Origin of the sequence: Pseudoxanthomonas sp. LjRoot125, from assembly GCF_964252705.1 — a bacterium.
Taxonomy (GTDB): Bacteria; Pseudomonadota; Gammaproteobacteria; order Xanthomonadales; family Xanthomonadaceae; genus Pseudoxanthomonas_A.
Map to the genome: position 1 here is coordinate 227,651 of NZ_CAXUOY020000002.1, position 54,111 is coordinate 281,761.

Annotated in this window: 57 protein-coding genes and 3 pseudogenes (2 of these 60 only partly in view); 29 read left to right on the forward strand and 31 right to left on the reverse strand. The window is 68.2% G+C overall.

Annotated features, from left to right (window positions below):
* The 3 genes from ACSION_RS16595 to ACSION_RS16605 form a co-directional block, all read left to right on the forward strand.
* A protein-coding gene (locus tag ACSION_RS16595; RefSeq protein ID WP_435306898.1) for an RNA polymerase sigma factor crosses the window boundary here: on the forward strand, window positions 1–613 show its 3' portion. 83 nt of this gene lie to the left of the window's left edge; 613 of the gene's 696 nt are visible here — the last part of the coding sequence; its start codon lies off the left edge, out of view; its stop codon occupies window positions 611–613.
* Window positions 610–987 carry a VOC family protein gene (locus ACSION_RS16600; protein WP_435306899.1) on the forward strand — a complete coding sequence of 126 codons (378 nt, stop codon included), beginning with the start codon at window positions 610–612 and terminating at the stop codon, window positions 985–987. Before ACSION_RS16595 ends, ACSION_RS16600 begins: the two co-directional genes overlap by 4 nt.
* A gap of 204 nt (window positions 988–1,191) precedes the next feature.
* Window positions 1,192–2,565, forward strand: a complete 1,374-nt coding sequence (locus ACSION_RS16605; protein WP_435306900.1) for a S8 family serine peptidase — start codon at window positions 1,192–1,194, stop codon at window positions 2,563–2,565.
* 63 nt (window positions 2,566–2,628) lie between these two features.
* On the opposite strand, the gene ACSION_RS16610 is transcribed toward ACSION_RS16605, so the two are convergent.
* Complete coding sequence (locus ACSION_RS16610) at window positions 2,629–3,309, reverse strand: SGNH/GDSL hydrolase family protein (protein ID WP_435306984.1); 681 nt, start codon at window positions 3,307–3,309, stop codon at window positions 2,629–2,631.
* Window positions 3,310–3,581: 272 nt separating this feature from the next.
* Between ACSION_RS16610 and ACSION_RS16615 the strand changes: the two genes are divergently transcribed.
* The 8 genes from ACSION_RS16615 to ACSION_RS16650 all read left to right on the forward strand — a co-directional run bounded on the left by ACSION_RS16615 (window position 3,582) and on the right by ACSION_RS16650 (window position 9,233).
* Window positions 3,582–3,962, forward strand: coding sequence for a diacylglycerol kinase (locus ACSION_RS16615; protein ID WP_296282749.1), 381 nt, complete (start codon window positions 3,582–3,584; stop codon window positions 3,960–3,962).
* Between the two features lie 29 nt (window positions 3,963–3,991).
* Window positions 3,992–4,726, forward strand: a complete 735-nt coding sequence (locus ACSION_RS16620; protein WP_435306901.1) for a TerC family protein — start codon at window positions 3,992–3,994, stop codon at window positions 4,724–4,726.
* Window positions 4,727–4,884: 158 nt separating this feature from the next.
* Window positions 4,885–5,526, forward strand: a complete 642-nt coding sequence (locus ACSION_RS16625; protein WP_435306902.1) for a LemA family protein — start codon at window positions 4,885–4,887, stop codon at window positions 5,524–5,526.
* A 9-nt stretch (window positions 5,527–5,535) separates the two neighbouring features.
* On the forward strand, window positions 5,536–6,453 hold the full coding sequence (locus ACSION_RS16630) for a TPM domain-containing protein (protein WP_435306985.1): 918 nt from the start codon (window positions 5,536–5,538) through the stop codon (window positions 6,451–6,453).
* Complete coding sequence (locus ACSION_RS16635; RefSeq protein ID WP_435306903.1) at window positions 6,453–6,944, forward strand: TPM domain-containing protein; 492 nt, start codon at window positions 6,453–6,455, stop codon at window positions 6,942–6,944. Before ACSION_RS16630 ends, ACSION_RS16635 begins: the two co-directional genes overlap by 1 nt.
* 87 nt (window positions 6,945–7,031) lie before the next feature.
* Complete coding sequence (gene lgt, locus ACSION_RS16640; protein WP_435306904.1) at window positions 7,032–7,910, forward strand: prolipoprotein diacylglyceryl transferase; 879 nt, start codon at window positions 7,032–7,034, stop codon at window positions 7,908–7,910.
* A 29-nt stretch (window positions 7,911–7,939) separates the two neighbouring features.
* Window positions 7,940–8,734 (forward strand): thymidylate synthase, encoded by a 795-nt coding sequence (locus ACSION_RS16645; protein WP_435306905.1) that lies wholly within the window; start codon window positions 7,940–7,942, stop codon window positions 8,732–8,734.
* Window positions 8,735–8,738: 4 nt separating this feature from the next.
* Window positions 8,739–9,233 (forward strand): dihydrofolate reductase, encoded by a 495-nt coding sequence (locus tag ACSION_RS16650; protein ID WP_435306906.1) that lies wholly within the window; start codon window positions 8,739–8,741, stop codon window positions 9,231–9,233.
* 65 nt (window positions 9,234–9,298) lie between these two features.
* Here the strand turns inward: ACSION_RS16650 and ACSION_RS16655 are convergent, their stop codons facing one another.
* From ACSION_RS16655 to ACSION_RS16700, 10 genes and pseudogenes are all read right to left on the reverse strand, one after another.
* The gene (locus tag ACSION_RS16655; protein ID WP_435306907.1) at window positions 9,299–9,964 is read right to left on the reverse strand and encodes a DUF1287 domain-containing protein; all 666 of its coding nucleotides are present in this window, start codon (window positions 9,962–9,964) and stop codon (window positions 9,299–9,301) included.
* A gap of 11 nt (window positions 9,965–9,975) precedes the next feature.
* Window positions 9,976–10,821 (reverse strand): annotated as a pseudogene (locus ACSION_RS16660) (symmetrical bis(5'-nucleosyl)-tetraphosphatase); the annotation flags it as partial.
* Window positions 10,822–10,833: 12 nt separating this feature from the next.
* Entirely contained in the window at window positions 10,834–11,214 is a 381-nt protein-coding gene (gene apaG, locus ACSION_RS16665) for a Co2+/Mg2+ efflux protein ApaG (protein ID WP_435306908.1), read from the reverse strand.
* A gap of 56 nt (window positions 11,215–11,270) precedes the next feature.
* A complete protein-coding gene (gene rsmA / locus ACSION_RS16670) occupies window positions 11,271–12,059 on the reverse strand; it encodes a 16S rRNA (adenine(1518)-N(6)/adenine(1519)-N(6))-dimethyltransferase RsmA (protein ID WP_435306909.1) in 789 nt (262 codons plus the stop codon).
* 47 nt (window positions 12,060–12,106) lie between these two features.
* On the reverse strand, window positions 12,107–13,084 hold the full coding sequence (pdxA, locus tag ACSION_RS16675; RefSeq protein ID WP_435306910.1) for a 4-hydroxythreonine-4-phosphate dehydrogenase PdxA: 978 nt from the start codon (window positions 13,082–13,084) through the stop codon (window positions 12,107–12,109).
* A gap of 19 nt (window positions 13,085–13,103) precedes the next feature.
* Window positions 13,104–14,414: pseudogene (locus ACSION_RS16680) on the reverse strand (peptidylprolyl isomerase); the annotation flags it as partial.
* On the reverse strand, window positions 14,411–16,879 hold the full coding sequence (gene lptD, locus ACSION_RS16685) for an LPS assembly protein LptD (RefSeq protein WP_435306911.1): 2,469 nt from the start codon (window positions 16,877–16,879) through the stop codon (window positions 14,411–14,413). The pseudogene ACSION_RS16680 and the gene lptD, both read right to left, overlap by 4 nt.
* Before the next feature lie 130 nt (window positions 16,880–17,009).
* Window positions 17,010–17,918 (reverse strand): histone deacetylase family protein, encoded by a 909-nt coding sequence (locus ACSION_RS16690; protein WP_435306912.1) that lies wholly within the window; start codon window positions 17,916–17,918, stop codon window positions 17,010–17,012.
* A 4-nt stretch (window positions 17,919–17,922) separates the two neighbouring features.
* Window positions 17,923–18,486 carry a cob(I)yrinic acid a,c-diamide adenosyltransferase gene (locus ACSION_RS16695; protein ID WP_093487513.1) on the reverse strand — a complete coding sequence of 188 codons (564 nt, stop codon included), beginning with the start codon at window positions 18,484–18,486 and terminating at the stop codon, window positions 17,923–17,925.
* Between the two features lie 18 nt (window positions 18,487–18,504).
* A complete protein-coding gene (locus tag ACSION_RS16700; protein ID WP_435306913.1) occupies window positions 18,505–19,107 on the reverse strand; it encodes a hypothetical protein in 603 nt (200 codons plus the stop codon).
* Window positions 19,108–19,205: 98 nt separating this feature from the next.
* On the opposite strand from ACSION_RS16700, the gene ubiH reads away from it, so the two are divergent.
* Genes ubiH through ACSION_RS16715 form a run of 3 tightly spaced genes read left to right on the forward strand, consistent with a single transcriptional unit; the run spans window position 19,206 to window position 22,781 of the window.
* Complete coding sequence (gene ubiH, locus ACSION_RS16705) at window positions 19,206–20,414, forward strand: 2-octaprenyl-6-methoxyphenyl hydroxylase (protein WP_435306914.1); 1,209 nt, start codon at window positions 19,206–19,208, stop codon at window positions 20,412–20,414.
* Window positions 20,411–21,598, forward strand: coding sequence for a UbiH/UbiF family hydroxylase (locus ACSION_RS16710; RefSeq protein WP_435306915.1), 1,188 nt, complete (start codon window positions 20,411–20,413; stop codon window positions 21,596–21,598). The genes ubiH and ACSION_RS16710 overlap by 4 nt, the downstream gene beginning before the upstream one ends.
* Before the next feature lie 55 nt (window positions 21,599–21,653).
* Window positions 21,654–22,781 (forward strand): Gfo/Idh/MocA family protein, encoded by a 1,128-nt coding sequence (locus tag ACSION_RS16715; RefSeq protein WP_435306916.1) that lies wholly within the window; start codon window positions 21,654–21,656, stop codon window positions 22,779–22,781.
* A 6-nt stretch (window positions 22,782–22,787) separates the two neighbouring features.
* Here the strand turns inward: ACSION_RS16715 and ACSION_RS16720 are convergent, their stop codons facing one another.
* The 6 genes from ACSION_RS16720 to ACSION_RS16745 all read right to left on the reverse strand — a co-directional run bounded on the left by ACSION_RS16720 (window position 22,788) and on the right by ACSION_RS16745 (window position 28,459).
* Window positions 22,788–23,510 (reverse strand): hypothetical protein, encoded by a 723-nt coding sequence (locus ACSION_RS16720; protein ID WP_093487504.1) that lies wholly within the window; start codon window positions 23,508–23,510, stop codon window positions 22,788–22,790.
* Between the two features lie 71 nt (window positions 23,511–23,581).
* Complete coding sequence (locus tag ACSION_RS16725; protein ID WP_435306917.1) at window positions 23,582–24,511, reverse strand: SMP-30/gluconolactonase/LRE family protein; 930 nt, start codon at window positions 24,509–24,511, stop codon at window positions 23,582–23,584.
* 36 nt (window positions 24,512–24,547) lie between these two features.
* Window positions 24,548–25,600, reverse strand: coding sequence for a 23S rRNA (cytidine(2498)-2'-O)-methyltransferase RlmM (gene rlmM, locus ACSION_RS16730; RefSeq protein WP_435306918.1), 1,053 nt, complete (start codon window positions 25,598–25,600; stop codon window positions 24,548–24,550).
* A 44-nt stretch (window positions 25,601–25,644) separates the two neighbouring features.
* A complete protein-coding gene (locus ACSION_RS16735; RefSeq protein WP_435306919.1) occupies window positions 25,645–26,205 on the reverse strand; it encodes a nucleoside deaminase in 561 nt (186 codons plus the stop codon).
* A complete protein-coding gene (locus ACSION_RS16740) occupies window positions 26,205–26,585 on the reverse strand; it encodes a hypothetical protein (RefSeq protein WP_435306986.1) in 381 nt (126 codons plus the stop codon). The genes ACSION_RS16735 and ACSION_RS16740 overlap by 1 nt, the downstream gene beginning before the upstream one ends.
* 116 nt (window positions 26,586–26,701) lie before the next feature.
* Window positions 26,702–28,459, reverse strand: coding sequence for a glutamine--tRNA ligase/YqeY domain fusion protein (locus tag ACSION_RS16745; RefSeq protein ID WP_435306920.1), 1,758 nt, complete (start codon window positions 28,457–28,459; stop codon window positions 26,702–26,704).
* A gap of 90 nt (window positions 28,460–28,549) precedes the next feature.
* On the opposite strand from ACSION_RS16745, the gene ACSION_RS16750 reads away from it, so the two are divergent.
* From ACSION_RS16750 to msrA, 3 genes are read left to right on the forward strand one after another with little or no spacing between them, the layout of a single operon-like run.
* Window positions 28,550–29,224 carry a glutathione S-transferase family protein gene (locus ACSION_RS16750; RefSeq protein ID WP_435306921.1) on the forward strand — a complete coding sequence of 225 codons (675 nt, stop codon included), beginning with the start codon at window positions 28,550–28,552 and terminating at the stop codon, window positions 29,222–29,224.
* A 32-nt stretch (window positions 29,225–29,256) separates the two neighbouring features.
* Window positions 29,257–29,526: a DUF2007 domain-containing protein gene (locus ACSION_RS16755; RefSeq protein WP_435306922.1), complete on the forward strand. Its 270-nt coding sequence runs from the start codon at window positions 29,257–29,259 to the stop codon at window positions 29,524–29,526.
* Window positions 29,527–29,556: 30 nt separating this feature from the next.
* Window positions 29,557–30,207 carry a peptide-methionine (S)-S-oxide reductase MsrA gene (gene msrA, locus ACSION_RS16760; RefSeq protein WP_435306923.1) on the forward strand — a complete coding sequence of 217 codons (651 nt, stop codon included), beginning with the start codon at window positions 29,557–29,559 and terminating at the stop codon, window positions 30,205–30,207.
* Between the two features lie 21 nt (window positions 30,208–30,228).
* Here msrA and ACSION_RS16765 read toward each other — a convergent pair whose 3' ends face one another.
* The 6 genes from ACSION_RS16765 to ahpC form a co-directional block, all read right to left on the reverse strand.
* Entirely contained in the window at window positions 30,229–30,870 is a 642-nt protein-coding gene (locus ACSION_RS16765) for a hypothetical protein (protein WP_435306924.1), read from the reverse strand.
* A complete protein-coding gene (locus ACSION_RS16770; RefSeq protein ID WP_435306925.1) occupies window positions 30,867–31,832 on the reverse strand; it encodes a transaldolase in 966 nt (321 codons plus the stop codon). Before ACSION_RS16770 ends, ACSION_RS16765 begins: the two co-directional genes overlap by 4 nt.
* Window positions 31,833–31,944: 112 nt before the next feature.
* Entirely contained in the window at window positions 31,945–32,385 is a 441-nt protein-coding gene (gene rnk, locus ACSION_RS16775) for a nucleoside diphosphate kinase regulator (protein ID WP_435306926.1), read from the reverse strand.
* 112 nt (window positions 32,386–32,497) lie between these two features.
* Window positions 32,498–33,457: a DNA-binding transcriptional regulator OxyR gene (gene oxyR / locus ACSION_RS16780; RefSeq protein ID WP_435306927.1), complete on the reverse strand. Its 960-nt coding sequence runs from the start codon at window positions 33,455–33,457 to the stop codon at window positions 32,498–32,500.
* A gap of 56 nt (window positions 33,458–33,513) precedes the next feature.
* A complete protein-coding gene (ahpF, locus tag ACSION_RS16785) occupies window positions 33,514–35,100 on the reverse strand; it encodes an alkyl hydroperoxide reductase subunit F (RefSeq protein WP_435306928.1) in 1,587 nt (528 codons plus the stop codon).
* A gap of 226 nt (window positions 35,101–35,326) precedes the next feature.
* The gene (gene ahpC / locus ACSION_RS16790) at window positions 35,327–35,890 is read right to left on the reverse strand and encodes an alkyl hydroperoxide reductase subunit C (RefSeq protein ID WP_435306929.1); all 564 of its coding nucleotides are present in this window, start codon (window positions 35,888–35,890) and stop codon (window positions 35,327–35,329) included.
* A gap of 361 nt (window positions 35,891–36,251) precedes the next feature.
* Here ahpC and prmC point away from each other — a divergent pair, with 361 nt between their 5' ends.
* From prmC to ACSION_RS16805, 3 genes are read left to right on the forward strand one after another with little or no spacing between them, the layout of a single operon-like run.
* A complete protein-coding gene (gene prmC, locus ACSION_RS16795) occupies window positions 36,252–37,121 on the forward strand; it encodes a peptide chain release factor N(5)-glutamine methyltransferase (protein ID WP_435306930.1) in 870 nt (289 codons plus the stop codon).
* Window positions 37,122–37,151: 30 nt separating this feature from the next.
* On the forward strand, window positions 37,152–38,093 hold the full coding sequence (gene pip / locus ACSION_RS16800) for a prolyl aminopeptidase (protein WP_435306931.1): 942 nt from the start codon (window positions 37,152–37,154) through the stop codon (window positions 38,091–38,093).
* A gap of 29 nt (window positions 38,094–38,122) precedes the next feature.
* Complete coding sequence (locus ACSION_RS16805) at window positions 38,123–39,016, forward strand: dienelactone hydrolase family protein (protein ID WP_435306932.1); 894 nt, start codon at window positions 38,123–38,125, stop codon at window positions 39,014–39,016.
* A gap of 6 nt (window positions 39,017–39,022) precedes the next feature.
* Here ACSION_RS16805 and ACSION_RS16810 read toward each other — a convergent pair whose 3' ends face one another.
* On the reverse strand, window positions 39,023–39,754 hold the full coding sequence (locus ACSION_RS16810; protein ID WP_435306933.1) for a hypothetical protein: 732 nt from the start codon (window positions 39,752–39,754) through the stop codon (window positions 39,023–39,025).
* Window positions 39,755–39,954: 200 nt separating this feature from the next.
* Here ACSION_RS16810 and ACSION_RS16815 point away from each other — a divergent pair, with 200 nt between their 5' ends.
* Window positions 39,955–40,371, forward strand: a complete 417-nt coding sequence (locus tag ACSION_RS16815) for a DUF4019 domain-containing protein (protein WP_435306934.1) — start codon at window positions 39,955–39,957, stop codon at window positions 40,369–40,371.
* Window positions 40,372–40,375: 4 nt separating this feature from the next.
* On the opposite strand, the gene ACSION_RS16820 is transcribed toward ACSION_RS16815, so the two are convergent.
* From ACSION_RS16820 to ACSION_RS16830, 3 genes are all read right to left on the reverse strand, one after another.
* Window positions 40,376–40,936, reverse strand: coding sequence for an NUDIX hydrolase (locus ACSION_RS16820; RefSeq protein WP_435306935.1), 561 nt, complete (start codon window positions 40,934–40,936; stop codon window positions 40,376–40,378).
* 30 nt (window positions 40,937–40,966) lie between these two features.
* Window positions 40,967–41,821 carry a 5'-3' exonuclease gene (locus tag ACSION_RS16825; RefSeq protein WP_435306987.1) on the reverse strand — a complete coding sequence of 285 codons (855 nt, stop codon included), beginning with the start codon at window positions 41,819–41,821 and terminating at the stop codon, window positions 40,967–40,969.
* Window positions 41,822–41,888: 67 nt separating this feature from the next.
* Window positions 41,889–42,464 (reverse strand): nitroreductase family protein, encoded by a 576-nt coding sequence (locus ACSION_RS16830; protein WP_435306936.1) that lies wholly within the window; start codon window positions 42,462–42,464, stop codon window positions 41,889–41,891.
* A gap of 153 nt (window positions 42,465–42,617) precedes the next feature.
* On the opposite strand from ACSION_RS16830, the gene ACSION_RS16835 reads away from it, so the two are divergent.
* Together ACSION_RS16835 and ACSION_RS16840 are read left to right on the forward strand one after the other, a co-directional pair.
* Window positions 42,618–44,921 (forward strand): DUF1631 domain-containing protein, encoded by a 2,304-nt coding sequence (locus ACSION_RS16835; RefSeq protein WP_435306937.1) that lies wholly within the window; start codon window positions 42,618–42,620, stop codon window positions 44,919–44,921.
* 64 nt (window positions 44,922–44,985) lie between these two features.
* Entirely contained in the window at window positions 44,986–46,092 is a 1,107-nt protein-coding gene (locus ACSION_RS16840) for an NAD(P) transhydrogenase subunit alpha (RefSeq protein WP_435306938.1), read from the forward strand.
* A gap of 18 nt (window positions 46,093–46,110) precedes the next feature.
* Here the strand turns inward: ACSION_RS16840 and ACSION_RS16845 are convergent, their stop codons facing one another.
* From ACSION_RS16845 to ACSION_RS16855, 3 genes are read right to left on the reverse strand one after another with little or no spacing between them, the layout of a single operon-like run.
* The gene (locus tag ACSION_RS16845; RefSeq protein ID WP_435306939.1) at window positions 46,111–46,554 is read right to left on the reverse strand and encodes a DUF3106 domain-containing protein; all 444 of its coding nucleotides are present in this window, start codon (window positions 46,552–46,554) and stop codon (window positions 46,111–46,113) included.
* 3 nt (window positions 46,555–46,557) lie between these two features.
* Window positions 46,558–46,944 carry a hypothetical protein gene (locus tag ACSION_RS16850; protein WP_435306940.1) on the reverse strand — a complete coding sequence of 129 codons (387 nt, stop codon included), beginning with the start codon at window positions 46,942–46,944 and terminating at the stop codon, window positions 46,558–46,560.
* Window positions 46,941–47,510, reverse strand: a complete 570-nt coding sequence (locus ACSION_RS16855; RefSeq protein ID WP_435306941.1) for an RNA polymerase sigma factor — start codon at window positions 47,508–47,510, stop codon at window positions 46,941–46,943. The genes ACSION_RS16850 and ACSION_RS16855 overlap by 4 nt, the downstream gene beginning before the upstream one ends.
* Before the next feature lie 248 nt (window positions 47,511–47,758).
* Here ACSION_RS16855 and ACSION_RS16860 point away from each other — a divergent pair, with 248 nt between their 5' ends.
* The 3 genes and pseudogenes from ACSION_RS16860 to ACSION_RS16870 form a co-directional block, all read left to right on the forward strand.
* Entirely contained in the window at window positions 47,759–48,055 is a 297-nt protein-coding gene (locus ACSION_RS16860; protein WP_056879767.1) for an NAD(P) transhydrogenase subunit alpha, read from the forward strand.
* 17 nt (window positions 48,056–48,072) lie between these two features.
* Complete coding sequence (locus ACSION_RS16865; protein ID WP_435306942.1) at window positions 48,073–48,564, forward strand: hypothetical protein; 492 nt, start codon at window positions 48,073–48,075, stop codon at window positions 48,562–48,564.
* 11 nt (window positions 48,565–48,575) lie between these two features.
* Window positions 48,576–49,949 (forward strand): annotated as a pseudogene (locus ACSION_RS16870) (NAD(P)(+) transhydrogenase (Re/Si-specific) subunit beta); the annotation flags it as partial.
* A 17-nt stretch (window positions 49,950–49,966) separates the two neighbouring features.
* Here the strand turns inward: ACSION_RS16870 and ACSION_RS16875 are convergent.
* The gene (locus ACSION_RS16875) at window positions 49,967–50,380 is read right to left on the reverse strand and encodes a hypothetical protein (RefSeq protein WP_435306943.1); all 414 of its coding nucleotides are present in this window, start codon (window positions 50,378–50,380) and stop codon (window positions 49,967–49,969) included.
* Window positions 50,381–50,489: 109 nt separating this feature from the next.
* Here ACSION_RS16875 and sufT point away from each other — a divergent pair, with 109 nt between their 5' ends.
* From sufT to ACSION_RS16890, 3 genes are all read left to right on the forward strand, one after another.
* On the forward strand, window positions 50,490–51,041 hold the full coding sequence (gene sufT, locus ACSION_RS16880) for a putative Fe-S cluster assembly protein SufT (RefSeq protein ID WP_093487446.1): 552 nt from the start codon (window positions 50,490–50,492) through the stop codon (window positions 51,039–51,041).
* A gap of 51 nt (window positions 51,042–51,092) precedes the next feature.
* Complete coding sequence (locus tag ACSION_RS16885) at window positions 51,093–52,190, forward strand: branched-chain amino acid aminotransferase (RefSeq protein ID WP_435306988.1); 1,098 nt, start codon at window positions 51,093–51,095, stop codon at window positions 52,188–52,190.
* Between the two features lie 382 nt (window positions 52,191–52,572).
* Window positions 52,573–54,111 carry the 5' portion of a S8 family peptidase gene (locus ACSION_RS16890; protein ID WP_435306944.1) on the forward strand. It continues 252 nt past the right edge of the window, so the window shows 1,539 of its 1,791 coding nt (coding positions 1–1,539); it begins with the start codon at window positions 52,573–52,575; its stop codon lies off the right edge, out of view.

Consider the following 54,111-nt stretch of genomic DNA (forward strand, 5'->3'; position numbering starts at 1 on the left):
GTGCCGGCGGGTGGAGGATGCGGAGGACCTTGTCCAGGAAACGCTGCTTGCGGCGTGCGTCGCGGGTCGGCACGACCTGCCTTGGCTGTCGGGCGTACTGAGGCGGCAGGCCGCACTGGCTGCGCGCAGCGGTGTGCGCCGACGCGCGCGGGAGGCTGTCGTCGCACTCCAGGACGAAACGCATGGCGACGCAGCGATTCCGGAAAAACGGCACGAGCCGCCTCCCGCCTGGCTGGCCACGCTACCCCCGTCGGCGCGCCGTCTCGCGCTGCTCGCGCTGCACGGCCTGTCGACAGACGAGATCCGCTGGATCCTGCGCATCGAACCCACCGCCTTCCGCCAGCGCCTGACCCGTATCCGGCGCGCGCTGGCCGAACAAACCCCGCAGATGCGCTCGGAAAGTCTGGCGCTGGCCTACCTGCGCGATCCGGCACGCGCCGTCGACCTGCAGTTCGGACTGGTCCGCCGGGCGTTGAAGGCGGCCATGCGCGCCGGCGACGGCCTCGGAACGCACGATCCCGACGGACATCTGGTCCTGATCGATGCGCGTGCTCACACATCGGATCTCCGCGGCAACGAAAGAAAGGGAACCACACAGGAGGAAATCCCATGATCAGTAACTGCAAGGTGGGCGCCATCGTATTCTTCGTTTCCGACCTCGCCCGGTCGGTCGATTTCTATCGCGACACGCTCGGCCTGCCCGTGCAGGTCGTGGACGGCCACGACGGCCCGTTCGCCGTCGGTGACGTGGGCGACTTGAGCCTGGTGTTCATCCCGCGGCCCGCGCGCGCGGGCGAATCGCCCGTGGTCGTCTTCAGCCTCGACGGCGGCATCGACGACCATGCCGAAGCCTTGGCGGCGAAAGGCGTGGAAATCGTGGTGCCGGTGAGCGAGTCGCCGGATGGCGGACTGTCGCTGGATTTCCTCGATCCGGACGGCAACGTATTGAGCCTGCACCAGCCGGAAGGCGCGTCGCGCAGGCGCTGAATCTCGTCGCCATCCGTGCCGCATCGCAACGGAAAGAGCCGTTGCGATGCGAGTCATTCTCATGGCTACCGGTGCCATCGGGGCGATCTTTCGCGTGGCGAAAATGTGAGTCAAATTGGATTTCTAGAACCGAAATTACAAGCTAGATTCGACCCACTGCGCCATTAGGCGCGGCAACCACAACACTCGGAGTCGGATCGGTTTATGAAGAAGAGTCGCATGGCGGTATGGGTGGGATTGACGCTTGTGGCAATGGGGGCGGCGCAGGCGGCCAGCGCGGGCGGCAGGCCCGACCTGGTGATCAAGGGCCTGAAGGAAGGCAAGCCCCACGCCAGTGGCGAGTTGCTCGTGAAGTATCGCGATGGCGCGGTATCGGCCGACCGTGATGCGGTGGTCCATGGCCTGGGTGCGCAGAAGCTGGACACGGTGCGTCGTGGCAACGGCCGCAGCGGCGAGATCGCGCTGCTGAAGCTGCCGGGCAACGTCGACCTGTCTGCCGCCGTGCAGGCATTGAGCGCCGATCCGGCCGTGGAATACGCCGAGCCGAACTGGACCTACCAGCACAACGCGGTGTCCAACGACACCTATTCCACCAACGGTTCGCTGTGGGGCATGTATGGCGATGCGGGCACCCCCGCGAACGTCTATGGCTCGCAGGCATCCGAAGCGTGGGCCGCGGGCCACACCAGCTGCGGCAACGTCGTCGTTGGCGTGATCGACGAGGGCATCTACTACACGCACGAAGACCTGGCCGCCAACATCTGGACCAATCCCTACGACCCGGTCGATGGCGTCGACAACGACGGCAACGGTTACGTCGACGACGTGCGCGGTTGGGATTTCGACGGCAATACCAACGACATCAACTCCGGTGGCGCGAATGACGATCACGGCACGCATGTGTCCGGCACGATCGCCGGCGTGGGCGGCAACGGCAAGGGCGTGGCCGGCGTCTGCTGGAGCGGCGTGAAGCTGATCAGCGGCAAGTTCCTGGGCCGTCGTGGCGGCAGCACCGCGAACGCCGTCAAGGCGCTGGACTACTTCACCGACCTCAAGACGCGTCATGGCCTGAACCTGGTCGCGACCAACAACTCGTGGGGCGGTGGTGGCTACTCGCAGGCGCTCAGCGATGCGATCGATCGCGCCGGCCAGGCGGAGATCCTGACGATCGTGGCCGCCGGCAACGACAGCGTCAATTGCGAAGGCAACACATCAGGTGCGTGCTATCCGGCGTCGTATCCCAACGCGAGCATCATTTCGGTGGCGGCGCTGCGCTCCACCGGTGCGCTGGTTTACAACTATGGCGCGACCACCGTGGACCTGGGCGCGCCCGGCTACGGCATCTGGTCGACGGTGCCGACCTCGTCGAAGGGCAAGATCGTGTCCGGTTACGCCAGCTACAGCGGCACCTCGATGGCGACGCCTCACGTCACCGGCGCGGCCGCACTGTATGCGTCCACGCGTCCGGGTTCGACCGCGGCCCAGATCAAGGCGGCGATCCTCGGCGCCACCGTGCCGACGCCGTCGCTGCAGGGCAAGACGGTCACCGGCGGACGCCTCAACGTCAGCGGTTTCTGACGGAACATCCGCGTGTAACGAAGAAGCCCGGCATCGCCGGGCTTCTTTTTTGCGCGGACGCGGTTACTTCAGGTAGGGCGCGATCACGCGCTGCCAGGTGACGTAGCCGGCACGGTTCATGTGCAGGCGATCTTCGATGAACAAGGATTCGTCCGGCTGGCCGCTGGCGTCCAGCATGGGCGTGAAGATGTCGATGTAGTCCACGCCAAGTCGCTTGGCTTCCGCTGCGATCAACGTGTTCGCCTCGCGCTGTACGGACAGCAATTGCGCGCGCGACGGGCTGGGCTTGTTGCTGATGTATGCGATCTTCGCCTTGGGCAGGTCGCGGCGCACGCGTTCGACGAACGCGATGAAGTCCGCATGCAGTTGCCGTGGCGTGCGGCCCGAATTGAGGTCGTTGTCGCCGGCATAGATCAGGATCTGCCGCGGCGCGTACGGGACGAGGATGCGGTCGGCGTACCACGTGCTGTCGCGCAGCTCGGAACCGCCGAAGCCGCGGTTGATCACCGGCACGCCCGGGAAGTCCTGCGCCAGCGTGTCCCAGAAGCGGATCGACGAGCTGCCGATGAACAGCACGCCCCCGCGAGGCGGCGGCGACTGCGCGTCGGCGGCCTCGAAGCGCTGCATGTCGGCTTCCCAGGCCGGGTTCGAGACCTGTTCCGGGATGCGCGGTGCCGCCTTGGTGGCCGTGGGTGTCGCCGCGGCGGGCGTCGTGGGGGGGGCGCCGGCACAGGCGGCTAGCAGGGCGATCAGCGCGGCGGCGATCAGAGGCAGGCGGACGAAACTCAGGAATGGCACGAGGGGAGGGCTCCTTGGACGCGGACGGACCCTAGTGGACCAGCCCGTTCCCGGGGATGCAAACCGGTGGCGAGGCGGCCGGAGATCGCCTTGTGGCAAAATTGGCCCCTTGGGCGCGATGAATGCGCCGGCTCCACCCACACGTCCCTCTGCTGGATCCGGCTTCGGCCCGACCGGCAAGGGCCGATGCGGGACCCCTTTCCGCCTCTACCCGCCCCATGGCAGACGAAACCGGACACTTCCCGCGCGGCCCCGGCCGCATCCTGAAAGCCACCGTCTGGTCCCTGCAGGGCCTGCGCGCGGCGTGGATGCATGAATCCTCGTTCCGCCTCGAGGTCTACCTGCTGGTGGTGATGGCGCCCTTGGCGCTGTGGCTGGGCGAAACCGGCCTGGAACGCGCGGTGATGATCGGCAGCTGCCTGCTGGTGCTGGCGGCCGAGCTGCTGAACTCCGCGGTCGAAGCGGTGATCGAGCGCTATGGTCCCGAACACCACGAGCTGGCCGGCCGGGCCAAGGACATGGGCTCCGCCGCCGTGTTCGTGCTGATGATGAATGTACTGCTGTGCTGGGCGCTGATCCTCGCGCCGCGCTACCTCTGAACTCCTGATCTGAACCTAGGTACCCCCCGATGATGGAATTGCTTACCGATCCGCAGGTGTGGATCACGCTGGTCACGTTGAGTGCGATCGAGATCGTGCTGGGCATCGACAACCTGGTCTTCATCTCCATCGCGGTCAGCAAGCTGCCGCCGCACCAGCGCGAAGTGGCGCGCAAGTTCGGCATCGCGGTGGCGTGCATCACCCGCATCCTGCTGTTGTTGACCCTGGCCTGGCTGGCCGGCCTGACCGCCGACCTCTTCACGCTGTTCGGCCAGGGCATCTCGGTGCGCGACCTGGTGCTGATCCTCGGTGGCGTGTTCCTGCTGGTGAAGGGCACCAAGGAAATCCTGGAACTGGTCAAGGGCGAGCCCGATTCGGAAGACGTGCATACGCGTCCGGCCGCATCGTTCGCCGGCGTGATCGCGCAGATCGCGGTGATCGACATCGTGTTCTCGCTCGACTCGGTGATCGCGGCCGTGGGCATGGCCAACCACACCCCGGTGATGGTGGCGGCGATCCTGTTGGCCGTGGCGGTGATGCTGCTGGCGGCGCGTCCGCTGGGCCAGTTCATCGACAACAACCCGACCATCAAGATGCTGGCGCTGGCCTTCATCGTGGCGGTGGGCGCCTACCTGCTGCTGGATGGCTTCGAGCTGCACATCCCGAAGGGCTACCTGTACGGCGCGATGGGTTTCTCGGCCTTGGTCGAGTGCCTCAACCTGTGGGCGAAGAAGCGCGCCAACCAGCGCATGCTGCGCGAGTAACGCCGCATTCCCGCCTCATGTTGCAAAGGGCTCCCTCGGGAGCCCTTTCTTTTTCACGGAAGCCTAACGAAGCGCTGCATGCGTGACCGGAGCGCCTGCTTGCGCCGCCATGGGCAAGGTGCTGCAATCGGTTCGTCCGCCCTAGGGAGTGTCGTGCCATGCGCCAGGTGTCGCGTCTGTGGTTGCTCGTCGTGCTGATCGCGCTGTTGTCCGGCTGCGGTTACAACGCCATCCAGCAGAAGGACGAGGCGGTGAAAGCCGGCTGGTCGGAAGTCCTGAACCAGTACAAGCGCCGCGCCGACCTGATCCCCAACCTGGTCAAGACCGTGCAGGGCTACGCGCAGCAGGAACGCCAGGTACTGACCGACGTGACCAACGCGCGCGCGCGGGTGGGGCAGATCCAGGTGAACGCCGACGATGCGGCCTCGCTGGCGCAATTCCAGCAGGCGCAAACGGAATTGGGTGGCGCGCTGTCGCGCCTGCTGATGGTGACCGAGAACTATCCGAACCTGAAATCCGACCAGTCCTTCCGCGACCTGCAGGCGCAACTCGAAGGCACGGAAAATCGCATCACCGTCGCACGCGGTCGCTACATCCAGACGGTGCAGGACTACAACACCTACATCCGCCAGTTCCCGCAGGTGATCACCGCCAAGATCACCGGCGCCAAGGAGAAGCCGAACTTCACCGTCGAAAACGAGGCCGCGATTTCCGAAGCGCCGGCCGTCGATTTCGGCACCCCGCCACCGGCCGCACCGCAGGCGCCCACACCGCCGCCGCCGCCGTCGCCTGGCAACTGAGTTACGCCCATCGCCCCCTTGCTGCGCGCGCTGGCGCTCTGCCTGCTGCTGGTGGCGGCGCCCGCATGGGCGCAGTCGCTGGCCGCGATCCCTGCGCTGGATTCGCCGGTGGTCGACACCACCGGCACGCTGGATGCCGCGCAGAAGCAGCAGCTCGAACAGCAGGCGCTGGCGTTGCAGCAGCGCAAGGGTAGCCAGCTGCAGGTGCTGATCGTGCCCAGCACGCAGCCGGAAGACATCTTCGACTACACCCAGCGCGCGTTCGACCAGTGGAAACTGGGGCGCAAGGGCGTGGACGATGCGGCGATCCTGGTGGTCGCCAAGGATGACCGGCGCGTGCGCATCCACACCGGCTATGGCCTGGAGGGCGCGATCCCGGATGCCATCGCGAACCGCATCATCCAGGAGTACCTGGTGCCGAAGTTCCGTACCGGCGACTACGCGGGCGGCATCACCGACGCCACCGGCGTGATGGTGAAGCTCATTGATGGCGAATCCCTGCCGGCCCCGGTCAGCACGCATCGCGCCAGTCCGGGCGGTGGTCGGGGGGGCGACTGGTTCTTCGCCCTCTTCGCGGCCTTCATCGTGGCGACCATCGTGCGCGGCATGTTTGGCCGCGCACCCGCGGGGTTGCGTGGCCTGTTCACCGGCGGGGCCGCCGCCGGGGTGGCGCTGCTGCTGTCTTCGCTCATTCCCGCCGGCATCGCGGGCGTGTTCGGCCTGCTGTACGGCCTGGCCTCGGTGTCGACGCGCGGTGGTTATGCCCGGCACCGCGATTGGGGCGGCTGGGGTGGCGGCGGAGGCGGCTGGGGAGGGGGTGGCTTTGGTGGAGGCGGGGGTGGCTTCGGCGGTGGTGGCTGGGGCGGAGGTGGCTGGGGCGGAGGTGGCGGCATGTCCGGAGGCGGTGGCGCCTCGGGGAGCTGGTGATGCGCCTGCTGCGCCATCTGTTCGCACGTTCCGCCCGGCGGCTGTTCCCCGAGGACAGCCTGCACCGCATCACCGATGCCATCGCGGCAGGCGAGCGCCTGCATCGCGGCGAGGTGATGTTCGCGGTGGAGTCCAACCTGCCGCCGAGCGCCGTGATCGCGGGCGTGGAGCCCCGGGAGCGCGCGCATGACGTGTTCGTCCGCCTGCGCACCTGGGATACGGAAGCGAACAACGGCGTGCTGATCTACCTGCTGCTGGCGGACCACCGCATCGAGATCGTGGCCGATCGCGGCCTCGCCGGTCGGGTCAGCGACGCGCAATGGCGCGACGTCTGCCAGCTGATCGAGACAGGCATGGGGGAAGGCCGGGCCGAACAGGCCGTGCTGGATGGCATCGCGGCGGCATCGGCCCTGCTGGCGCGGCATTTCCCGCAGCAGGCCGGCGATGTCGACGAGGACGAACTCCCGAACCGTCCGCATCTGCTGGACTGAGCCGGAACGCTCCGACGCGCGCGCAGTCATCCACGCGCGGGCGGGGTGGGGCAAAATAGCCCATCTCCACCGGCCACGCCGAGGCGCATGATCTACCTCCACCAGATCGATCCGATCATCTTCTCGCTGGGGCCGGTCAAGCTGCACTGGTACGGCCTGATGTACCTGCTGGCCTTCGTCGTCGCCTGGTGGCTCGGCCGCATGCGCGCGTCGCAGGGGCGCCTGCCGGGCGTCAATGCCGATGCGTTCTCCGACCTGATGTTCTACGCGATGCTCGGCGTGGTGCTGGGCGGACGCATCGGATACGTGCTGTTCTACGGCTTCGGCACCTTCCTCGAGAATCCGCTGGCGATCTTCAAGGTGTGGGAAGGCGGCATGAGCTTCCATGGCGGCTTGCTCGGCGTGATGGCCGCGGCGCTGTGGTGGTCGCGCAAGCACCGTTTGCACTTCTTCGACACGATGGATTTCGTCGCACCGCTGGCCGCGCCCGGGTTGGGCTTCGGCCGGCTGGGCAATTTCATCGGCGCCGAGTTGTGGGGCAAATACACGCACGCCAACTGGGGCGTGATCTTCCCGACGGACCCTGAGCTGCGCCATCTGGATGCGCTGCAGCTCAAGGCGCAGTATGCCGCCGGCGCATTGAACCAGTTCGCCCGTCACCCGTCGCAGCTCTATCAGGCCTTCCTCGAAGGGTTGGTGATGTTCGTCGTGCTGTGGACAGTCTCGCGCAAGCCGCGGCCGCGCTACCTCGTGTCGGGACTGTTCGCGCTGATGTACGGCGTGTTCCGCTTCCTCATGGAGTTCGTCCGCGTGCCGGATGAAGGCCATTACGTCGCCTGGGGCTGGCTGACCAAGGGCCAGGTGCTCAGCGTGCCGCTGGTGCTGCTGGGCCTGTACCTGCTGTGGCTGTCGCGCCGTGCGCCGACGCTGCAACCCGTTGTTCCCGCGCCGGTCGCCGGCAAGTAAACCGTGAAGCCTTTCGCCGGAGACCAGGCATGAAGCAATACCTCGACCTGTTGCGCCATGTGCTGGAGCAGGGTGCCGAGAAGTCCGACCGCACCGGCACCGGCACGCGCAGCGTGTTCGGCTGGCAGATGCGCTTCGACCTCAACGACGGCTTCCCGCTGGTCACCACGAAGAAGCTGCACCTGCGCTCGATCATCCACGAGCTGCTGTGGTTCCTGAAAGGCGAAACCAATATTGCCTACCTGAAGGACAACAAGGTGAGCATCTGGGACGAGTGGGCCGACGAGCACGGCGAACTCGGCCCGGTGTACGGCAAGCAGTGGCGCAGCTGGGAAGGCGCCGACGGCAAGACCATCGACCAGATGCAGTGGCTGGTGGACGAGATCAAGCGCAATCCGGACTCGCGCCGCCTGGTGATCAGCGCCTGGAACGTGGCCGAACTGCCGAAGATGGCGTTGATGCCTTGCCACTCGCTGTTCCAGTTCTACGTCGTCGACGGCAAGCTCAGTTGCCAGCTCTACCAGCGCAGTGGCGACATCTTCCTCGGCGTGCCGTTCAACATCGCCAGCTATGCGTTGCTGACGCACATGGTGGCGCAGGCCTGCGGGCTCGGCGTGGGCGACTTCGTGCACACGCTCGGCGACGCGCACCTGTATTCGAACCACTACGATCAGGCGCGCGAGCAGTTGGCGCGTGAACCGCGCGCGCTGCCGAAGCTGCACCTCAATCCCGAGGTCAACGATCTGTTCGGCTTCACCTTCGACGACATCGAGATCCATGGCTACGATCCGCACCCGGCGATCAAGGCGCCGGTGGCGGTCTGACCCGATGCGCATTTCGCTGGTCGTCGCCCTCGATCGCCACCGCGCCATTGGCCGCGACAACGACCTGCCGTGGCGGTTGCCGGACGACCTGAAGCGCTTCAAGGCGCTGACGTTGGGCAAGCCGGTGTTGATGGGGCGCAAGACCGCCGAATCGCTGGGACGCGCGTTGCCGGGCCGCCTGAACCTGGTGCTGACGCGTCGCGGTGGCGTGCCCTTCGAGGGCATGCAGGCCGTCGCGTCGGTCGATGAAGCGCTCGCGATCGCCGAGACGCAAGGCGCCGAAGAGCTGAGCGTGATCGGCGGCGGCGAGGTCTACGCGCTCACCCTGGGGCGCGCCGACGTGCTGTACCTGACCGAGGTCGATACGGTGGTGGAGGATGCGCATGCGTTCTTCCCGGCCTTCGATCCGACGGAATGGCGCGAAGTCGCACGCGAGTCGCATCCCGTCGATGCGAAGCACGCGCTTGCATTCGACTTCGTCGAATACCGGCGCCGCTGAGCCGCCCACCCGTAGGCTGGGATGAAGCGAAGCGCAATCCCAGCGCGTCGCCGTGTCATTCGACGTTATCGGGATGCGCCGGATGCCGTGTCCGTCGGCGTGCGGTAATGGCCGATGATCGCGTGATGAAAGAGGATGTCGTCTTCCCGCGTGCCAGCACTGATGTTGTGCAGGATCAATGGCGTTCCGTCCTCGCTCCGCCTGTCGGACACGATGCCGATGTGCAACAGCCCGCTGCCGCTCAGCCGCCACGCAACGATGTCGCCTGCCGCGAAGTCGCCCACCGATTGGCCGATCGTTAGTTCCCACCCATGCCGTTCGAACCAGCGCATCTGGTTCGGCACGCGGCGATGGTCGATGTTGCGGTCGGTGCGGCTCAATCCCCATTGCCGCGGATACTGGTCAAAGTGCGCCTGCATGTCCTCGTGGATCGCTTGCTGCAGGTCCAGGCCCTGCGTGCGCAGCGCGCGAATCACCACGTCCGTGCAGACACCTCGATCAGCGGGCACGTCTCCATCGGGATAGGGCATGTTGAAGTAGGCTGGATCGTAGAGGCGTACCACGCCCACCTGCGCACGGGCGGCAGCTACCAGAGGCGGGGAGACAGCAGGTCGTGTGTCTGCAGACGTTGCGGGAGGCGATTCAGGCGCGTTGGTGGAGGGCGCGTCGTTGCGACATGCCGCGAGTGTCAGCAGCATCAGGCACAGCGTGGAAAGCCGTGCCGGTCGCATGCTCAATCCTTCGGCAATTCGCCCTTGGGCGGCGGCGGTACGTCGCGGCCCGCGACCTGGACGAGGCGGACATCATCGGTGTCCAATTGCAGTGCGGTGAGCTTCCCTCCCCACACCGCGCCGGTGTCGATCGCGTGCACGCCATGGCCGATCATCAGACCCAGCGTGGACCAGTGGCCGCAAACGATCTTCAAGTCGCGCTCGGCGCGGCCTGGCACTTCGTACCAAGGATAGAGGCCCTGTGCCTGTCGTCCCGGTGCGCCCTTCTCCTCGATCGCCATGCGTCCGCGCGGCGTGCAGTAGCGCATGCGGGTGAGCACGTTGATGATGGCGCGCGAACGGTCGTGGCCCGACAGATGCGGGGCCCAGTTCGGCTTGTCGCCGTACATGTTGCGGAACAGCTTGCGATAGCCGTTGCCATGCAGCTGCACCTCGACCTCGCGCGCGTGCTTCTCGGCCAGCGTGGTGGTCCACTTGGGCGCCAGGCCGGCGTGCACCATCATCCAGCCCAGGTCGCGGTCCACGTGCAACAGGTTCTGCAGGCGCAGCCAGTCCAGCAGCATGCGCGCATCGTCGGCCAGCACCACGCGTTGCAGATCGGCATTGACCTTGCGCTGCTCGTCAGGCGAACGTTCGCCGATCGCGAGCAGGGACAGGTCGTGGTTGCCGAGCACGACAACGCTGTGCTCGCGCAACGAATGCACCAGGCGCAATGTTTCCAGCGACTGGCCGCCCCGGTTCACCAGGTCGCCGCAGAACCACAGACGGTCCTGCGCCGGATCGAAGCGAATCTTTTCCAGCAATCGCTGCGTCGCGTCGTAGCAGCCTTGCAGGTCGCCGATGGCCCAGACACTCATCGCGCCGGGGCCTCAGTGCAGCGTCCGCGGGACGGACAGGGTGAAGGTGGCGATGGGGGCGTCGAAGCGGGTGCCGTCGTCGGCGAGCATGTCGTAGCGTCCCCGCATGGTGCCCAGCGCGGTCTCCAGGACGGCGCCGGACGTGTAGCGGAAATCCTCGCCGGGCCTCAGCCAGGGTTGTTCGCCCACCACGCCCTCGCCATGCACTTCCTGGATCTTGCCGTTGGCGTCGGTGATGACCCAGTGCCGGCGCAGCAGTTGCGCCGGTACGCGGCCGCGGTTGCGGATACGGATGGTGTACGCGAACACATAGCGCCCGTCCTCGGGCGCGGACTGATCGTCGAGGAAACGCGTGGCGACGTCGACGTCGATGGCGTAGTCGGGGGAATCCATGCGTTCAGTGTATGCAATGCCACGTCAAAGCGGAAACAACGCCGGTTCTCGCGCGATCAGGGCGCGTCGGGCTGGTTCGCCAGGCGGATGAAGTCAGGGACCGGTACCTGTTCGGCGCGCAGGTCGGGGCGCAGTCCGGCCGCTTCGATCTGCTCGGTGGTGCAGGTGCCGGACAACGCATTGCGCAACGTCTTGCGGCGTTGGCCGAAGGCGGCGCGCACCACGTCGGCGAAGCGGCGGTGGTCGTGGATGCCGACCTGGTCCGGTGCGCGCGGTACCAACCGTGCCACGGCGGAGTCCACCTTCGGCGGTGGCCGGAACGCGCCCGGCGGCACCACGAACAGGCTGTCGACGCGGCAATAGGCCTGCAGCATCACGCTGAGGCGCCCGTACACCTTGCTGCCGGGTTCGGCGGCCATGCGGTCCACGACTTCCTTCTGCAGCATGAAGACCATGTCGCGGATGGAGGCCGCGTGTTCAATGGCATGGAAGAGGATCGGCGACGACAGGTTGTAGGGCAGGTTGCCGACCAGGCGCAGCGCGTCCTCGCCCGCGAGCTTGCCGAAATCCACCTCCAGCACGTCCTTGTGGATGATGGTCAGGCGGCCTACGCCCTCGGAGGCCTCCATCAGCGGCGTAATGAGGTCGCGGTCGAACTCGATGGCGGTCAGCTCGCCGTGCCTGCGCAGCAGCGGGAAGGTGATCGCGCCCTGACCCGGGCCGATCTCGACGAGGCGATCGCCCGGCTGCGGGTTCACCGCCATGACGATCTTTTCAATGTAGGCGCGATCGGTCAGGAAGTGCTGGCCGAGGGCCTTCTTGGGGGGAGCCTTGAAATGCGACATGCGCGGATTATGCGGGAACGCCGCAAGCCGCGCGGCATCGGCGTGCGTCAGCGCGTGCGGCGGGTCGCCGCGATGCGCGCGCAGGTGGCCACGGCGGCGAACAGGCTGGACGGGTCGGCGACGCCCTTGCCGGCGAGATCGAGCGCCGTGCCGTGGTCGACGGCCACGCGCGGATAGGGCAGGCCAAGCGTCAGGTTCACGGCCTGCTCGAAGCCGCTGTACTTCAGCACCGGCAGTCCTTGGTCGTGGTACATCGCCACCACGGCGTCGAAGCCGCTCAGCTTTTGCGGCAGGAAGGCGGTATCGGCCGGCAAGGGGCCGATGAGATCCAGGCCATCTGCCCGCAGCGCGTGCAGGACGGGTTCGATGACGTCGATCTCCTCGCGTCCCAGATGCCCCGCTTCGCCAGCATGCGGGTTGAGTCCGAGGACGGCGAGTGTCGGGCGGGCGATGCCGAAGTCGGTGCGCAGTGCGCGATCGGTGATGCGCAACACCTCTTCCAGCGCGCTGGCCGTGATGGCATCCGGCACGTCGCGGAGCGGAAGATGGGTGGTGGCCAGTGCCACGCGGACGATCTCGTTGGCGAGCATCATCACCACGGGGCGGCTCGCCTGTTCGGCCAGCAACTCGGTCGTGCCGCTGTAGGCGATGCCGCCCGCATTAATGGCGGCCTTGTGCACCGGGCCGGTGACCAAGCCATCGAGTTCGCCGGACAGGCAGGCGCCTGCTGCGCGCGTCAGCGCGTCGATGACGGCGCGCGCGTTGCGTGGATCGGTCTGGCCGAAGCTGGTCGATGCGGCGTTGGGGATGGGTCGCAACCGCAGGTCGCCGGGACGCGCAGCGACGGCGTTTTCTTCGATGAGCTGAAGGGGCAGCCCCAGGGCCTCAGCGGCGGAGGTCAGCGTGGCCGCGTCGGCGAATGCGAGCAGGGTGCAGTCGGTGCGCGGCTGCTGGGCCAGCCGTATGCAGAGCTCCGGACCGATCCCCGCCGGCTCGCCGGGCACCAAGGCGAGCCGGGGAACCATGTCAGCCGCCCGGGGTGGTCTCGGCGCGGTCGCCGCTGCGGAAGCTGACGTAGGCTTCGCCACGCAGTTCCTGCAGGTAGCGGTTGTACTCGTCCTCGGCCTTGCGACGACCGATGGTCTCGCGGACCTGGGCGCGGCGGTTCTGGTCTGTCACGTCGGTCTGGCGGCTTTCCACGCGTTCGACGATGTGCCAGCCCGCATCGGTACGGAAAGGCGCGCTGACCTGACCATCCTGGAGACCGGTGATCTGCTGGCCGAACGCCGGGCCGAACGCGTCGGCCGGGAACCAGCCCAGATCGCCGCCGTCGTCGCGGCTGTTGGCGTCCTCGGTGGACTCCTTCGCCACTGCGGCGAACTCGGCGCCGCCGGCGATGCGCGCACGCAGCGTATCGATCTTGGCCTTCGCCGCCGCAGCGTCCTGGGTCGGCGTGACGCGGACGAGGATGTGGCGGGCGTGGAACTCGGTGACGTTGCGCTTGTCGGCCTGGGCCGAGTCGCGTACCTCCACCAGCTTGAGCAACTGGAAGCCGCTGGGGCCGCGCAGCGGTCCCACCACCTGGCCAGGGGTCATGCCCTTGAGCAGGTCGGCGAATGCCGTGGGGATCTCGTCGACGCTGCGCCAGCCAAGATCGCCGCCTTCCAGCGCGTTGGGGCTATCGGAATAGCGGACGGCAGCGGCGGAGAACTCCAGTTCGCCCTTGTCGATCAGCGCCTTGATGCCATCGACCTTGCCCTTGCCGGTGCTGATCTGCTCGGCATTGGCGCCGTCGGGCAGCGCCACCAGGATGTGCGCCAGATGGTATTGCGCGCCGGTGGCCGCTTGCGCGGCGATCGCGGCGTCGACTTCGCCCTCGCTCACCTGCACGCGGCTCTGCGCGTAGCTCTGGCGCAGGCGCTGGATGGTGATTTCGTCGCGCAGCGAGTTGCGGAACTCGGCGAACGACATGCCGTCGGCCTCGAGCCGCTGACGCAGGCCGTCCGGCGTCGTGCCGTTCTGTTGGGCGACCGCGTTGACGGCGTTGTTGAGATCTGCATCGCCGATGCGGATGCCGCTCTCGGCAGCGCGCGCCACCTGCAGCTTCACCAGCACGAGGCGTTCGAGCACTTGCCGTTCCAGTACCGCACGCGGCGGCAGCTGGCCCGGCTGACTGGCGTACTGGCTGACGACGTTCTGCACCGCGCGATCGAGTTCGCTCTGCAGCACGACATCTTCATTGACCACGGCGGCGATGCGATCCAGCGGCTGCAGGTTCTGCGCCAGTACCGGGGTGATGGCCGTTGAAAAGGCCAGCAGACTGGCGACCAGAAGGCGGGAAATCGGCTTGTTCATGGAATCGGATCCGGAGCGTAAGAGGTGTCGTCCGGTCGCTGCGCGATATTGCTCGGCGGGACGAGATAGAGGTCGTCTCGGTAATAGCCGAGGATAGCACGGCGCAGGGTGCGCTCCGTGTCCTGGCCAGCCGAGCCCAGGCCTTTCAGGACGAATTCGACCTGGAAGCCCGTGTTCATTTCGCCCTCGCGATTGCGCACGTACCGACGTACGAGGGCGCGGACGGCGAGGCAGCAGCTGTCCCATTGGACGCCGGCGACGCCTTCCAGCAGGCCGGGTTCCTGGTCGGTGGCCGCATCGCGATAGAACGAGTGGTAGTAGCGGCCCACCACGCTCCAGGACGGCGTGACCGGGTACAGGAACGAGAAATCCGCCTGTTCCAGCAGGTCGCGGCGGCGCCTGTAGGTGATGTTGACCACGCCGTCGTCCGGCAGCAGGTAGCGGGCACGGACGCTGGCCAGATCTTCGCGACGGAACTTCGGATCCCACTGGTAGGAGGCACCGATGGTCCAGCGGTCCGTAGGTGCGTAGTTGGCGTCCACGACCCAGGCCGACTTGCCCTGTTCCAGCGGCACTTCACCTGGCAGGACGACGCGGCTGTCGTCGAAGTAGCGGATCTGACCGATGCTGGCCGACAGGCGCTCGAAGCCATCCTTCTGCCGCAGCAGGCGGGTGGACAGTGCCAAGGTCAGCTGGTTCGCATCGGTCTGGCGATCGGGGCCGGTGTAGCGGTTGTCGCGGAACAGTTGGCCGTAACTGAAGTTGAAGGGCCGTGTATCGAAGATCGGCAGCCCATCCTGCTCGCGGTACGGTGCGTTGAGGTAGAAGAGCCGCGGTTCCAGCGTCTGCAGGAAACGGTCGCCCTTGATCTCGGTCTCGCGGTCGAAATACACGCCTGCGTCCAGCGAGCCGATGGGAAGGCTGCGGCTCGGCGAGCGATCGTAGAACTCGGCGATCTGCGCCGCGCTTACGGACTGATTTGCCGGAATGCCGTAAGCGGCGCGCGCGCGACCGATTGCCGTGGTCTGGGCCAATTCGGGGTCGAGCCGATACTCGGTATGCCGATAGGCCAGAGTGGGCGTGACATACCAGGCTGCGCCCTGCAACGGGAAGGAGATGGTGGGCTTGATGTCCAGGCGGCTGCCGCCGGGATGCTCATCGTGCTGGAACTGCACGGCTTCGGCATGCCCGCCCACGCTGATCCAGCGGCTTAGCGGCTGGTTCCAGTTGAGGTAGACGCGGGGCAGCCGGTTGTACGGCAGCGAGGCTTCGCTGCTCAGGTAGTCCGAGAGCTGCCAGTGGTCGGCCATCAGGCCGGCGCTCCAGTACTCGCCTGCGCCGTACACGCCGGCGGTACTCGTCACCGAGGAGTACGCCTGTCCGTACAGCGAATTGCCGAAGTCCTCCTGGTAGCGCGCGTCGCTCAGCCAGATCAGGTTGGCGCGGGCCTGCCAGTTCCGTGAGAAGCGATGCTCGCCTTCGAACGCGAAGAACCCGCGGCCATCGTCAGGATCCGGGTTGTTCGGATTCTGGGGCCTGTAATCCGCATCGTTCATGCGGTCGCGGACCAGGTCGTCCTTGGTCATCCAGGTGCCCTGGATCTCGCCGCGTCCTTTCTCGTACAGATAGCGGAATTCCGCGCCCATCTGGAACCCGCGCTCGCTCATGTAGCGCGGTTCCAGCGTCGCGTCGTAGTTCGGCGCCAGGTTGAGGTAGATCGGCTGCTTCCAGTCGAAGCCGTTCCGGCCGGACAGGCCGACCGCCGGATACAGCAGGCCGGTGTGGCGCTGGTCGTCGATCGGGAACTTCAGGTACGGCACGTACAGCACGGGCACCTTGCCGAGCCGGATCGTTGCGCCACGTGCCACGCCCCAGCCGTCGTCGGTGTTGATGTCGATGCGGCGCGAGCGCAACTCCCATCGGCGGTCCTGGGGATCGCAGGTGGAATAGGTGGAATGCTGCAGGCTGCCTTCGGCACCCTTCATGTCGATGCGGTCCGCGCCACCGTTGCCGCGCCGCGAGACCAACTGATAGCGCACGTTGTCGATCTGGTGCGAATCGGCGCCCTGGTCGCCACGCGCGCTGTCTGCAACCAGGCGAATGCCGGCATCCTGGTAACGGATGTGCCCGTCGGCGACGTAGGTGTCCTTTTCCTGGTCGTACTTCAGGTTGTCGGCCCCCAGGAACTGGTCGCCCCGGGTGAGCTGCACGGCGCCACTGTATTCGGGGTTCGCCTCGGTGCCGGACAGCTGGTCGCCCTCGATCGAGGTGGGCTGTTCTGCCCGCTGCTCGCGTTTCGCCTGGGCGCTGCCGCCCGCTGCGGGCTGCGGCGCCTCGCTGAAAACCGGGATCACGTCCTGGACCGGGCAAAGGGCCCAGCTTTCGGGCTTCTCATCGTCAGCCAGCGCCGGCAGGCACAGGGCGATGCTGAAGGGCAACGGGAGCAGGCGGAGGACAGGACGCACGCGGTGCTGGGCTCGCTGGCAGGTTAAAAACGGTCGTTAGCTTGCCCCATCCCCTGCATGCGGGCAATGAAGGCCGACGGGGCGGTGTCGGCCAGGGTTCAGCGAGCTCGAAGGTACGGCGTCCGCGGGCTCAGCGGAGTTCGTCGACGTGGGCGGCCACCGAGTCCCGAAGGGCGTCCAGATCGTAGCCGCCCTCCAGCATGGAGACCACGCGGCCGCCGGCATGTCGCTGCGCCAGGGTGCGCAGCTGGCGGGTCAGCCAACCGAAGTCCTCGGTCTCCAGCATCAGGTCGGCCAGCGGGTCGCGCATGTGCGCGTCGAAGCCGGCGGAGATCAGCAGCAGTTGCGGCTTGAAATCGTCCAGCGCCGGCAGCAGCTCGTCCGCCCAGGTGTTCTGGAAGCGGAATCCGCCGCTGCCCGGCGGCAGCAGCGCGTTGAACACGTTGCCGGCGCCGCGTTCATAGGGAGCACCGCTGTGCGGGTAGATGCCCGATTCGTGGCTGCTGAAATAGGCCACGCGCGGGTCGTTGTAGAAGATCGCCTGGGTGCCGTTGCCGTGGTGGACGTCGAAATCCACGACGGCCACGCGTTCCAACCCATGGCGGTCGCACGCATAGGCGGCGGCCACGGCGATGTTGTTGAACAGGCAGAAGCCCATTGCCGTGCCGCTGGTGGCATGGTGGCCCGGGGGGCGCACCGCACAGAAGGCCGTGGCCGTGTCGCCATTCATCACCGCATCGACGGCAGCGACGCCGGCACCGGCGGCACGCAGTGCGGCAGCGGGCGAGGCCGCGCACATGACCGTATCGGGGTCCAGCATCCGGTAGCCGGCGACGTCGGTCTCCAGCACCTCGTTGACGAGGGTTTCGTCGTGCACGCGGCGGAGGTCGCCCAGCTTGGCGATGGGCGCCTCGCGCCACTCGACGTCGCCGTGTTCGCGGCGGAGCACTTCCAGCACCACCTCGAGCCGCGCCGGGCGCTCCGGATGTTCGCGTCCGGGATCGTGGGCCAGGCAGGCGGGGTGGGTGAAGATGATCACGAGGTCAGCGCGGGGCGTGCCGCCGCTCGTGTTTCCAGAGCACCTCGCCATGGCCGTCGGCGCGGGCCAGCACCCGGGCCAGCACGAACAGCAGGTCGGACAGTCGGTTGAGGTAGCGGATGGCCTCCGGTCGCACCGCGTCGTGGCGGGCCAGGGTCACCGTTTCGCGCTCGGCGCGGCGCACGATGGTGCGCGCCAGGTGGCAGCGGGAGGCAGCCTCGCCGCCGGCCGGCAGGATGAAATCCTTCAGCGGCGGCAGGTCGTCGTTGTAGTGGTCCAACTGGCGCTCGAGTGCGTCCACGTCCTCGCCGGTGATGGCGGCATGGCCGGGGATGCACAGTTCGCCCCCCAGGTCGAACAACTGGTGCTGCACCGTGGTCAGCAGCGCGCGGATGTCTTCCGCCACGCTGGGGACGGCCAGCAACACGCCGATCGCCGAATTGGCTTCGTCCACCGTGCCGTAGGCGGTGACGCGCGCCGAGTCCTTGCCCACGCGCGTGCCATCGCCCAGGCCGGTGCTGCCGTCGTCGCCGGTGCGGGTGTAGATCTTCGAGAGGCGGTTGCCCATCGTCGGCGCAGGGACCGGTCAGTCCGCCGTGCGGCCGTGCGGCTTGGCCAGGCGCACGACCTGCTCGACCATCACGTGCAGGATGACGGCCAGGCCCACGTAGATGGCGGCCACGCGCAGGTACGGCAGGTACCAGTCGCTGAAGTTCTTCCACCAACCGGCGAAGGTCGGTTCGCTGACCACCGGGCTCAGCCAGTAGAAGCTGCCCTGGCTCAGCAGGTGGCAGGCGGTGGCCGAGACCAGCAGGCTGCCGATGAGCAGGGCGAGCGTGCGGCCGTGGCGCGCGGTCTGGTAGCGACGCACCAGCGCACCGCCGGCCCACATCGCCAGATAGGCGGGGACGAGGAACCAGTACGCTGCGGACACGCAGTAGTGCGTCCAGAAATTGATGCCCTGGCCGCTGATGACCACGTAATCGACCACGACCGCCGCCGCCATGAACAGCGGGAAAGCCCAGCGCGACCAGTTGCGCAGGTAGTAGCCGCCGATGAAGAACGCCGCCCAACTGGCGTCGGGCAACGGCCCGATGTGGCCGAACGTGGTGGGCAGGTGGAGACGGGTGAGGACCAGCAGGGCGGCGACCAGCGCCAGGACGATGGCGCGTTGCGAAGTGGTGTTCATCAGGCACGGTTCCGGAGACTCAGCCCCGCATTCTACCGGAGCCGGCGCGCACCGGGCCGCCGGGTCGGCGCCACGGGGCGGGGCGCTATCATGGCGGGATGACAGATCGGCATGACGTAGTAATCGTGGGCGGAGGCCTGGTGGGTGCCAGCCTCGCGATCGCCCTGGACCGGCAGGGTCTCGACGTGGGGCTGGTCGAAGCCGCGCCGGCGGGGCAGATGCCTGCCGTGTTCGACCAGCGCAACCTCAGCTTCGCCGCCGCCACCGTCAATGCGCTCGGCGCGCTCGGCATCATGGCCCGCCTGCGTGCGCCAACCGGTCCCATCCGTCGCATCCATATCAGCCGGCAGGGCGACTTCGGGCGCGTCAGGCTCGACGCCGCCGACTACGCACGCGAAGCCTTCGGCCAGGTGGTCGTGGCGCGCGACTTCGGCGAGGCCCTCGAGGCCGGCCTGCAGGATCTTCGCGGGCTGACCCGCTACCGGCCCGCGCGCTTCACCGGCCTGGGCGAGACCGAGGACGGCCATCGCATCGTCCGCATCGCCACCGGCGATCAGGAGCGCGCGCTTCGCGCCCGCCTGGTGGTCGCCGCCGACGGCACGCACAGCAGCGTGCGCGGGGCACTGGGCGTTGCGGCCGACACGCACGACTACGGACAGACCCTGTTCGTTGCCCGCGTGCGCGCCGAGCGCACGCCGGACGGCACCGCCTACGAGCGCTTCCGCGAAGACGGGCCGACGGCCTTGCTGCCGCGCGGGGACCGCCACTGGGGCATCGTGCACGGCGTACCGCGTGCGCAGGCGGAAGCGGTCGCCGCGCTCGACGAAGCCGCATGGCTGCAGCGCCTGCAGCAGCACGTGGGCTGGCGTATCGGCCGGTTGCTGGAAAGCGGTGAGCGCAGTGCCTACCCGATGACGCGCGTAGTCGCGCAGCGCCTGGTCGGCGAACGCGCGGTCCTGTTGGGCAATGCCGCGCAGACGATCCATCCGATCGGCGCACAAGGCTTCAACCTCGGCCTGCGCGATGCGCTGACGCTCGCCGAGGAAATCGCACGCGCGGGCGATCCCGGCGATCCGGCCGCGCTCGCGCAATACGCTGCGCGCCGGCAGGAGGATCGCGAGCGCACGCTGTCGTTCTCCGACGGTCTGGCGCGATTGACCTCCAATCCTTCGCCGCTGCTGCGTCCGTTGCGCAGCCTGGGCCTCGCCGCCGTGGATGCCAATGCGTCGCTGCAGGCGTTCCTGGTGGGTGGCGCGATGGGGTTCCGTGGCGACGTACCGGCCCTCTGCCGGGGAGAAGCGGCATGAAGCGTCGCGGACAGATCGATGTCGCCGTGGTCGGTGGCGGCGTGGTGGGTGCGGCCTGTGCCTTGGTGCTTGCCCGCGAAGGCCTGCAGGTGGTGTTGGTCGAAGGCCGCGAACCCGCACGCTGGTCGCGCGAACAGCCTGATCTGCGCGTGTACGCCTTCGCGCCCGACAACGCCGCGTTGCTCGAAGACGCCGGCGCGTGGTCGTCCGTGCGTGGGGCGCGTGCGCATCCCTACCGCCGCATGCGCGTCTGGGATGCCGCAGGCGGTGATGAACTCCGTTTCGATGCGGACGCGTTGGGTCGTACCCAGCTGGGCTGGATCGTCGAGAACGCGCTGCTGGTGGACCGACTGTGGGCGGCCTTGCCTGCGGCCGGCGTCGACGTCCGCTGCCCGGCGCGGGTGGAAGCGATGGAGCAGGACGCGGACGGTGTCGTGCTCCGGCTGGACGACGGCACGCGCCTGGATGCGCGCCTGGCGGTGGCGGCCGACGGCGCCGATTCCACGTTGCGTCGATTGGCGGGCCTGGAGGTCAGCGGGCGCGACTATGCGCAGCGTGGCGTGGTCGCGTTCGTGCGCACCGAGCGGCCGCACGAAGACACTGCTTGGCAACGCTTCCTGCCCACCGGACCCCTGGCCTTCCTGCCGTTCGAACAAGGCCTCAGTTCCATCGTCTGGACGTTGCCCGACAACGAAGCCGCGCGCCTGCTGGCCGTCGATGAAAGCGAATTCAACCGCGAACTCACGCTGGCGATGGGGGGGCAGCTCGGCGAGGTCACGCTGGCCTCGTCGCGTGCCGCGTTCCCGCTGAAGCGGCAGTTGGCGAAGGACTATGTCGCCGGCCGCGTGATCGTCGCGGGCGATGCCGCGCACGTGGTGCATCCGCTGGCGGGACAGGGCGTCAACCTCGGTCTTCGCGATGTCGCGGCGTTGCGCGACGGCATCCGTGCCGCTCGCGCCAAGCGCGCGGACTGGGATGCGCCGCACCGGCTGGAGCGCTGGGCGCGCCAGCGCCGCAGCGAGAACGCCACCGCCGCGCATGCGTTCGATGGCATCAACCGTCTGTTCTCCAACGACGAAATGCACCTGACCCTGCTGCGCGGGCCGTTGCTAGGCCTCGCCGGCAAGCTGCCGCCGCTGGTGGATTTCTTCTGGCGCCACGCGGCCGGCCAGCGGGCGCGCTGACGACGTCTGCCGCAAGCATGCGGTAGCCTCGCGGTTCCCCGACGAGATTGCCGCGATGAACGACGACGCTTCTTCCGTGCACGATCCCGCGCGCCGGCGCCTGCTCGGCGCGCTCGGTGCAGCCGGCCTGGCCGGCGTGTTGCCACGCGTGCATGCCAAGGGTTCGCGTCCGCTCGGCGTTGCCCTGGTCGGCTTGGGCTACTACAGCCGCGATCTGCTGGCGCCCGCCTTGCAGGCCACCAAGCATTGCCGCTTGGCCGGCATCGTCACCGGCACGCCGGCGAAGGCGGCCGAGTGGCAGCGGCGGTACGACATCCCCGATCGCAACGTCTACGACTACGACGGCTTCGACCGCATCGCCGACAACCCGGACATCGACGTGGTCTACGTCGTCCTGCCCAACCATCTGCACAAGCCGTTCACCCTGCGTGCGGCGGCGGCGGGCAAGCACGTGTGGTGCGAGAAGCCGATGGCGATGGACGCCGCGGAAGCGCAAGCGATGATCGACGCCTGCCGCCATCACCGGGTACAGCTCGCCATCGGCTACCGCATGCAGCACGAACCCAATACGCAAGCGGTGATGGCGCTGGCGAAGACACGGCCGTTCGGGCGCCTGCAACGCATTCGTGCCGAAGCCGGCTTCCACGGATTCGACGGCGCGAGCGCCGACAATTGGCGCCTCGATCCGAAGCGAGGCGGAGGCGCGATGTACGACATGGGCGTCTACGCGCTCAATGCGGCGCGCTACACCACGGGCACGGAGCCCCTCGCGGTCACGGCCACGCAGGAGATCCAGCGGCCGGCGATCTTCCGTGGCGTCGATGAATCGATGCGCTTCCGCCTGGAGTTCCCCGAAGGCGTCGTCGCGGATTGCGCCACCAGTTTTGGCCGCAACATGAACGTACTGCGCGCCGAGTGCGAAAAGGGCTGGTACGAACTGTCGCCGTTCCAGGCCTATGAAGGCATTCGCGGCGACGCGAGCGACGGTCGTCGCTTCGACGCAGCCACTGGTGCCACACCCGCGCAGCAAGCGCGGCAGATGGACGACGACGCGTTGGCGATCCTCGAGCGACGACCACCGCGCGTGCCCGGCGAAGAGGGATTGCGCGATATGCGCGCGCTGGATGCGATCTTCGCTTCGGCGCGTGGCGGCGGAACGCGTGTCGAGATCGCGACGGCGTGAGGCGGCTCAGCCGGGAATGAAGGGGAACACGATCTTCAGCAGCCCCTTCAGCCCGCCTTCCGCGGTGCTGGCGATGGCCTTGGCGCCGAGGCTGTTCAACGCATTGCGTGCGTCCTGCCAGCGCAGCTTGCCGACGTCCTTCTTCAGCAGGTCGGCGACCTCTTCGGCCGTCGGCGTCAGCTTCTTCAACTCCGCGACCACTGCCGCCGGATCCGGTTGCAGGTAGCCCCAGCGCTCGGCGATCGCCAGCAGTGTGTCGAAGCGCACCGCGACGACTTCGCGGTTGCGCTCGTAGACCGGCAGCGCACCCACGTCGAGGATGGCCTGCTCGAACTGCTGGTGATCGTCCGGGTGCTCGATGCGGATGGCGAGGAAGCCGTCCTTGCGGCTGCGCTCGCTGACGTGCTTCGCGCCGGACTTCAGGTTGGTTTCGGTGAGCACGGTCGCGACGATGCGCTGCAATGCCGCGTCGCGTTCCTCGGGCACCAGTGCCCGCCAGCGTGCATAACCGTCGCGACGCAGCGCCTTGATCTTGGCGGGCGTGACCCGCAGCTTGCCCGCGACGGTGAAGTTGGATTCGTCGCGGCCGATGGCGCCGTCGCGCTCCAGCAGCACGAACATCAGCAACTCCAGGTCGCGCTTGGTCAGCGACTGGAAGCCCTGCAGCAGGGTCAGACGCATGAACTCGGTGCCGAAGCCGGCAGGGTCCTTGAGTTCGATGGGCAGCATGGCGGTCTCCTTGTCAGGGAGGCATCTTGCCACGCGGGGGTGTCAGTACCTGAGACCTGCCTTGTCAGGCGTCACAGGCCGGCTTCGCGGCCCGGGGTTTCGGCCCTGAAGGCCTCGATGGCCCCGCGGTCCTGCAGGGTGACGTACACCGTGCGGCCGTCCGGTCCGCCGAACGCGACGTTGGTGGGCTTGCGTCCCTTCAGCGCCACCTCGCGCAGCACCTTGCCCTCGGGCGAGACGATCGCGACCACGCCGGCGCCGTAGCGCGCGATGTACAGGTTGCCCTTCACGTCGGTGCGCATGCCGTCCAGGCCGTGATCGTCGAAGGCGATCAGCAGGCGCTTGTTCGTCACGCCGCCATCGGCGAGGAGGTCGTAAACCCACACGGTGCGCTGCACGCTCTCGTTGACGTAGAGGTGCTTGCCACCCGGGCTGACCTCCACCCCGTTGGTGGTGCCCATGCCCGTTTCGAGAAGATGCGGCGTGCCCGTGCGGTCGATGCGCCACAACTGGCCGGTGTTGTCGGCCCACTTGGGGTCGCTGGCATAGAGCGTGCCGTCCGGCGCGAGCGCAATGTCGTTGGGCTGGTTCGCCTGCGGCATGGATGCGAAGACCTTCGCTTCGCGCGTTCCTGCCGCGATGCGCAGCACATGATGTCCACTGTAATCGGCAATCAACATGCTGCCGTCGGCCGCGAAGCGAATGCCGTTGCCCGTGCTGCCCGTCGGCAGGGTAGCGAACAGCGCCGCGTTGCCGCTCCCATCTGCATCGAACGTCACCCTCCCGATGGTGCCGTCGCGGCCGAAGCTGACCGCATACAGCGCACCGTCCGGACCCCACGCAGGACCTTCGATGCCGGCACTGAAGACGCCGTCGCCCACGACATCGCGTGCCACGTACAAGGCATCGCCGGGCGATGGCGTTTTCGCGGTCGTATGCACGCAGCCTGCGAGCAGGAGCGCGATGCCGGTGGCCAGCGGCCTGATGTGTCGTGCCGTCATCCGTCTCCCCTTGCCGGCGTGCGCCACGCTGCCGGATCAGCCCGGCGTGGCGAACACGGTGATCTCTTCGCGATCGTGGTACAGCTGCCGCGCGCGGACCTCAAGCGGCCGGCCGGCCTGTTCGGCGAACAGGTCCAGGCACAGCCGGGTTTCATCCCAGCGCTTCTTCATTGGCAGCTTGAGGTTGAACACGGCGTGCTTGCACCACCCCTCGCGGAACCACTGCGCCATGCGCTCGGCCACGCGGCGCGGCTGTTCCACCATGTCGCAGACCATCCAGTCCAACGCGTGCGGCGGCTTCCAGTGGAAACCATCGGCACGCAGGTGCTCGACCAGTCCGGTGGCCAGTACGTGCTCGCGCAGCGGGCCGTTGTCCACGCTGGTCACGCGCAGGTGGTGCCGGGTGAGCACCCACGTCCAACCGCCGGGTGCCGCGCCGAGGTCGGCGGCGGTCATGGCGGGTTTGAGCAGGTTCTCGCGCTGGCGGTCGTCGAGCAGGGAGAGAAAGGCTTCCTCCAGCTTCAGCGCGGAACGCGACGGGGCGTCGGGCAGCAGCTTGAGCCGCGGGATGCCGAGCGCCCAGGGCGCGCTGTCGCGCGTATCGGCGACGCACAGGAACAAATGGTCACCTTGCACGAACACCACATGCAGCCGCGGCAGCCGGGTGTCCTCCTTCTCGCTGAGGAAGCCCTGCTTGCGCAGCACCGGACGCAATGCGTTGCCGAAACTGCGCGCCAACCCCGCCAGCGGCTTGGCGGTATCCGAATCGGGGTGTTCCACCCAGAGGTCGCCGAAGCGTCCGGCGCCTGCCAGTGCAGCGAGGATGGGCGTGATGCGGTCCTTCGGGTCGATGCCACGCAGCTCGGCGAGCACGCGCAGTTTCTGCCGCGCGAAGATCAGGTCGCGCCAGGGCAGGGCGCGATCCAGGCCGGCCGCGTCTTCGCAGACGAACAGCACGTGCCCGTCGTTGCGTTGTGCGCGCGCATAGCCCGCGAAACCCGCGTGCGCCGCGCGTTCGCTCAGCTCGGCGGCGAGTTCGGGTTCGAATCCCTGGCGGCAGTAGCCCAGCAGGCCGGTCGTCGATGACATGGGGACAGTGTAGCCGCGACGCGATGCGCGGCGCAGCCGTCGGATCAGTAGCGGTCGCCGCCGCTCTCGCCGTAGTGCTTCAGTACGGCGCGCGCGTCGTCGCGCCGCAGGTCGCGCACGACCTCGATGCCACGCTTGTTCAGTTCGCCCACCCAGTCCGCCGGCAGCGGACCTTCGTCGAACTCGGTCAGCGCCATCACGTCTTCCGCGCGCGCGCCGATCAGCAGGCGATCGATGCCGGCCCATACGGTGGCGCCGTAGCACTGGCAGCAAGGCTGGGACGAGGTGGCCAGCGTTACCGGTGCGATCCGATCGTTGAGCCGCGGGGTCTGCAGGCGCTGCTGCGCCAGCATGTAGGCCATGTTCTCCGCATGCGCCAGCGAGCAGGTGTGCGGCATCACCCGGTTCACGCCGAGCGCGATCACGCGATGGTCCGGGCCGAACACGACGGCGCCGAACGGGCCGCCGGTGTTGGCGTCCACGTTGCGGCGCGACAGGTCGATGGCCAGCGCGACCTTGTCGTCGTCGCTCGCGTAGGACGCGGCGGGATCGACCAGGTCGTGGGTCCAGGCAGGCAGGGTCAGGTGGATCTGTTGGTAGAGCATTACTGGGCAGGCAAGGTCGAGGAGGAGGGGGAATCTGCTTCGCAGCGACCGCTGACGCACTGGCAGGCAGTCACCTCGGCGAAGCCGCAGACGCCGGCCATGCCGCTGGCGGCGCACTGCGCACGCACGCCCTGCGGATCGGTCGGGCTGTTCTTGTTGACGCACGCCGGCATGCTGCCGCAGCAATTGCCCACGTCCTTCACGGCGCAGTCGGCGTTGCTGCTGCACGCATAGTCGACGGTGATCGCGCCGGCCTGGCGCGGCGGCAGCGTGCCACCGGTCGGCTTCGGGGCCGGCGTGGAGGTGGTTGGCGGTTCGGCGCCATCTCCGGATGACGCGGGCGCCGCACAGCCGGCCATCGCGAGGACGGCAGCCAACATCAACATCAGGGCGAACGGCAGGCGCAGGACTGTGCGGGGCATGGCGAACTCCTTTCCGGGATGGATGAAACGCCAGCCTGAGGCCGGCCGCCTCAACGGCCGGTGAAAGCGGGGGCTCAGGCCTTCGTCGCCCAGGTGTCGCGCAGGGTGACGCTGCGGTTGAACACCGGGCGCGCGGCCGTATGGTCGTAGCGGTCGGTGACGAAGTAGCCGATCCGCTCGAACTGGAACGACTGCTCGGGCGCGGCATCGGCCGCAGCCGGTTCCACGTAGCCGGTGGTCGTGCGGCGCGAGTCGGGGTTCAGGTAGTCGCGGTAGGTCTTGCCTTCGGCATCGTCGTCGGGATTCGGCACGGTGAAGAGGCGGTCGTACAGGCGCACCTCCGCTTCGACGGCATGCTTCGCGCTGACCCAGTGGATGGTGCCCTTGATCTTGCGTTCGGCGCCGGCCATGCCCGGGCGGGATTCCGGGTCCAGCCAGCCGCGCAGCTCGACGATCTCGCCGGCGTCGTTCTTGATCACTTCATCGCAGCGCACGATGCCGGCGCCGCGCAGGCGCACTTCGCCGCCCGTGGTGAGGCGCTTGAAGCCCTTCGGCGGCACTTCCTCGAAATCCTCGCGCTCGATCCACAGCTCGCGCGAAAACGGCACGCTGCGCTGGCCGAACGACGCGTCCTTCGGATGGTTGGAGAACGTCAGCGCTTCCTCGTGGTCGTCCGGCAGGTTCGCCAGCACCAGTTTCACCGGATCGATGACCGCCATGCGGCGTGCCGCAGCGGCATCGAGGTCTTCGCGCAACGCGCCCTCGAGGATGGAGATGTCGAGCAGCGAGTTCTGCTTGCTGATGCCCACGCGGTCCACCATCAGGCGCAGCGCCGCCGGCGTGTAGCCGCGGCGACGGATGCCCTGCAGCGTGGGCATGCGCGGGTCGTCCCAGCCATCGACCAGCTTGTCTTCCACCATCGCGAGCAGCTTGCGCTTGCTCATCACCAGGTAGTTGAAGTTCAGACGCGAGAACTCGATCTGGCGCGGCTTGCTCGCTTCCTTCGGCAAGCCCTTCGCCAGCAGCGGCGCGACCAGGTCCGGCGAGCCGGCCAGGTCCACCTTGTCCACGCACCAGTCGTACAGCGGACGGTGGTCTTCGAACTCCAGCGTGCACAGCGAATGGGTGATGCCTTCCACCGCGTCGCTCAGCGAGTGTGCGTAGTCGTACATCGGATAGATCGGCCAGTCGTTGCCGGTGTTCTGGTGTTCGACGTGCTTGATGCGGTACAGCGCCGGATCGCGCAGGTTGATGTTGCCGCTGCCCATGTCGATCTTCGCGCGCAGCGTGCGTGCGCCGTCCGGGAACTCGCCCGCGCGCATGCGGCGGAACAGGTCCAGGTTCTCTTCGACGCTGCGGTCGCGGTAGGGCGAGTTGCGGCCCGGTTCGGTCAGCGTGCCGCGGTACGCGCGCACTTCGTCCGCGCTCAGGTCGCAGACGAAGGCGTCGCCCTGGCGGATCAGCTTCTCGCCCGCGAGGTACAGCACTTCGAAATAGTCGGAAGCGTGGCGCAGGTCGTGCCACTCGAAGCCCAGCCAGCGTACGTCGTCCTGGATGGCGCGGACGTACTCGGGGTCTTCCTTGGCCGGGTTGGTGTCGTCCAGGCGCAGGTTGCAGACGCCACCGAACTCGCCGGCGATACCGAAGTCCAGGCAGATCGCCTTGGCGTGGCCGATGTGCAGGTAGCCGTTGGGCTCGGGCGGGAAGCGGGTCTTCACCGAGGCATGACGACCGCTGGCCAGGTCCTCGCGCACGATCTGGCGGATGAAGTCCCGCTTTTCGGGGGCGGCATCGTCAGACAGGGGGGCGGAGGGGGCTGCGGTATCGGACATCGGGGCGGGAGGCGTGGAAAAACGCCAGTTTAGCCGGTCTGGCGCCCGGGCTGGTCTATCCTGAACAGCCTTCGCGCACCCGGTCCCCGCATGAGCCTCCCGACGCTCGTCATCGGCAACAAGAACTACTCGTCCTGGTCGCTGCGCCCGTGGTTGCTGCTGCGGCACTTCGGCGTGGAGATCGAGGAGATCCGCCTCCCGCTCGACACGCCCGCGTTCGCCGCGGAGGTCGGGCGCCATTCCCCGACCGGCAAGGTGCCCGCGCTGCACGATGGTGGGGTGCACGTCTGGGATTCGCTGGCGATCTGCGAATACGCCAACGAGCGCTGGCTGGATGGCCAGGGCTGGCCGCGCGACCGCGCCGCGCGCGCGGTGGCACGCGCGGCGGCGGCCGAGATGCATTCCGGCTTCACGGCGCTGCGCACGCAGTTGCCGATGAACAGCCGGCGCGCGCCGGATGCCTACCGCTGGGACGCCGCGGCCCAGCGCGACATCGACCGCATCCAGGCGCTGTGGCGCGCGCTGCGCGCGGCGCATGGCGGCGACGGCGACTTCCTGTTCGGCGAGTTCGGCATCGTCGACGCGATGTACGCGCCGGTGGCGGTGCGTTTCGATGGCTATGGCGTGGAGGTGGACGACACCGCGCGTCACTACATGCAGGCGTTGTTCGCGTTGCCTGCGATGCAGGCGTGGCGGGCCGCAGCCGCGGTCGAGCCTGAATCGGTGCCGGCCACGGAAGCCTTGCGCAAGCCGTTGCCCGCCTGAGCGGGTGTAGGCTGGCGGCGGAGGACGTACCCATGCGCGTGGTCTACCTGGCCGACAACCTGTTCGATGCCCATCTGGTGAAGCACGCACTGGAGGAAGCGGAGATCCCGGCGTTCGTGTTCGGCGAATCGCTGCTGGGCGGCATGGGCGAACTGCCGCTGTTCGGCGTGCTGCGGGTCTGCGTTCCGGACACAGCGTTCCCCGACGCGGAAGGGATCGTGAAGGGCCTGGGACTGGATTCGGGCAGCAATGGCCCCATCTTGGAAGGCGACGACGAAGGCCTGGGCATCCTGCCGGCCTGATCCGCTTTCTCCCGACACACGAGGTTCGCCATGCTGGGTATTGGAGCCTACAAACAGCGCATGCCGCGCGCGGAAGACATGCTGCCGGGACGCGGCACGCCGCTACCGCTGCACAACACTCATTTCGTCAACGGACACCCGCTGCGCGACGCGTTCGACGGCCTGCAGCAGGTCGAGTTCGGCCTGGGCTGTTTCTGGGGCGCGGAGCGCAAGTTCTGGAACGTGCCCGGCGTGTACAGCACGTCGGTGGGGTACGCCGGCGGCGGTACGCCGAATGCGACCTACGAGGAAGTCTGCTCCGGCCAGACCGGCCACAACGAGGTCGTGCGCGTCGTGTACGACCCCGCGCAGGTCTCGTTCGAGCGCCTGCTGCAGGTGTTCTGGGAGAGCCACGACCCCACCCAGGGCATGCGCCAGGGCAACGATGTCGGCACGCAGTACCGCTCCGGCATCCATTGCCATACACCGGAACAGCAGGCGGCCGCGGAGGCCAGCCTGGAGACCTACCAGCAGACGTTGCGCGCGGCGGGCTACGGCGATATCACGACGGAAGTCGTGTATCCCGCGCCGGCGTTCTACTACGCCGAGGACTACCACCAGCAATACCTGGCGAAGAATCCGAACGGCTACTGCGGGCTTGGCGGGACCGGCGTGAGTTGCCCGATCGGGCTGGATGCGTGAGGCCCAGGCCGTTGCCCGGCCTTACAGCCGGGTGACGCCGCAGACGTAGACCACTTCGCAGGCGCCGCCGCCGGTATCGGTGCGGCTGGTGGAACTGCGCCAGCGCCAGCCGTCGCGCGCATTGGCTTCCACCAGCCAGCCATCGATCCGCACGCGCTCGCCCTTGCGTACGCCGGCGAGCGCCTGCGCGACGCTGTCGTTGCCGGGGATCATGTGCATGTTGGCGCTGCTGCTGGCGATCTCGTTCGGCGGCAGCGGCGGCTGGTCGCTCCAGCGGTAGCGGTACCAGCGCGAGGACTGGCTGATGTCCAGCGCGTCGATCACCGCATCTTCGGTCATGCGGGCCCAACCCAGCGCGAGGTCGGTCGGCGACAGGTCCGACTCGCGGCCGCTGCCGTAGTCCTCGCGCGACAGCACGCGCGCTTCCACGCTGAAGCCGGCGAGCGGCGTCAGCGTGGCGGCATCCAGCGCGAACGGCGCGAGACTGCCCGGCACATCCGTCTGCAGTGGCGGCTCGCCCGATGCCACGCGGGGCGGCAACGGGCAGGCCAGCGTCAGGTCGCCGGCGGACGCGGGTGCCTTCGGGCCGTGGCGCTTGTCGGAGAACCACCACCCCGCCATGCAGACCAGGATGCCGATCACCAGCAGCGTCCGCAGGCTCACGCGGTGAGCTTCTCGCGGATGGTCGTGCGCAGGGCGGCCAGGTCCTTGGCGAAGATCTCGATGCCGGTCGACAGCTTTTCCTTCGCCATCGGATCGGCTTCGATCGCGGCGGCGAAACTGTCGGCCGTTACCGGTGCCGCAGTGACTGCTTCAGCGGCGGTGGGCGACAGCTTGCGCGGCAGGTCGCCATGGTCCTGGTCCAGCTTCTCCAGCAGGTCGGGCGAAATGGTCAGGCGATCGCAGCCGGCCAGTGCCTCGATCTGCGCGGTGGAGCGGAACGACGCGCCCATCACCACGGTAGGCGAGCCGCGGCGTTTGAATTCGGCGTAGACGCCGCGCACGAACACCACGCCCGGGTCTTCGTCGATGGTCGCCGGCGCCTGGCCGTTGGCCACGTACCAGTCGAGGATGCGGCCCACGAACGGCGAGATCAGGAACGCACCGGCTTCCGCGCAGGCGATCGCCTGGGTGGGGTTGAAGATCAGGGTGAGGTTGCAGTCGATGCCTTCGGCCTGCAGCACGCGAGCGGCTTCCACGCCCTCCCAGGTGGAGGCGACCTTGATCAGGATGCGATCGCGGCCGATGCCCTGGTCGGCGTACATCTGCACGAACTTGCGCGCCTTGGCCACTGTCGCGGCGGTGTCGTAGGCCTGGTCGGCGTCGACTTCGGTGGAGACGCGGCCGGGGATCAGGCCGGCGAGCTTCGCGCCAACGCCGACGGTCAGGCGATCGACCACCTCGTCCACCAGCGCACCACCGCCACCCTGCGCGCGCGCCCAGGCGAGTTGTTCTTCGATCAGCTCGGCGTACACCGGCAGGTCCAGCGCCTTCTTCACCAGCGTGGGATTGGTGGTGCAGTCCACCGGCTTGAGGCGCTTGATGGCGTCGTAATCACCGGTATCGGCGACGACGACGGAGAGTTCGCGGAGCTGCTGCAGCTTGGAGGGGGACGTATCGGACATGGGGTCGGCGAGGCGGGGGAATCGGGCGACAAGTATGCCCTGTCCCGCGGGGGCAGGCCCGGCCGCGGGAGCGTACTTTTCGTGGATTGACGCGATAGCGCGCGTTGCGCGCTCAGCGGTGCAGGTCGCCGCTGGCTTCGGGTTGGTAGTCGATGGCGGTGACCCGCAGGCGCAGCGGGCGGTTGCCGGGCGCATGCCAGTCGATGGTCTGGCCGATGGCCACGCCGAGCAGGGCACTGCCGACGGGCGCCAGCACGGACACGCGTCCGGTCTCGACGTTTGCTTCGTGGGGATACACCAGGGTCAGGCGATGGTGTTCGCCGGTGAGTTCGTCGTCGCACTCCACGCGCGAGTGCATCGTCACCACGTTGTCCGGCATCCGGTCCGGCGTGCGCACGTCGGCGCGGTTCAGTTCGTCCATCAGCGCGAGCGCGGCCGGGTGCCGGCGCAGCACGGGCGTATCGAGCAAGGCCTCCAGGCGCGACAGATCGCGGCTGGACACGACGAGCGGGGGAAGCGAGGGCGGCAGGCCGCTGGTGCGGGTGTTGTTCATCGGGGTCCTCTGTGGATTTTGGGGTCGCGCAAAAGGAAACGGGCGACGCGTCGCCGCGCCGCCCATCGGAGTCCTGTTTGCCGCTTTACCGTAGCCCGGAAGGCGGCTCGGTTCAAGCCGCGCGCGCGCGCGGCGTGGGGCGTCCGGCCGGCGGTTGCGCACCGCCTGTATCGGGTTCGAAGAGGCTGGGAGGCAGTTCGCGGAACACACGCGCCAGCTGCAGCAGGAAATCGCTCATCGCCGAACTCTTCCGCCACACCATCGCGATCTGCCGGCTCGGGTGCGAATCGCTGAAGCCCAGCAGGTGGATGTTCTCCGAGCGCGCCACGGGCGGCTTCACCGCCAGCGTCGGCAGCAGGGTGATGCCGACATCGGCGGCGACCATCTGGCGCAGGGTTTCCAGGCTGGTGGCGCGGAACTCGGACTTCTCGTTCGCGCCCGAAAGGCGGCACACATCGAGCGCCTGTTCGCGCAGGCAGTGCCCGTCCTCGAGCAGCAGCAGGCGTTGGTCGGCGAGCTCCGCCAAGGCCAGCGAGTCGCGGCGAGCGAGCGCATGCGATTCGGGCACGGCGAGCACGAACGGCTCTTCGAACAGGAATTCGGTGTGCAACTGGTCGTCGGCCACCGGCAACGCCAGCAGGCCGGCATCGAGCTTGCCTTCGCGCAGGCGCGAGAGCAGCACGTCGCTCTTCTCCTCGACCAGCAGCAGTTCCAGGTCCGGGAAGCGCGTGCGGATGCGCGGCACGACGTGCGGCAGCAGGTAGGGGCCGAGGGTGGGGAAGATGCCGAGCCGCACGGTGCCGGCCTCGGGATCCTGGCTGCGGCGCGCGGCCTCCTTCATCTGCTCGACCTCGGCCACGATGCGGCGCGCGCGGTCGGCGGCATCGCGCCCGGCGGGCGTCAGCATGACCTTGCGCGGCGCGCGCTCGACCAGCGGCACGCCCAGTTCGTCCTCCAGCTTCTTGATCTGGGTGGAGAGCGTGGGCTGGCTGACGTAGCACGCGGCGGCGGCCCGTCCGAAATGCTTGTGGTCGGCCAGGGCCACCAGGTACTTCAGGTCGCGCAGATTCATCGGAACCCTCCCTCAAGGAACTGCGGGGCGGGCGGCCGGGCCGCCCGCTCGGCACATCATGCCGCGACTGCGTCCGCTGCTTCCACCGGGGCCGAGGTGCGGATCAGGTGGTCGAAGGCGCTCAGCGCGGCCTTCGAACCTTCGCCCATGGCGATGACGATCTGCTTGTACGGCACGGTGGTGGCGTCGCCAGCCGCGAACACGCCCGGCACGCTGGTCTGGCCGCGGTCGTCGACGATGATCTCGCCGCGCGGACTCAGCGCCACCACGCCCTTCAGCCACTCGGTGTTCGGCAGCAGGCCGATCTGCACGAAGATGCCTTCCAGTTCGATGCGGTGCGTATCGCCGCCGGTACGGTCCTTGTAGACCAGGCCGTTGACCTTGCTGCCGTCGCCCAGGACTTCCGTCGTCTGTGCGCTGGTGACGATGCGCACGTTCGGCAGGCTGCGGAGCTTGCGCTGCAGTACATCGTCGGCACGCAGCTGCCCGTCGAACTCGATCAGGGTCACGTGGGCGACGATGCCGGCCAGGTCGATCGCGGCCTCGACGCCGGAGTTGCCGCCGCCGATCACCGCCACGCGCTTGCCCTTGAACAGCGGGCCGTCGCAGTGCGGGCAGTAGGCCACGCCCTTGTTGCGGTACTCGTTCTCGCCGGGCACGTTCATCTGCCGCCAGCGGGCACCGGTGGAGAGGATCACCGTCTTGGACCTCAGCGAGGCGCCGTTGGCGAGCTGGATCCCGACCAGGCCATCGGCACCGGCGGGCACGAGCTTCTCCGCGCGCTGCAGGTTCATCACGTCGACCTGGTAGTCCTTGACGTGCTGCTCCAGCGCAGCGGCGAGCTTCGGGCCTTCGGTATACGGCACGGAAATGAAGTTCTCGATCGCCATCGTGTCCAGCACCTGGCCGCCGAAGCGTTCGGCCGCCACGCCGGTGCGGATACCCTTGCGCGCGGCGTAGATGGCGGCTGCGGCGCCGGCCGGGCCACCACCGACGACGAGCACGTCGTAGGGCGCCTTGGCCTTGATCTTCTCGGCATCGCGCTTGCCGGCGTTGGTGTCGAGCTTGGCGACGATTTCTTCCACGCCCATGCGACCGGCGCCGAACACCTCGCCGTTGAGGAAGATCGTCGGCACCGACATCACTTCGCGCTGCTCGACTTCCTGCTGGAACAGCGCGCCGTCGATGGCGACGTGCTGGATCTTCGGATTCAGCACCGCCATCAGGTTCAGCGCCTGCACAACGTCCGGGCAGTTCTGGCACGACAGCGAGAAATAGGTTTCGAAGCGGTACTCGCCATCGAGCGAACGGATCTGTTCGATCACGTCCTGCGCGAGTTTCGACGGATGGCCGCCGACCTGAAGCAGCGCCAGCACCAGCGAGGTGAACTCATGCCCCATCGGCAGGCCGGCGAAGGCCAGATGGATGTCATGGCCGGGCGAGGTCAGCGCGAACGACGGCGTGCGTTCGCCACCACGCTGCTCGGTGACGGTGATCTTGTCGGAGACATCCTGCAGGTCCTTCAACAACGCCTGCAGCTCGGCGGAGCCGGCGCTGTCGTCCAGCTGCGCAGTGATGTGGATCGGGCGCACGGCCTTTTCCAGGTAGGCGGTGAGCTGCGTCTTCAGATTGGCGTCCAGCATGGCGAACGTCTCCGGGGAGGAAATCAGGGAGGAGGGGAAGTCAGGCGTTTGCAGGAGCGGCATGTGCCGAGGGAGGGGCGCCGGTCAGGGAGGAGGGAACCGGCAAGCGGCGCATGCCGCTGCTGCAAACGTCCGGGCCATCCTCCGGGCCCGTGGCCCGGAGGTGGCGTGATGCGGTGTCGCGATGGCGCATCCACGCGGGGATGCGCCGATGCCACGGTGACGCTTAGATCTTGCCGACCAGGTCCAGCGACGGGGCGATCGTCTGCGCGCCTTCCTTCCACTTGGCCGGGCAGACCTGGCCGGGGTTGGCGGCGGTGAACTGCGCGGCCTTCAGCTTGCGCAGGGTTTCCGACACGTCACGGGCGATCTCGTTGCTGTGGACTTCGGCGGTCTTGATGACGCCTTCGGGGTTGATGACGAAGGTGCCGCGCAGGGCCAGGCCTTCTTCCTCGATGTGCACGCCGAACGCGCGGGTCAGCTGGTGGGTCGGGTCGCCGACCAGCGGGAACTGGGCCTTGCCCACCGCCGGGGAGGTTTCGTGCCACACCTTGTGCGAGAAGTGCGTGTCGGTGGTGACGATGTAGACCTCGGCGCCGGCCTTCTGGAACTCGGCGTAGTTGGCGGCGGCGTCTTCCACTTCGGTCGGGCAATTGAAGGTGAAGGCGGCCGGCATGAAGATCAGGACCGACCACTTGCCCTTCAGGGTGCCGTCGGTGACTTCGACGAATTCGCCGTTGTGGAAGGCGGTGGTCTTGAACGGCTGGATCGCGGTGTTGATCAGGGACATGGAAGATCCTCGTGAGTGGAGTGGGTGTGGTGAAGTGATGGCGCCATGGTAGGCAGCGACTATTGATATCTCAAATCGATTGATGGAATTGAATAGATAGTCTTTGGCTATCACTAGGTGGGGTCGGAACACGTCACTGGCAAGGCTGAAATTTAACTTCATATATTTCAGTTACTTACAGGATTTGCGGTCTGACTGGACCAGGATGCCCTAAGGGCTTCCTTGGCGGCCCACCTCCAAACGAGGCTATCGCCAGCGCGGTACGAAGCCCCGCGGGCTCCATACGCCATTGAGCACCATGATGGTGCGTCGCGGCGATGCGCGGGCGTGTGGGGTACCGCCGCCCGGTACCATGCGTGCCATGTCCGATCCCGCCTCCCTGCGTCTCGACCACGCCCTGCGCGCCGCCACGGGCCGACTGGCCGGCCAGGACGCGCGGCACGAAGCCGAGCAACTGCTGCTGCATGTGATCGGCCGCGACCGCGCCTGGCTGTTCGCGCATGGCGATGCCGCGCTGGCGGACGCGGATGCTGCGGCGTTCGAGGCGCTGCTGGCGCGCCGGGTCGCCGGGGAGCCGGTGGCCTACCTGGTCGGGCATCGCGGTTTCTGGACGCTCGACCTGCAGGTGTCGCCTGCCACCTTGATCCCGCGCCCGGAAACCGAGCGCCTGGTCGAACTGGCGCTGGAGCGCCTGCCGGCGGACAGGCCGTTGCGCATCGCGGACCTCGGCACCGGCACCGGTGCGATCGCGCTGTCGCTGGCGAGCGAGCGACCGCAGGCGCAGGTGGTGGCGACCGATTTCAGCGCAGACGCCCTGGCCGTTGCACGTGCGAACGGTGTGTCGAACGCCATCGCCAACGTCGAATTCCGCCACGGCAGTTGGTGGGCGCCGCTGCAGGGCGAACGCTTCCACCTGGTCGCGAGCAATCCGCCCTACATCGCCGAGGGCGACGCGCACCTGGCGCAGGGCGACCTGCGCTTCGAGCCGCCGACGGCGTTGTCCTCCGGCGCGGACGGACTGGAGGCGATCCGCGAGATCGTGGGCGACGCATCGACGCACCTCATGCCCGGCGGCTGGTTGCTGCTGGAGCATGGCTGGGACCAGGGCGCGGCGATCCGCGCGCTCATGACCGCCGCAGGCTTCTTCGACGTGGCCACGGAGACGGACCTGGAGCAGCGGGACCGCGTCACCCTTGGGCGCGTCACGGAAGGGCAAGACGCGAGCCGCTAGACTGTCGCTTTCCTCCAGGACGGGCTGCCCATGCGCACGCTTTACCCCGATATCGAACCCTTCGACACCGGCACGCTGAAGGTCGATGACCGCCATGAGCTGTACTACGAGCAGTGCGGCAACCCGCAGGGCAAGCCCGTGGTGCTGCTGCACGGTGGCCCGGGCGCGGGCTGCAGCCCGAAGATGCGCCGCTTCCACGATCCCGCGAAGTACCGGATCGTACTGTTCGATCAGCGCGGCTCCGGTCGCTCCACGCCGCATGCGGACCTGGTGGACAACACCACCTGGGACCTGGTGGCCGACATCGAGAAACTGCGCGAAAAGCTCGGCATCGAGCGCTGGCAGGTGTTCGGCGGCAGCTGGGGTTCGACGCTGGCACTGGCCTACGCCGAAGCGCATCCGCAGCGCGTCACCGAACTGGTGCTGCGCGGCATCTTCATGCTGCGGCGCTGGGAGCTGGAATGGTTCTACCAGGAAGGCGCGAGCCGTCTGTTCCCCGATGCGTGGGAACACTACGTCACCGCGATTCCGTCGGTCGAACGCCACGACCTGATCTCGGCGTTCCATCGCCGCCTGACCTCCGACGACAAGGCCACGCGCCTGGCGGCGGCGAAGGCGTGGAGCGTGTGGGAAGGCGCGACCAGCTTCCTGCACGTCGACGCGGATTTCGTCAGTGGCCACGAGGAGCCGGAGTTCGCGCTCGCGTTCGCGCGCATCGAGAACCACTACTTCGTCAACGGCGGCTTCTTCGAGGTCGAAGACCAGTTGCTGCGCGACGCCTCGCGCATCGCCGACATCCCGGGCGTGATCGTGCATGGCCGCTATGACGTGGTCTGCCCGGTCGCCAACGCGTGGGAGCTGCACAAGGCCTGGCCGAAGGCGAAGCTGGAGATCACGCCGGCGTCCGGCCATTCTGCGTTCGAAGCCGAGAACGTCGACGCGCTGGTGCGCGCGACGGACGCCTTCGCCTGACGGGACGACTTCGCAGCGGAGATAGCCTCATGGATTCGTCGCGCGCCACCGCTTCCGCGTTCGACCAGCGCGTGCTGGACCTGTACGACGACTACGTCCATGGCCGGGTCGATCGGCGCGGCTTCCTGTCGGGCGCGGCGCAGTTCGCCGTCGGCGGTACGACAGCGGCCGCGTTGCTCGCGGCGTTGGCGCCGCAGTACGCGTTCGCTGCGCAGGTGGCCGTGGACGATGCGCGCATCACCACGGTCTATCGCACGTTCCCCGCGCCGCAGGGCCATGGTGAAGGGCGCGGCTTGCTGGCGATGCCGCGCGAGCCGGGACCGCATCCGGTGGTGTTGGTGGTGCACGAGAACCGCGGACTGAATCCGTACATCGAGGATGTCGCGCGTCGCCTTGCCGTGGCAGGCTTCATCGCGTTCGCGCCGGACGCGCTGTATCCGCTGGGCGGGTATCCCGGCAACGACGACACCGGGCGGGAGATGCAGGCCACGCTGGACCGCGCGAAGGTCATGGCCGATCTCGAAGCCGCCGCGCGCTTCGCGCATGCGCTACCGCGCGGCAACGGCAAGCTCGGCGTGGTCGGTTTTTGCTTCGGCGGGTTGGTGACCAATGTGTTGGCCGCGCGCCTGCCGGAGGTCGTCGACGCGGGCGTGCCGTACTACGGCGGCCAGCCGTCCGCGGAAGAGGCGGCGCGCATCAAGGCGCCGTTGCTGCTGCAATTCGCCGCGCTGGATACGCGCGTCAACGCAGGATGGCCCGCCTACGAGCAACAGTTGAAGGCCGCGGGCGTGCCTTACACGGCCTACCTCTATCCCGACGTGAACCACGGCTTCCACAACGACACCACGCCACGCTACGACGCGGCCGCTGCGGCATTGTCCTGGCAGCGCACGCTGGCCTTCTTCGGCCAGCACCTGCGCTGATCGCACTTACGGCGACGCGCGCTGCGGGCTGGCGACGTCGACCTTCATGCGCCGATACGCGCGCTGCAGCCGCACGCTGCCGCCGGGCAGGCGGTCGCCCTCGACGGTGATGTCGATGCGAAGCGCGCCGGAGGCCGCGTCGGGAAGGGTGTAGCGATACGTCGCGCGACGCCCGTCAGGAACCTCGAGTTGCAGCGCCAATTGGCCGCTTTCATCGCGCAGCGTGGCGCGTGTGCCGTCGGCGAGATCCAGCGTGCCCGACAGGGGTATCACCAGCACGTCGCGACCATCCGAGGTGCCGAATACCACCGATTCGCGCATCCGTTGCAGCACCAGCACCGCATCGTCGGGCGCGGCGAACGCGCCCTGCGTCGGCAGCAGGCCCTTCAGGCTAGGACGACCGCCAGCCGGCCGGTTGCCGCCTGGTGGCGGTCCCATCGGGCCGCCGCCCCCCGGCGGTGGACCCATCGATCCATCCCCGCTGTTGCCGGGCGGAGGCCCTCCCGCACCTCCCGGCCCGCCGCCAGATCCGCCGCCAGGTCCGCCGCCGCGACCGGGACGGGCGCCGTGCTCGGGGCGCGCACCCGCGGGCATGGCGCGCTCGGCCTCCTGCAGGAGCTGCGTATTCGTCTCCACATCGGGCTGCCATTCGCCCGAGGGGTCGTGCGAGGACGCCTGGGCCAGTACGGAAGGGGAGGTGGCCAGCAGGGCGGCGAGGAGGCAGTAGGTCAGGCGCACGTCATCGGCTCGTGGGGGATGAGCGCGGAACGCCTGTCAGCGGCGTGGGATGACGTTCGATCCCGACGTGTTGGCGGGCATTCAGTCGTTGGAGCGGGCGCGTGTCCGGTAGCCGAGCGCGGACGCGAACCTCCCGCATGTGTGCCGATACCTTTCTGCAAAAGACGGCGACACGGATCAGCCGCTCCCGGAGAAAAGCCATGACGATCGCGCAAGCCGCGCCGGTGCACGAAACCCGGATCGGGCTGGAGGATGTCGATATCCCGCGCCTGGGCATGTCGGCCATGCGCTTCATCAAGGCGATCGAGCGCGGCCAGCACGAGGTCCTGTGGGAAGCGGCCTCGGACACCATCCGTCGTGCAATGGGCCGTGAAGCCTTCATCGCCCTACTCGCGCAACGCCACGGTGCGCTCGGTCCCGGCATGGATCGACGCTGGGCGGCGGTGCGGGTCGACCAGCCGGACCAGCGTCCGCACTGGCAGCCGGGCACGTATGCGGTGCTGGAGTTCTCCGTCGCGTTCGGCACAGCCGCCGCGCCGCATCGCGAAACGGTGACCCTGCGACGAGAAGACGAGGGCGTCTGGCGCCTGGCCGGCTACGCGGTCAGGGCATCCTGATCCGCTACTGCCGCGGCGTGCCGTCGAGCGTGTGGTCGATCATCCACAGGCCCGCCCACAGCTTCGCATCCAGTTCGTAGCCTTCGGCCATCTTCTGCGCCAGCCACGCGGCGGCACGCGCGCGCGGGATGGCGTGCACGGTGATGTCCTCATCGCCATCGCCGCCGCCTTCGCCGACCTTGCGCAGTCCTGTCGCGCGGACGAAGGCAATCTTCTCGCTGCTGCTGCCCGACGAGGTGGGGCCGATCATCAGCACCTCGGCATGCGACGCGGTCCAGCCGGTTTCCTCTTCGAGTTCCCGGATCGCGGAAACCTCGATGGATTCGTCGGCATGGATGTCGCCGACCAGGCCGGCCGGCATTTCGATGGTCAGCGCCTGCAACGGCACGCGGAACTGCTCGACGAACAACACTTCGTCTTCGGGTGTGACCGCGATGATGATGGCCGCCAGCCCGCCGGCATGCGCGCGCTCCACGTATTCCCAGGTGCCGCGGACCATCATCCGCTGGTACTTGCCTTCCCACACCGCCTGCGGCGGCGCCTTGCGCTTGTCGTGTTCGTCCATGGCCCGATGCTAGCCGCTGGCGATGACGATTTACAGGCGGGCGTAGCCGCCATCCTCCAGCCCGGCGGCCACGCGCAGCCGGCGCCGTGTCATCGGGCCGAAGCGCAGGGCGTCTGACAGCCCGGCGAGCATGTCGCCGTCGGCCTGTCCGCGTGCGTGACCGGTGGCGATGTCACCGAGTGGGGCATCCAGCGCGATGGTGGTGAGCTGGCGCCACAGCAGTGCGTGCTCCCGCTGCTCGCGCAAACGCGTCGCCATGGTCGCGGCGCCGCGCAGGCGCAGGAACGCCACTTCGTCCACGCGCGCCAGCAGCGTGTCGAGATCGCCGAAGTGCGCGAGCAGGATGGCGGCCGACTTCGCGCCAATGCCACTGACGCCCGGAATGTTGTCCACCGCATCGCCGGTGAGCGCGAGGTAGTCGGCGATCTGCCGTGCCTCCACGCCATGGCGCGCCTTCACGCCGGCCATGCCCCAGCGCTGGCCGCGCGCGAAGTCCCATTGCTCGTCGTGTTCGGCCAGCAACTGGGAGAGGTCCTTGTCGGCCGACACGATGACGCCGCGGAAGTCCTGCGGCCGCGCAGCATGCAGCGCGCTGCCGATCAGGTCGTCGGCTTCGTATTCGCCATGCGACAGCACGCTCAGGCCGAGCGCGGCGCAGAGTGCCTTGCAGTGGGTGAACTGCCGGCGCAGTTCTTCCGGCGCGGGGTCGCGGTTGGCCTTGTAGGCCGGATACAGCCGGTTGCGGAAGCAGCTGTCCAGCGCCTCGTCGAAGGCGATCGCGATGTGTGCGGGGCGCTCCTTCTCCAGCACCTCCAGCAGGAACCGCGCGAAGCCGTGCGCCGCGTTGGTGGGCCAGCCATCGGCGTCCTGGAATTCGTCCGGCATCGAATGCCAGGCGCGGAAGATGTAGAGACTGGCGTCGACCAGGTAGAGGGCGCGCACGCCGTCGGCCTCAGGGTGCCCAGTCGGTCAGCAGCGCGGCCGGATCGGGGCGATCGCGCTCGGGCGCTTCCATCTGCGGTGTGCCGACGTGGATGAAACCGGCGACGCGCTCGTTCGGCGCGAGGCCCAGCGTCGCGGCGACGGCTTCGTCGTAAGCCATCCATCCGGTCAACCACTGCGCGCCGAAGCCCAGCGCCTGTGCGGCCTGCAGCAGCGCGAAGCACACGCTGCCGGCGGTCAGCAACTGCTCCTGTTCGGGAACCTTGTGGCCGGCCGTGAGGCGGGCGACCACGGTGATGATGGTCGGCGCATGCGAGAAGCGCGCGCGATCCTTCTCCACCACTGCAGGGGCGGCATCGGGGTCGAGATGCAAGGTGCGTGCCGCAAGGCGTTCGCCCAGCGCATGGCGGGCGTCGCCCTCGATGCGGATGAAGCGGAACGGCACCAGCTTGCCGTGGTCCGGCACGCGGACCGCGGACGCGAGCATACGAAGGAGGGTGGCGTCGTCGGGGCCGGGTTCGCCGAGTTGCTTGGAGGGCACCGAACGGCGGGCGTCGAGGAACTGCAGGGGGGAGGGAAGCGACATGCGTCAAGTTTAGCGTGTCACATCTTGTTGCATGGCACTAAAATGCCGAGGCCATCACGGTTGCCCGTCCCGCGGATTTCCTACGATGGCGTTGCGGATTCCGGTCCGCCTCCCCCGAACTCCTTTCGCCTGCCAAGGCGGGGAACCTTGTGCATGTCGAACGTCCTCAATATCGCCGATCGTCCCGGCCGGGAAACGCGCATGCTTGACCAAGCGCGCGACGCGGCCATTCCGCCGTTGGTGGACGCCTTCGCGGTGGCACTCGGCCGTTTCGACGATGCGCTGTTCGACCGTGCCGAGCGTGCGGGTCCGTCGCAGATGGCGTTCCTGGATGCCATGCGCGAGCTGCGTCGCCGGCGCGAAGACATCATCGTGCGCTTCCGTGCCCACCTGCAGTTCGCCTGGAAGGCATTGCAGGAAGGTCGCCCGCTGTCGATGGAAAGCGCCTTCGCGCACTCTCCCGACGACGCCCTCACCCTGGTGACCGACCAGGAGCTGGAATCCCGCCTGGCCGTGCGCAACCTGGCCAGCGTGATCCTGCGCGACTGCAAGCCGGTGCTGACGCGCCTGGACCGCCGCCTCGGCTGGCTGGCCGGGCAGGCGGCGCTGGAAGCCGAATACAACCCCGTGGGCGCCGAACACATCGGCGTCGCGGTGCACCAGGGCTTCGCGGCCTGCGACCTGGCGCCTGAAGTGCGGCTGGTCGTCATCAAGTTGTGCGAACGCGACCTGGTACCGGCGATCGCCCGCATCTACGCCGCGCTGGACCAGCGCCTCGCCCAGCTCGGCGTGGCGCCGGACGTGCAGGAGCCGATGCGTCGGGCGCCGAAGTCGGAAGCCGCCCAGGACATCGAGGACCTGATGTCCGGCGACGAGCCCGGCGCACCCGCCTGGGCAGCCCGTTTCCTCAACCGCATGGCCGGCATGAACCGCGGCCTGCAGGCGTCCCATGCGGCGCCCGCATCACCGGCCGGCTTCGGCGACGTGCCGCCGGGCTACTCCGCGGCGCCCGGTACCCAGGGCGTCCTGCTGGAAGCCCTGCATCACCTGTTGCAGGAATCGCGCCGGGGCCGGGACGTGCCGCAGGAACAGCCACGATCCTCCCATCCGCAGCGCGATCTGTCCCAGCGCGAGATGCTGTCCGTGCTGTCGCTGCTGCAGGCCACGCCGAGCGCCACGCTGCGCGCCGCCATCGGCGACACCGGCGAGTCGCTGTCGCAGCGGCTGAAGAACGAAGTGCTCAGCAGCGCCATGCAGCTGGGCGTGGATCCGTCCACCGCGCGCCTGGCGCCGGTCGACGAGGACGCCATCGACCTGGTCGGCATGCTGTTCGACGTGATGCTGGACGAACGCGACCTGGACGGCCGTCCGCGCGAACTGATCGGGCGCCTCGTCGTTCCGTTCGTCAAGGTCGCCCTGCTGGACCGCCGGATGTTCGTCCAGAAGACGCATCCTGCGCGCCGCCTGCTCAACGTGCTGGCCGAGGCCTGCGAGGGCAACAACGGCGAGAGCGCCGCCGAGCGCACGCTGCTGACCAAGGTCGAAGAGGTCGTCGATCGCCTCACCGCCGAGTTCAACGAGAACCTGGCGATCTTCCTGACCCTGGAAGAAGAATTCCGCTCGTTCCTCGAACAGCACCGCCGCCGCATCGAGATTGCCGAGCGCCGGGCCGCCGAGATCCAGCGCGGCCAGGAACGCCTGGAAGCCGCGCGCGCGCGGATGAACACCGAGCTGGACGAGCGGCTGTCCGAGCGCACCGTGCCGCAGGCCATCGAGGATTTCCTGCGTCAGCCCTGGGCCCACCACGTCACCATGACCGTGCTGCGCGAGGGCGAGGAAGGCGACGGCCTGCGTGAATCGCTGGCGCTCGCCGACGGCGTGCTGGAAGAACTCACCGAAGCCCAGCGCCATGTCATCGGCAAGCCGTGGCTGCAGGCGTGGCGTCCGGCGTTGGTGAAAGTGTTTTCCAGCGTCGGCATGAACCTCGATGCCGCCGCCGGTGCGGTCGATGCGCTGCACGACACGCTGCAGGCCGTGGCCGCGGCACGCCCGGATCTCGAGCGTGCGTTGCCGGAATTGCCGCAGGTGGTGCTGCCCAAGCCCGCCGTGGAAGAAGACACCACGCCGATCCAGTTGGTGGCCGGCGCGGACACGCTCGACTTCGACCACAGCGACGCCGACCACTTCCGCAATCTCGCCATCGGCACCTGGCTGGACTTCATCGACAAGGACAACAAGGTGCAGCCGGGCAAGCTGTCGTGGGTCAGCCCGATCTCCTCGCGCCTGCTGTTCGTCAATCGCCGCGGCGTGCGCTTCTGCGTCGCCTCGCCGGAAGAACTGGCCGCGATGGTCCGCCTGGGCCGCCTGCGCACGCACCAGAGCGAGGATGCGTTCGACAGCGCCATGCAGGGCGTGATCGAACGCCTCGAGCCGGTCCCGCCGACCCCGCTGACCTGAGCCTGCGCGGCTCTGCCGCGCTCTGCTAGCATCGTCGTACGGTTGGCCTAACGACGAGGGGCGCATGGCGGTCGAAGTGCAGGTACTGAAGGAGTCCGCGGCCGGTGAGCGCCGCGTGGCCGCCACGCCGGAAACAGTGAAGAAGCTGATCGCCGCCGGCGCGCAGGTCGTCGTCGAGCGCGGCGCAGGTGCCGGTGCCGGTTTCATCGACCAGGCTTACACGGACGTCGGCGCCACCCTGGACGGTGGCGAGGGCCGGGCGCACGCCGACGTGCTGCTCTGCGTGCAGGCGCCGCCTGCCGATGCGATTGCCGCGTTCAAGCCGGGCGCCAGCCTGGTCGGCGTGCTCCAGCCCACCGCCGATCCCGCGCGCGCCGAGGCGCTGCAGGCACGCGGCCTGCAGAATTTCCCGCTCGAACGGCTGCCGCGCACCACGCGCGCGCAGGCGATGGACGTGCTCAGTTCGCAGGCCGGCATGGCGGGTTACAAGGCCGTGCTGATCGCCGCGCAACTGGCGCCGCGCTTCTTCCCGATGCTTACCACCGCCGCCGGCACGATCCGTCCGTCGAAAGTGCTGATCGTCGGTGCCGGCGTGGCCGGCCTGCAGGCCATCGCGACGGCCAAGCGCCTGGGCGCGCAGGTGGAAGGCTTCGACGTGCGTCCGGAGACGCGCGAGCAGATCGAATCGCTCGGCGGCAAGTTCCTCGACCTGGGCGTGAGCGCGGCGGGCGAGGGCGGTTATGCGCGCCAGCTCACCGAAGAAGAACGCGCGCTGCAGCAGCAACGCCTGGCCGATCACCTCAAGGGCATCGACGTGGTCGTCTGCACGGCCGCGGTGCCGGGGCGTCCGGCGCCGAAGATCATCACCGCCGCGATGGTCGCGGGCATGAAGCCCGGCAGCGTCATCGTGGACCTGGCCGCGGAAACCGGCGGCAACTGCGAACTCACCCGGCCGGGCGATACCTACGACCAGCAGGGCGTGACGGTGGCCGGGCCGCTGAATCTCGCCAGCCTCGGCGCGGTGCACGCCAGCGAGATGTATGCGCGCAACGTGCTGAACTTCGTGTCCTTGTTCATCAAGGACGGCGCGCTGCAGTTCGACTGGGACGACGAACTACTGGCGAAGACCGTGTGGCCAGAACGGCCCGGCGCCCCCGCACAGGCAGCCTGACGCAACAGGAAAACGCGATCAGCGCTCCTCGCGCTGCGGCCGGCGCCGCGGCGCGTTGTCTTTCATCCAGGCGTCGCGTTGTTCGGGCGTCATCTTCTTCCACTCGTCGCGGAGCGCGGTGCGCTGTTCCGGCGTGAGCTCTTTCATCCGGCCATAGAGCGCGCGGGCCTGGCGGCGCTGTTCGGGATTCATCCCTTCGAAGCGCTTCATGCCGTGCCGCGCCTGTGCACGCTGCTCGGGCGACATGGACTGCCAGCGCTGTGCGCGCTCCAGCATGCGGGGGCGTTCTTCCGGTTCGCGGTTCCAGCGGTCGCGCAGTGGCGCGATCAACGCTTCGCGCTGCTGCGGGGTCAGCTGCTCCCACGTGGGCAGGGGCGCAGGCGGCGCGGACTGCGCGAAGGCCTGGGCGGACGCAAAGACCAGCAGGCCGAGGGCGAGCAGGCGTGAGGTACGGGATGTCATGGGTCACTCCATCGCAAGAGGCTGCGCATCGGCCGACGCCAGCCACAGGTACAGGTCGGGGTCTTCTTCCAGCGTGCCGGTCGTGGCCTCGTCCAGCGACGCCTCGCCGTCGGTCACGGCCACGGGCGTCGCCGCGCCGGGCGCCGGTGCCGTCGATGTGCGCGGCAGGAATTGCAATCCGACGCCCACCGCGAGCACCGCGCTGAACGCCGTCGCGGTCAGCCAGCGCCACGAGCGCGCCCCCCCGGCGGGTGCCGCGCGCTGCGCTTCGTGGCGCGCCGTGCGCAGGCGCATCAGGGTCTGCGGGGACACCTGCGCCAGCGATGCGCGATGCAGGCCGCGGGCCTGCGCATCGAAGCCGGTGTCGTCGTGGGGATGGACGGGGTTCATCGGAATTCCTCCAGTTGCTTCTGCAGGGCATCGCGCGCGCGGGACAGGTGCGTCTTCACCGATCCCTCCGAGCAGCCCATGACGCGAGCGGTGTCCGCCACGTCCAGTTCTTCCAGCACGCGCAGCGTGAACGCTTCGCGCTGGCGTGCCGGCAATGCGCGCAAGGCCTGCACGAGGCGCGCGTAAGCCTCGCGCTGGTCATGCGCCTGCGACGGACCCACGCCCGTGTCGGGCGCCCAGTCCACCGGGCTTTCCTCGCCGCGGTCGCCCGTGGGCAGCAGCCAGCGCAGGCGGAAACCGGCGCGGCGCTGCACGTCGACGATCCGCCGGCGCAGGATGCTCCAGAACAACGGGGTCCATTCGTCGGCGGGCCGGTCGCGGTACACCAGCATCTTCATCATCGCGTCCTGCACCACGTCCAGCGCATCGTCGCGATGGCGCAGCCCGGCCTCGGCGAAACGGAATGCGCGCGGCCCGATGTCGGCCAGGAACAGCTCCAGCGTCGCCGCAGGCGCGGGCGAGGCGGTCGTGTCCGGCAACGGGTTGGGGGTGGCGCTCACCAACATAGCTTAGCGACCGGCGCCGTGAATCAGCCGCGACGTGCCGGTCGGACGGCGTGGACAGCCGGCGAGGACGGTTCGGACGGGCACGGCATGGACGGATCTCCCTGAGGGTCGCCGAGGGAAACGCGCCACGTGGCGTGCGGTTGACAGCCCGCCGCCGGGGTCCCTGCGGGTTCAGGTACGGTTATGATGCGGAACACGCCCCGCCACGCGGCGGCGGCGCAGACAACGTGGACAGGATGGGGGAGCGGATGAGCGACGGGTTCGTGGCGCTGTACATCTTCATGCTGGCGGCCATCGCCGGGCACGTGATCATTTCGCGGGTGCCGGTGATCCTGCACACGCCGCTGATGTCCGGCTCCAACTTCATTCACGGCATCGTGCTGATCGGCGCGATGGTCGTGCTGGGCCACGCCGATACCACGCTGGAAAAGGCCATCGGCTTCATCGCCGTCCTGCTGGGCGCGGGCAACGCGGCCGGCGGCTACGTGGTCACCGAGCGCATGCTGGACATGTTCAAGAGCAGCAAGCCCGCGGGTGGCAAGTGAGCCACGGCGCAACGGCCATGCCGGCACGCGGGCGCGCCACGGCGCGCGACATCTTCCAGTGGTTGAGCTACCTGCAGTACCCCGCGTTGCTGGTGGCGCTGGGGTACGGGGCCAGATCGGGCTGGACGCTCGCGACCGCGGGCGACGGCGGCTGGGCGACGGTCTACGACGACTGGAACTACGTGCTGCTCTACGCCGGCATCGGCATCGGCCTGTCTTCGCTGCAGGACCCCACCAAGACGCAGAACGAAGTGTCGAAACGCGTCTGGCAGGACCCGCGCAAGGGCCGCTGGCTGCTGCTGCTGATCTCCTTCTATACCTTGGGCGCGATGGTGGCCGGGCTGGTCGGCGCCTATCTCGCCGATACCACGGTGGTGAACCAGTTGTCGCTCGGCCTGGTGGCCTTCGGCCTGGGCATGGTCGGCCTGCTCAAGACCGCCATCGAAATGCGTGAACACCATCGGTTGGACAAGCAACCCGCGTCGTCGTCTGAAGGGAGCCGTGCATGAGTGCGTTGACGCTGGTGAAGCTGAGTTACTTCGTGGCCGCCACCCTGTTCCTGCTTGGCCTGCAGCGCATGGCCAGTCCCAAGACCGCGCGCAGCGGCATCCAGTGGGCCGGCGTGGGCATGCTGATCGCCACGATCGCCACGTTCTTCCTCCCGGGGCTGCACAACATCGGCCTGATGATCGCGGCCATCGTGATCGGTGTCGGCCTGAACTGGATCTGGGGCAAGAAGGTCGCCATCACCGACATGCCGCAGATGGTCGCGCTGTTCAACGGCATGGGCGGCGGTTCGGCCGCGGCGATCGGTGCGGTGGAACTGGTGCGCTACTCCGCCGGTGAACCGGCGCCGTCCACGTTCACGCTGTCGCTGGCCGTCATCGGCGCGCTGATCGGCGCGGTCTCGCTGACCGGCTCGGTGATCGCCTGGGCCAAGCTCGACGGGCGCATGGACAAGCGCTACACCTTCCCGGGCCAGCAGTGGTTCAACGCGCTGGTGGCGCTGGCCGCCATCGCCAGCGGCGTGATGGCGCTGACCACCCTGGCGATGCCGTGGATCATCGCGTTCTTCGTGCTGTCGCTGGCGCTCGGCGTGCTGATGACGCTGCCCATCGGCGGCGCCGACATGCCGGTGGTGATTTCGCTCTACAACGCCTTCACCGGCCTGGCGGTCGCCTTCGAAGGCTACGTGCTCGGCAACGAAGCGCTCATCATCGCCGGCACCATGGTCGGCGCGGCCGGCATGCTGCTGACGCGGCTGATGGCCAAGGCGATGAACCGCAAGATCACCAACGTGCTGTTCTCCAACTTCGGTGGCGGCAGTGCGGCGATGCAGGAAATCGGCGGGTCGATGAAGCCCATCGAGGCCGCCGACGTCGCCGCGATGATGGCCTACGCCGAACGCGTGGTGATCGTGCCCGGCTACGGCCTGGCGGTGGCGCAGGCGCAGCACAAGATCTGGGAACTCAGCCAGAAGCTGATCGATCGCGGGGTGAAGGTGAAGTTCGCCATCCACCCGGTCGCCGGCCGTATGCCCGGCCACATGAACGTGCTGCTCGCCGAAGCCGGCGTGCCCTACGACCTGATCGCCGACATGGACGACATCAACCCCGAGTTCGCCAACACCGACGTCTCGCTGGTGATCGGCGCGAACGACGTGGTGAACCCGGTGGCGAAGACCGACCCGGCCAGCCCGATCTACGGCATGCCCATCCTCGACGTGGTGAACTCGAAGAACACCATCGTCATCAAGCGCGGCAAGGGCACCGGTTTCGCCGGCATCGAGAACGCGCTGTTCTACGCCGACAACACCCGCATGCTGTATGGCGACGGCAGCGAGATGGCCAATGCGCTGGTCAGCGAACTGAAGGCGCTCGACGGCGGGCACTGAGCCCGCCGCTCACCTCGTCAGCGCGACCACCAGGCTGCCAGCACCGGCGCGGCGGCCACCGTGATCCAGTCCAGCGGCGTCATCGCCAGGGTCAGCAGCGTCCACCCATGGTGCAGGCCCAGCTTCAGCGCCGAATCCCACGGCGTCAGGCCCATCGCGAAGCCCAGTTGCGTCGCCACGATGCCCCAGAGGGACACCCCGCAGATCACCGCCGTCGCGACCAGCGCCAGCACGGCGCGCGGCGTGCCCGCGGGCATGCCGGCCAGGCGCAGCACCACGATCACGTCCAGGGCCGCCACCAGCGCCATCCAGCCCGCCTGCCGCTGCAGGTAGAGGGCGGCCGTCACCCAGATCAGGACCAGGCAGGCGCCGCCGAGCAGCAACATCACGGGAACCAGCCAATGGAAGGGGCGACGTGCAGCGGGGGACATGGGGACTCCGGCAGGGGCCGCCAAGGATAAGGCCTCGGCCCTGTCCCGGGGGGTGGGGCTACAATAGGTCGCCTTGCAGCGCCCCACGCGCGCCCCCATCTGATCCGGCATGTATTCCCGCAGCAGCGAACCCGTCCAATTCTCCCGCGACTGTGCGGCCGTCCTCGTCCCCCAGGGTGAGCTCGTGACCCTGCCGGCCGGCAGTTACGGCTACATCACCCAGGCGCTGGGTGGCAGCTACACCGTGTTCGTGGAAGGCAATCTCTTCCGCATCGCCGGCAAGGACGGCGACGCCATCGGCAAGGAGCCGACCGAACCGCTGTCGCTGCCCGACAACGCCAGCGACGAAGAAGTCGAAGCCCTGGTGTGGAACCAGCTGCGCACCTGCTTCGATCCGGAAATCCCCTTCAACATCGTCGACCTCGGCCTGGTCTACGAAGCCAACCTCAGCACCCGCGACGACGGCCAGCGCGGCGTCGAAGTGAAGATGACGCTGACCGCGCCCGGCTGCGGCATGGGCGAGATTCTGGTCGACGACGTGCGCAGCAAGCTGGAGATGATCCCCACCGTCGCCGAAGCCGACGTCGAGCTGGTGTTCGATCCGCCGTGGGGCCGCCACATGATGTCCGAAGCCGCCAAGCTGGAAACCGGCATGCTCTGAGCCGCCGGCTCACCCGATGCAGAACCCGTCAGGAAGGAAGAGATGAACGTGATGAACGCCGCCCCGTTGACCTACCGCGTGAACCGCTCCGACAAGGCCCGCACCCCGGCCGAGCGCGACGCCATCCTCGCCAGCCCCGGATTCGGCCTTCACTTCACCGACCACATGGTCGCCATCACCTGGGACAAGGCGCAGGGCTGGCACAGCGCCGAAGTGCGCGCCTACGGTCCGCTGTCGCTCGACCCGGCCGCCTCGGTGCTGCATTACGGCCAGGAGATCTTCGAAGGCATCAAGGCCTACCGCCATGCCGACGGCTCCATCTGGACCTTCCGTCCCGACGCCAATGGCGCGCGCCTGCAGCGCTCGGCCGCACGCCTCGCGCTGCCGCAGCTGCCGGTGAACGAATTCGTCGAATCGCTGCGCCAGCTGGTCGCCATCGATGGCGACTGGGTGCCGTCGGCGCCGGAAACCAGCCTGTACTTCCGTCCCTTCATGATCGCCACCGAAGCCTTCCTCGGCGTGCGCGCCGCGCACCAGGCCGGCTACTACGTCATCGCCAGCCCCGCCGGCGCGTACTTCGCCAAGGGCGTGGCGCCGGTGTCGATCTGGCTCTCGGAAGACTATGCCCGCGCCGCCAAGGGCGGCACCGGTGCCGCCAAGTGCGGCGGCAACTACGCCGCCTCGCTGCTGCCGCAGCAGGAAGCGCAGGCGCAGGGCTGCTCGCAGGTGCTGTTCCTCGATCCGGTGGAAGGCAAGTACCTGGAAGAGCTGGGCGGCATGAACGTGTTCCTCGTCTACAAGGACGGCCACATCGTCACCCCGGAACTCTCCGGCAGCATCCTGGAAGGCATCACCCGCGACAGCATCATCCAGATCGCCCGCGATCGCGGCCACGCGGTCGAAGAGCGCAAGGTGTCGATCGACGAGTGGAAGCAGGGCGTCACCTCCGGCGACATCGTCGAAGTCTTCGCCTGTGGCACCGCCGCGGTGATCACGCCGATCGGCCAGCTCAAGGGCAAGGACTTCGCCGTCGGCGACCTCAATGCACCGGCCGGCGAGGTCACGATGGGTATCCGCAAGGAACTCACCGACATCCAGTACGGCCGCTTGCCGGATCGCCACGGTTGGTTGGTGAAGTTGCGCGACTGACCGTCGCCGCATCGCCGCGCAACGAGAGCCCGCCGCATGGCGGGCTTTCTTTTTTTCTTCGCGCAACGTGCATTGCGCGAATAAAAAATTCGCACTCATCACGCGCAACGCACGTAAATGAATCTACGCGACGATGTCCACCGGTGACTTCGGCTTCATGCGTGTATTCCGATGATTACGTTTGTAACGTGATGGCATGAAGTGTGTCTTTCATCGCTGATTCACGTTGTCGTAAACCGCTAGCGTCGTCATGCGCCGTGCATTGCACGGTGCGCACCCGGTCGAACGCAACAGCCCGTCCACCCCCTCCCGTGCCAGCCCCTGCGCCCTCGACCGGGCTCTTGCCGTTTTTCGGCTTTCGACAACTTTGAGGGAGAGTCTGATGTCTGGATTTGCAAAGCGTGGTTCGCGTGTCCGCCTGCTGTGCCTGTCTTCGGCCGTGCTGGCGTCGTTGTACGCATTGCCCGCCATGGCCGGGCGCGTCGACATGAGTGGCCTGCAGGTGGAAGAACCGGGTGGCTACGACCGCTTCATTGTGAAGTACCGCGACGGCAGTACCGAAAGCACCAGCGCGACGCAGTTGCAGCGCTCGCTGACCAAGGCGGCCGGCACCGGTGTCGCCAAGCGCGGCGGTCGCGCGCTGGGCCTGCAGAAGCTGCGTCGGCTCGCCGCCGGCGGCGCCGAGGTCGTGCGCGCCGACCGCAAGCTGGACCGCGTCGAAGCCGAATCGCTGATGCGCCAGCTGGCCGCCGATCCGAACGTGGAATACGTGGAAGTCGACCAGCGCATGTACGCCGTGCTGACGCCGAACGACACCCGCTTCTCCGAGCAATGGGGCTTCGGCACCACCGCGTCGGGCATCAACGTGCAGCCGGCGTGGGACAAGTCCACCGGCGCGGGCGTGGTGGTCGCGGTCATCGACACCGGCATCACCAACCATGCCGACCTCAACGCGAACATCCTGCCGGGCTACGACTTCATCAGCGATACCTTCGTGTCGCGCGACGGCAACGGCCGCGATTCGAACCCGAACGACGAAGGCGACTGGAACCCGGTCGCGGGCGAGTGCTACAGCGGCTCGCCAGTCACCAACTCCAGCTGGCATGGCACCCACGTGGCCGGTACGGTCGCCGCGGTGACCAACAACGCCACCGGCGTGGCCGGTACCGCGTTCGGCGCCAAGGTGGTGCCGGTACGCGTGCTGGGCCGTTGCGGCGGCCTGACCTCCGACATCGCCGACGCGATCACCTGGGCGTCCGGCGGCACCGTCAGCGGCGTGCCCGCCAATGCCAACCCGGCCGAAGTGATCAACATGTCGCTCGGCGGCGGCGGCACCTGCTCGGCCACCTACCAGAACGCGATCAACGGTGCGGTCGGTCGCGGCACCACGGTCGTGGTCGCGGCGGGCAACAGCAACGCCAACGTATCCACCGCGGTGCCGGCGAACTGCCCGAACGTCGTGGCCGTCGCCGCGACCACCTCGGCGGGCTCGCGTGCCAGCTTCTCCAACTACGGCACGGGCATCGACATCTCCGCGCCGGGCCAGAGCATCCTGTCCACGCTGAACTCCGGCACCACCACCGCGGGCAGCGCCAGCTACGCGTCGTACAACGGCACGTCGATGGCGGCGCCGCACGTGGCCGGCGTGGTCGCACTGATGCAGGCAGCCGCACCGTCGCCGCTGACCCCGGCCCAGGTGGAAAGCATCCTGAAGAGCACTGCACGCCCGTTGCCGGGCACGTGCTCCGGCGGCTGCGGCGCGGGCATCGCCAATGCGGACGGCGCGGTCGTGGCCGCACAGGGCGGCACGCCGCCGGGCGGCGGCACGACGACCTACAGCAACGCGACGGACTACTCGATCCCGGACAACAACACCACGGGCATCAGCAGCACCATCGCCGTGTCCGGCCGCACGGGCAAC

Bases quoted from the DNA above. Each gene is read 5' to 3' on its own strand.
- ACSION_RS16600 (WP_435306899.1), top strand. From the start codon at position 610: ATGATCAGTAACTGCAAGGTGGGCGCCATCGTATTCTTCGTTTCCGAC.
- ACSION_RS16605 (WP_435306900.1), top strand. From the start codon at position 1,192: ATGAAGAAGAGTCGCATGGCGGTATGGGTGGGATTGACGCTTGTGGCA.
- ACSION_RS16615 (WP_296282749.1), top strand. From the start codon at position 3,582: ATGGCAGACGAAACCGGACACTTCCCGCGCGGCCCCGGCCGCATCCTG.
- ACSION_RS16620 (WP_435306901.1), top strand. From the start codon at position 3,992: ATGATGGAATTGCTTACCGATCCGCAGGTGTGGATCACGCTGGTCACG.
- ACSION_RS16625 (WP_435306902.1), top strand. From the start codon at position 4,885: ATGCGCCAGGTGTCGCGTCTGTGGTTGCTCGTCGTGCTGATCGCGCTG.
- ACSION_RS16635 (WP_435306903.1), top strand. From the start codon at position 6,453: ATGCGCCTGCTGCGCCATCTGTTCGCACGTTCCGCCCGGCGGCTGTTC.
- lgt (WP_435306904.1), top strand. From the start codon at position 7,032: ATGATCTACCTCCACCAGATCGATCCGATCATCTTCTCGCTGGGGCCG.
- ACSION_RS16645 (WP_435306905.1), top strand. From the start codon at position 7,940: ATGAAGCAATACCTCGACCTGTTGCGCCATGTGCTGGAGCAGGGTGCC.
- ACSION_RS16650 (WP_435306906.1), top strand. From the start codon at position 8,739: ATGCGCATTTCGCTGGTCGTCGCCCTCGATCGCCACCGCGCCATTGGC.
- ACSION_RS16655 (WP_435306907.1), bottom strand. From the start codon at position 9,964: ATGCGACCGGCACGGCTTTCCACGCTGTGCCTGATGCTGCTGACACTC.
- apaG (WP_435306908.1), bottom strand. From the start codon at position 11,214: ATGGATTCCCCCGACTACGCCATCGACGTCGACGTCGCCACGCGTTTC.
- rsmA (WP_435306909.1), bottom strand. From the start codon at position 12,059: ATGTCGCATTTCAAGGCTCCCCCCAAGAAGGCCCTCGGCCAGCACTTC.
- pdxA (WP_435306910.1), bottom strand. From the start codon at position 13,084: ATGGTTCCCCGGCTCGCCTTGGTGCCCGGCGAGCCGGCGGGGATCGGT.
- ACSION_RS16695 (WP_093487513.1), bottom strand. From the start codon at position 18,486: ATGGGCAACCGCCTCTCGAAGATCTACACCCGCACCGGCGACGACGGC.
- ACSION_RS16700 (WP_435306913.1), bottom strand. From the start codon at position 19,107: ATGAACACCACTTCGCAACGCGCCATCGTCCTGGCGCTGGTCGCCGCC.
- ubiH (WP_435306914.1), top strand. From the start codon at position 19,206: ATGACAGATCGGCATGACGTAGTAATCGTGGGCGGAGGCCTGGTGGGT.
- ACSION_RS16710 (WP_435306915.1), top strand. From the start codon at position 20,411: ATGAAGCGTCGCGGACAGATCGATGTCGCCGTGGTCGGTGGCGGCGTG.
- ACSION_RS16715 (WP_435306916.1), top strand. From the start codon at position 21,654: ATGAACGACGACGCTTCTTCCGTGCACGATCCCGCGCGCCGGCGCCTG.
- ACSION_RS16720 (WP_093487504.1), bottom strand. From the start codon at position 23,510: ATGCTGCCCATCGAACTCAAGGACCCTGCCGGCTTCGGCACCGAGTTC.
- ACSION_RS16725 (WP_435306917.1), bottom strand. From the start codon at position 24,511: ATGACGGCACGACACATCAGGCCGCTGGCCACCGGCATCGCGCTCCTG.
- rlmM (WP_435306918.1), bottom strand. From the start codon at position 25,600: ATGTCATCGACGACCGGCCTGCTGGGCTACTGCCGCCAGGGATTCGAA.
- ACSION_RS16735 (WP_435306919.1), bottom strand. From the start codon at position 26,205: ATGCTCTACCAACAGATCCACCTGACCCTGCCTGCCTGGACCCACGAC.
- ACSION_RS16740 (WP_435306986.1), bottom strand. From the start codon at position 26,585: ATGTTGGCTGCCGTCCTCGCGATGGCCGGCTGTGCGGCGCCCGCGTCA.
- ACSION_RS16745 (WP_435306920.1), bottom strand. From the start codon at position 28,459: ATGTCCGATACCGCAGCCCCCTCCGCCCCCCTGTCTGACGATGCCGCC.
- ACSION_RS16750 (WP_435306921.1), top strand. From the start codon at position 28,550: ATGAGCCTCCCGACGCTCGTCATCGGCAACAAGAACTACTCGTCCTGG.
- ACSION_RS16755 (WP_435306922.1), top strand. From the start codon at position 29,257: ATGCGCGTGGTCTACCTGGCCGACAACCTGTTCGATGCCCATCTGGTG.
- msrA (WP_435306923.1), top strand. From the start codon at position 29,557: ATGCTGGGTATTGGAGCCTACAAACAGCGCATGCCGCGCGCGGAAGAC.
- ACSION_RS16770 (WP_435306925.1), bottom strand. From the start codon at position 31,832: ATGTCCGATACGTCCCCCTCCAAGCTGCAGCAGCTCCGCGAACTCTCC.
- rnk (WP_435306926.1), bottom strand. From the start codon at position 32,385: ATGAACAACACCCGCACCAGCGGCCTGCCGCCCTCGCTTCCCCCGCTC.
- oxyR (WP_435306927.1), bottom strand. From the start codon at position 33,457: ATGAATCTGCGCGACCTGAAGTACCTGGTGGCCCTGGCCGACCACAAG.
- ahpF (WP_435306928.1), bottom strand. From the start codon at position 35,100: ATGCTGGACGCCAATCTGAAGACGCAGCTCACCGCCTACCTGGAAAAG.
- ahpC (WP_435306929.1), bottom strand. From the start codon at position 35,890: ATGTCCCTGATCAACACCGCGATCCAGCCGTTCAAGACCACCGCCTTC.
- prmC (WP_435306930.1), top strand. From the start codon at position 36,252: ATGTCCGATCCCGCCTCCCTGCGTCTCGACCACGCCCTGCGCGCCGCC.
- pip (WP_435306931.1), top strand. From the start codon at position 37,152: ATGCGCACGCTTTACCCCGATATCGAACCCTTCGACACCGGCACGCTG.
- ACSION_RS16805 (WP_435306932.1), top strand. From the start codon at position 38,123: ATGGATTCGTCGCGCGCCACCGCTTCCGCGTTCGACCAGCGCGTGCTG.
- ACSION_RS16815 (WP_435306934.1), top strand. From the start codon at position 39,955: ATGACGATCGCGCAAGCCGCGCCGGTGCACGAAACCCGGATCGGGCTG.
- ACSION_RS16820 (WP_435306935.1), bottom strand. From the start codon at position 40,936: ATGGACGAACACGACAAGCGCAAGGCGCCGCCGCAGGCGGTGTGGGAA.
- ACSION_RS16825 (WP_435306987.1), bottom strand. From the start codon at position 41,821: ATGCCGGACGAATTCCAGGACGCCGATGGCTGGCCCACCAACGCGGCG.
- ACSION_RS16830 (WP_435306936.1), bottom strand. From the start codon at position 42,464: ATGTCGCTTCCCTCCCCCCTGCAGTTCCTCGACGCCCGCCGTTCGGTG.
- ACSION_RS16835 (WP_435306937.1), top strand. From the start codon at position 42,618: ATGTCGAACGTCCTCAATATCGCCGATCGTCCCGGCCGGGAAACGCGC.
- ACSION_RS16840 (WP_435306938.1), top strand. From the start codon at position 44,986: ATGGCGGTCGAAGTGCAGGTACTGAAGGAGTCCGCGGCCGGTGAGCGC.
- ACSION_RS16845 (WP_435306939.1), bottom strand. From the start codon at position 46,554: ATGACATCCCGTACCTCACGCCTGCTCGCCCTCGGCCTGCTGGTCTTT.
- ACSION_RS16850 (WP_435306940.1), bottom strand. From the start codon at position 46,944: ATGAACCCCGTCCATCCCCACGACGACACCGGCTTCGATGCGCAGGCC.
- ACSION_RS16855 (WP_435306941.1), bottom strand. From the start codon at position 47,510: ATGTTGGTGAGCGCCACCCCCAACCCGTTGCCGGACACGACCGCCTCG.
- ACSION_RS16860 (WP_056879767.1), top strand. From the start codon at position 47,759: ATGAGCGACGGGTTCGTGGCGCTGTACATCTTCATGCTGGCGGCCATC.
- ACSION_RS16865 (WP_435306942.1), top strand. From the start codon at position 48,073: ATGCCGGCACGCGGGCGCGCCACGGCGCGCGACATCTTCCAGTGGTTG.
- ACSION_RS16875 (WP_435306943.1), bottom strand. From the start codon at position 50,380: ATGTCCCCCGCTGCACGTCGCCCCTTCCATTGGCTGGTTCCCGTGATG.
- sufT (WP_093487446.1), top strand. From the start codon at position 50,490: ATGTATTCCCGCAGCAGCGAACCCGTCCAATTCTCCCGCGACTGTGCG.
- ACSION_RS16885 (WP_435306988.1), top strand. From the start codon at position 51,093: ATGAACGCCGCCCCGTTGACCTACCGCGTGAACCGCTCCGACAAGGCC.